The organism is Litchfieldia sinesaloumensis (assembly GCF_900156865.1).
GTDB classification, from domain to species: Bacteria; Bacillota; Bacilli; order Bacillales; family Bacillaceae_L; genus Ferdinandcohnia; species Ferdinandcohnia sinesaloumensis.
Window position 1 is genome coordinate 1,912,107 of the sequence record NZ_LT732529.1, and the last position, 57,671, is coordinate 1,969,777.

A 57,671-nucleotide genomic window follows, 5' to 3' on the forward strand; every position below is an offset into this window, starting at 1 on the left:
CAAATACTTCTGGTAGACGTGCATCGTACTCTTCTAATGCTTTACCATATCCTTCAGGGTCTCTTCTGTGACCAAACAATGCATCAAAATCTACAAGGTTCAAGAAGCTTAATCCTGTAAAATCCATGTCCAGGGTCTCGACTAATTTATCCATACCATCCATGTTCGACTTTGTACGTAACGTTTGTGTGACCCCTTCACCATCATATATATCGGATATCTTACCGATTGCAATTACATCAAACCCACCATCACTTAACTCATTCATAACCGTTCGCTCGAATGGCTTTAATGCATAGTCATGGCGATTTGCAGTTCTTGAGAAATTACCTGGTTCGCCAACAAATGGACGAGCTATAATACGACCTACCATATATTTTTCATCAAGAGTTAATTCACGTGCAATTTCACATATTTTATAGAGTTCATCTATTGGTACAATATCCTCATGAGCTGCAATTTGTAAAACTGAATCAGCAGACGTATAGACAATCAGCTTACCCGTCTTCATATGTTCTTCGCCAAGTTCAACTAAGATTTCTGTACCTGAAGCCGGTTTGTTACCTAGTATTCCACGCCCAGTGCGTTTTTCAATTTCATCTAGAAGCTCTTTTGGAAATCCATCAGGAAAAACCTTAAATGGTGTTTCTATATGTAGACCCATAATTTCCCAGTGTCCTGTCATTGTATCTTTACCGTTTGATGCCTCTTGCATTCTTGTATAATAAGCAAGTGGCTCATCTTGAACTGGAATTCCTTGTATTTCTCTGATGTTGCTTAATCCCAACTTTGCCATGTTTGGCATATGTAGACCATTCATTTTTTCTGCAATATGTCCTAATGTATCAGAGCCCTCATCACCAAATTTCTTCGCATCTGGTGCCTCTCCAATCCCAACAGAATCCATTACAATTAAGAAAATACGCTTATATGTATATCCTGACACGTAATTCCCTCCCAATATATTCTTTATTATTTTCAACCTGTATTTTTCCCTTCAAGCTACAACTTACTCAATAATTCAACAATATGTATTGGTCAGAAGTCTGACATCTTTGAGTATACAGCGAAACTTCAATCAGTGGAAGTACTTTCATTGCTTTGATTATTAACATTCTATGACTAAAAAAAGCTAGACAATTTTTGTCTAGCAATCTACCAACAACTTTAAGCTCTTGGATGGTATGTTTTATAGACGTCTTTAAGACGAGTTTTTGTAACATGTGTGTAAATCTGAGTTGTTGAAATATCAGCATGGCCAAGCATTTCCTGAACAGCTCGTAGGTCTGCTCCATTTTCCAATAAATGTGTCGCAAATGAGTGGCGAAGTGTATGTGGGGTTAGTTCCTTTTCAATTCTCGCAGTACTCGCAATTTTCTTTAAGTTTTTCCAGAATCCTTGCCTTGTCAATCGATTTCCATGATGATTCACAAAAAAAGCATCTGTCTTCTTTTTCTTTACCAATTGTCCGCGGGCATTTTCTAAATATTGGTATAATGCCTTAGTCGCAACACTACCTAGCGGAACAATCCGCTCCTTATTCCCCTTACCTAGGCATCTGATAAATCCCATTGATAAATGGATATCTGCTAAATTTAGGTTGATCAGTTCACTTACACGAAGACCTGTTGCATATAAAAGCTCCAGCATTGCCTTATCACGAATACCAAGTGGGTTATCCAATTTCGGCGCATCTAGTAAAGCTTCGACCTCAGGCATGTTTAACACCTTAGGTAATGTACGTTCTGCTTGTGGTGTTTCAATTTGCTCTGTAGGATCATGGTCTGTTATTTTTTCTCGAAACAAAAAAGTATGGAAGGAACGTATAGATGCAATATGCCTAGCCAACGTTCTAGATGAATTTCCTTGTTCCTTTAATGTTTTCAAGAAATGAATCACTTGTATACGGTTTACCTCATTGAAGGAAGAAATATTTTCGACCTTCGCTATATATTGATAGTATTTTTTTAAGTCTCTCTCATAAGATTTAACGGTATTGGTTGCAAGTCTACGTTCAACAACTAGATAATGCAAATAATCCTTTAATTGGTCTTCCACGAATCTCTACTCCCCATTTCGGTAAAAAAACAGTAATCTATCTACCAAGCCAACCTCCTTCTCTTCAATCATTGAGGTTGCCTTAACAGAAGATCCTTCTGGTTCATCATATTTACGGTAATTTTGGTACTCTTCGTTAACCCATATAATACCATAGTAGAATAAAACTGTGCATCCGGTAAACAATACAAAAACTTTTAAAGTATCATACACGACTCGAAACCATTGTCTCATCTAGTAATCCTCCATTAGTAAATTACGCTCTTATATAAGCATCCTATTAGAAGATATGCCAAATTCACCTGGTTTTATACATGCTTATCCTTATTTTTAGGTAACGTTATCAAATCTATAACATTAGGAAAATAAAAAAAACCCTTTTCTAAAGAATAAGGGCCGTTTTAATCGAGATTATTAGTTTCTTCATCCTTTGTACTTCTATCATGACAACGATGACAAATACCGTGGAAAGTTAAACGATGGTCTTTAATGATAAAATTCCAATTCTTTTCAACAATTTCTTCAACGTCTTCTAAAAGATCCTCTTGGATTTCATCGACTGCACCACATTCAATACATACGAGGTGATGATGGAAATGTGCTGCCCCTTCCTGACGAAGGTCGTACCTGGAAACACCATCTCCGAAATTTATTTTATCAACAATTTTTAATTCGGTAAGTAATTCAAGTGTCCGATACACAGTTGCTAAGCCAATTTCAGGCGACTTTTCTTTAACAAGGAGGTAAACGTCTTCGGCACTTAAATGATCTTCTTCATGTTCAAGCAGTACCCGAACGGTCGCCTCACGCTGTGGAGTTAGCTTATAGCTAGACGAATGCAACTGTTTCTTTATTCGTTCGATCCGATTTTCCATGTCAAACTTTCCCTCCCTCGCGTTACCTCATTATTATACCAGAAGAAGGGTTACACTCCAAATAAAATAATTATAAATAACATAAAATAATAATTATCACTTAATAATTATTATCATTTATTTACCACATCAATAATCTCTTTCATTAGAACCGGTGAAGCAAATGCCTCCACTGCCGAAGCGGTTAAAATTACGAAACTCACTGCAAGCATCAAGAGTGAATATCGTGTCAATAACTGTAAGATTGGTTCGTTCATCCTTTTCATAAATTGCTGACGAATCATCTTTAGTGAGAAAGCGACCGCAACTGTACCGACAACGATAAATGTTGGGATGATTAATAGATTTTGTGGAAGTACGGAAACAAATGATAATAGAAAACCACTCCATCCCATTTGATTAACGAGAAAGCCAACCGTAAATCCAACAACTACCCCTTTTAAAAATAGCAGTATTAAAATAATCGGAAGTCCGATGATTGAAATTCCTAATAACCACATGAGTCCTACATATTTGAGATTATGAAGAAAACTTTGTTTAAACATATCGGTTGAATTTGCATACGTTCCTTCAGAAACTTCACCAAAAAAGCGACTCAAATAGAAGAAAAGATCTTCTTTTTGTATAGGGTTAAGGCTATTAACGACAATTGCTCCAAAGATGACCCCCATTAGGAACAGTACAGAAATAAATAAGTATATGGATGAATGTTCACGAAAATGGTTAGTTACGATTGTTTTATATGGCTGTTGCTTTCTCATTCTATCGTTCCTCCTATCAATCTTCTAATAGATTCTATGAGGACGAAAAGAATTCTATGACAACTTGCCAAAACTATTTCTAGTAATGCTGGTATATATTCAATAGAAAAGACCCCTATTCGGAGTCTACTTTTCCATATTTCCCACCGCCACCTGATTTTAGGCGGAGTCTTCCTTCTCGAGCTTGGATGATATGATCCACAATTGGGCCTTTTACTACACGTCTTAGCTCTTCTTCTGGTACTTCATGAAGGATGGCCATCTCAGTTTTAAAATAATCACGAAGTTTATGTAAGGTTTTCGGTCCAAGACCCGGAATAAATTCAAGCGGTACTTGATGCACATATGGTGGACGATTAGGATTAGGACCATCACTTGTTTTCAACTCCTGCAGTCTGTCAAATACACCTTTGACTAGTCCTTTATGACCGCAACTAGGACAAACTTCTTCGGTGACATCTTCAATCATTTCAAAGCATTTCTCACAAGTTGTTTTATGGTATTTACCTAACAAAGGATCTAACCCGTAATTCGCGACAACCTCTCTACCATCTTTTTTATGAAGCGCTAAGCGAAGCTCTTCAAACGTTGGCTCAATCATTTTAATAATTTGGTATTCTCTCGCAATTTTCGGTAAAGAATGAGCATCAGAATTCGATACAAAAGTATAGGAGTGCAACTCTTTTATTTGATCGGCCATATCTGTGTTCGAACTTAACCCGAGCTCTATTGCATCTATTAATTCTCCGTTAAATACTTCGGTTAATGATTGTTTGACACCTCGTCCATACATGCTTTTATAAGGCGTAAATACATGGGCTGGTATGAAAATACCTGATAATTCCTTTACCTTCCTTTGTAACTCTCGGCCATTCACATAAATTCGTTGAGAACTTAACGTAATATTTTTCATTCTTTCAGATAACCAGGCCGAAAAAATCTTCATTTTTTCAATTGTTGGCATAAACGCTAGAACATGAATGGGGCCCTTGCAGTTTTCATCATATATTTCTAGTTCACTCCCTAGGATTAACGTAACATTTTTAAACCGCAATCCACCTTCATCATAGGGATATACCTCTCCGATTTGTATTAATTCCTCAAGCTCACCAATGACTTCTGGAACATGGCAATCAATTACTCCTATCATGTCCATTCCTTTAATCTCAGTAGATTCGTGAAGGATATTTCCGATGGTAAGTGTCTTCGCTCCAGTGATTTTAACTGGTCTGCCTGAATTTGTTCTGCCTATATGGATATGCAGGTCGACATAGTAATTGTTCATCCTGATTTATTCTCCTATTGCTTGTTGTAATTGTAAATACTGTACCGCATAAGCCGTTTTCGCATCATAAATTTTCTTTTCCTTTATAAATTCAAGTGCTTCTTCCATAGTAATCTCCAATACATCCACAAATTCATCCTCGTCCAAGCCTGCTGGATTTTCGATTTTCTTTAAGCCTTTAGCGATAAAAAGATGAACCAGTTCGTCCGCAAAACCTGGTGATGTATAAAAAGAAATTAGTGGTGTAAGTGTTTCACAGACATAACCCGTTTCTTCCTCTAACTCTCTTCTTGCTGTTACCTCGGGAAGTTCACCTTTTTCTAACTTTCCTGCTGGAATTTCTACGATAACCTTTTCTAATGCTTTGCGATACTGTTGTACCATCAAAAGCTTGTTATCATCCGTTAGAGCAAGAACGGCAACGGCGCCCGGATGCTTAATTAACTCCCTCTTACTCGTATGTCCATTTGGTAATTCTACTTCTTCTATATGTAAATCAATGATTTTCCCTTCATAAAGTACGTCTCTACTGATCGTTTTTTCTAGTAAATGATCCATATTGGCCAGCTCCTTGTTCTACTAAATGGTATAACTTCATACATTTTAACATAGTTCTTTTCGGATTTTAAAAAATCCCAAGGAGGTTTGCTATGAAAATTGTAATTGGTGAAGATCGTGTAGCATTAGTCGGTAAAGCTTGGGAAATTCGCGCAAAACTCAAAGAATATAGCCGCATCTATCAAACTGTTCAGGAATGGATTAATCAAGGTAAGGGAAAACAGGAGAATAAATAGACATACCCATTTCCCCTCGTATCATTTGTGGTTCAATTAGGAAAAGAGTAGAATATGACTAGAACTTACAGAGATTCTGGAGGGGATAACGTGGATAAAAGAAGATTAGGTTCTTCACAATTATTTGTCAGTAAAATCGGTCTAGGCTGTATGTCAATCGGAACAGACGAAGAAAAGGCCATCCAAATCATTGACACGGCTTTGGACTCGGGTATTAACTATTTAGACACCGCCGACTTATATGACCAGGGGTTAAATGAAGAATTTGTTGGAAAGGCCATTAAACAAAAGCGACAAAACATTATTTTGGCTACTAAGGTAGGAAATCGTTTTGAAAAGGGAAAAGAAGGCTGGTCATGGGACCCATCAAAAAATTACATAAAGACGGCTGTAAAGAATAGCTTGCTTCGATTGCAAACAGATTATATTGATCTTTATCAACTTCACGGTGGAACAATAGAAGATAATATCGACGAAACAATTGAGGCATTCGAAGAATTAAAACAGGAAGGTGTTATCCGCTATTATGGGATCTCCTCCATACGTCCGAATGTCATACGTGAATTTGTAAAAAAATCATCCATCATTAGTGTAATGATGCAATACAGTATATTAGATCGACGACCAGAGGAGGAAATCCTGTCCTTTTTAAAGGAACATGAAGTCAGCGTCGTTACCCGTGGACCCGTTGCAAAGGGTCTCCTCACCAATCGACCAATTGAGCATAGTAGTGAGCATATAAAACAAAATGGCTACCTTGATTACTCTTTCGAAGAGCTTGAAGCTATACTCCCCAGTTTGAAAAACACTGGACGCTCACTAACGGAGATTGCTTTACAATATTGCCTCTACGAGGATGCTGTTGCTTCTGTTGTGACAGGTGCAAGTACTGTTGAACAAATTAACCAAAATGTAGTGGCAGCTAATGCAAGTCCTTTAACAAAAGAAGAAATTCATCACATCCGTCAGATTTCAAAGGCTTCAGTTTATGCTCAGCATAGATAAGCACATAATTTAACCCCACAGGTTCCTGTGGGGTTTGAGTTATTTGTACTCTGACCAATTAAGGTTACTTTCGTTTAATAGCTCCTCAAATGACTTGTTTTTTTCGCGTTGCCTGCGCTCTTCTCTATGTCGTTCAAGTTCTTCTTCTTGTTTCTTTTGCTCTTGTGCCTTTAATTGTTGTTGTGTATTTTTTAATTTAGAGACGATATCCTCATTGAGTATATCCCCAAGGCTTAGCTTCTCATCATTCTGCTTTTTAACAGATGGCTTTTGTTGTTTCTTCTTAGCCATAGTATTCCCTCCATACGTTAAAACGTTGCCTACCTATTATATCACAAAATGGTTAATAGTCCCTTATAGGTCATTTCCTAAAGCATTCTAGTACGCATCGAGGATAACATCTTGATCAATTAGTAAATCAGGCTCCGTAGATTCCTTTATATCCTCTATGGTAAACCCTTTTGCCACCTCTACTAACCTTAAGCCACTTTCTGTAACGTCAATTACAGCACGATCAGTAATAATTCGGTTTACGACCCCTTTTCCGGTTAAAGGGAGCGTACATGATTTTAGGATTTTTGCTTTTCCTTTTTTATTAACATGGTCCATAATAACAATGATTTTCTGAGCGCCATGCACAAGATCCATCGCTCCGCCCATTCCCTTAATCATTTTTCCTGGTATCATCCAGTTAGCGAGGTCACCTGACTCTGAAACCTCCATTCCACCGAGGATCGCAATATTAATATGGCCCCCACGGATCATTGCAAACGATTCCGAACTATCAAAATAAGCGGCACCTGGAATTGCTGTTACTGTCTCTTTACCAGCATTGATTAAATCTGGGTCTACATTCGCTTCTGTTGGATAAGGACCAATCCCTAGCAATCCATTCTCAGATTGAAGAACAACCTGTTTATTAGAAGAAATATAGTTTGCAACAAGAGTCGGCATTCCAATGCCGAGATTTACATAGAAGCCGTTCTCAATTTCCTTTTCAGCTCTCATTGCAATCTTTTCGCGAGTATTTGTCATAGCCTTCTCCCCCCCTTTTATTTTGCTATTGTCAGTCGCTCAATTCGTTTCTGCTGTTCACCGACAATTAAACCCTGAACATAAATACTCGGTGTTTGGATCATATTAGGGTCAAGTTCGCCAATTTCATAAAGCTCCTCAACCTCAGCAATAGTAACCTTCCCTGCTGCTGCCATCATCGGGTTAAAATTCCGGGCAGTCTTGTTATAAATCAAATTTCCCATCTTATCCGCTTTTTGGGCACGAATTAAACTAAAATCAGCTACAAATGCTTCTTCCAGTACATACTCCTTGCCATTAAACATACGAGTTTCTTTTCCTTCCGCAATCGGTGTACCAACTCCTGCAGGTGTGTAAAAGGCTGGTATCCCAGCTCCTCCTGCACGTATTTTTTCAGCCAGTGTCCCCTGTGGTACTAGTTCAACTTCAAGCTCTCCCGATAGTGCTTGTCGTTCAAACTCCTTATTTTCACCAACATATGAACCTATCATTTTAGAAATCTGTTTATTTTGTAGTAGCAAACCAAGTCCCCAATCATCAACTCCACAGTTATTTGAAATGACGGTTAGGTCCTTCACACCAGATTCAGCTAAAGCTAATATTAAGTTTTCTGGAATCCCACATAATCCAAACCCACCAACCATAATGGTTGAGCCATCCTTGATTTCCTTTACCGCTTCTAGGAACGAGGAATATATTGATTTCATTTTCCCACCCCACTATTCAATATTTTCAACGATTGTCGCAACACCTTGACCTCCACCGATGCAGAGGGTTGCTAATCCGTATTGCTCATTACGACGCTTTAACTCGTGAATAAGAGTGACGAGAATTCTTGCACCACTTGCACCAATTGGATGTCCTAAGGCAATAGCACCACCATTTACATTTAAAATATCATGATTGAATTGAAGTTCACGATCAACAGCAATTGACTGGGCAGCAAATGCTTCATTTGCTTCAATTAGATTCATATTACTAATACTTAATCCGCACTTTTCCATCGCTTTATTCACTGCAGCAACAGGTCCAATCCCCATAATACTCGGGTCAACACCAGCATTTCCATTTGCTTTTATGGTAACTAATCCCTTAATGCCTAGCTCCATTGCCTTCTTTTTACTCATGACAACTACCGCTGCTGCTCCATCATTTATTCCAGATGCATTACCTGCTGTCACAGATCCATCCTTCTTAAATGCTGGACGCAAGCCTCCAAGTTTTTCAAAAGTTGTACCTGCTTTAGGGTATTCGTCTGTATCAAAGACAATGCTTTCTTTTTTCCGTTGTGGAATTTCAACGGGGACTATTTCATCTATAAATTTACCTGCTTCTATAGCAGCAATTGCTCTTTCCTGACTGCGTGCTGAAAATCGGTCCTGCTCTTCTCTTGTAATTTCATATTTATCACATAAATTCTCAGCTGTTATTCCCATGTGATAATCATTAAAAGCACACCATAACCCATCGGAAATCATGCTATCAATCATCTTCTGATCGCCCATCTTAAAGCCATTTCTTGCTCCCTTTAATAGATATGGTGCCTGACTCATATTCTCCATCCCACCAGCGACAACCACATCCGCATCACCAGCTAATATAGCTTGAGTTGCTAAGTGAACTGCTTTCAAACCCGATCCACATACCTTATTAATTGTCATTGCTGGTGTTTCCTGTGGTAAGCCAGATTTAATTGCAGCCTGTCTTGCAGGATTTTGACCTACTCCAGCCTGTAATACATTTCCCATAATCACTTCATCTATAAGATTTGGATCCATACCTACTTTTTCGATTGCACCCTTAATTACTACAGCACCTAAATCTGGAGCTGAAACTGATTGCAGACTTCCCCCAAAGCTTCCAATCGCTGTTCTGACAGCGCTTACAATAACAACTTCATTATTCATTTCTACATCTCCTTTTTAGCTTGATTCTACTCGACTATAGGTAGGTTTTTATGTATTCACTATCATATATATTTCGATGCATTTTTCGAAATACCTCTTATTTTGTCTAAAATTCAAATTGTATTGCTTTTCGTAAAATAGGTTTAATAGAATAAGAGATAACAATACATTTGCTGGAGGGTTGTCGATGCAATTACCTGAGCATGTCACAATTATTGAAGTAGGGCCAAGGGATGGACTGCAGAACGAAAAGAACCTAATCCAAACTGAGGTCAAAATTGATTTTATAAAACAACTAAAGCAAGCAGGACTTACAGAAATGGAACTTACTTCATTCGTTTCACCAAAGTGGGTTCCACAGATGAAGGATGCAGAGGATATTCTTACAAACTGTCTCGACAGTACACGTAATATTGTTCTTGCACCAAATCGAAAAGGAATTGAAAGGCTATACAATACAAATTGTAAAGCGGTTGCAGTGTTTGTCGGTGTTAGTGACAGCTTTAATAAAAAAAATATCAATAAAACGACAAGCGAGAGCATGGAGGAATTAAAACCCCTAATTCAAGAATTAAAACAAAAGGATTATTTTGTACGTGCTTGTATCTCTACCTCTTTTTATTGTCCATTTGAAGGAAAAGTCGATGAAGAAGCTGTGCTACGTTTATGTTCTACTTTTGTCCAACATGGTGTTGATGAATTAAGTGTTGCTGATACAATCGGGAAAGCAAATCCTCAAGAGGTTTACTCCCTTTTTAAAAAACTAAAAAAAGAACTACCAAATACACTTATAACAGCACATTTTCATGATACACGTGGCATGGCTCTTGCAAATATTTTAGCTGCCCTTCAAGCTGGGGTTGACCGCTTTGACACGTCCGCGGGAGGATTGGGCGGATGTCCATTTGCACCTGGCGCGACTGGGAATGTTGCTACAGAAGATGTTGTCTATATGCTTGAGTCTATGGGGATTCAGACAGGTATTGAACTACCTAAGCTGGTTGAAGCTATTGATATAATTAAGCCCCACCTGACCCGAACGATTGAAAGCAAGTATTATCGATTACAAACGACAAACGAGAATAATTTTTAAAATTCTCCACATCCTATCCATGAAATTATTACATCCTCTATAGGAAATGGAGTTGTTACCAATGGCTAAGCGTGACAAAGGTCGTTCCCAAAAAGGAAAACCAAATGCTGACACAACAAACAATACAATGGCTGCTGAGGAAATGGAAAAGGCCCTACACCCGACGAATCGTCAAAATTCAGAACAGTAATAAACAACCCCTGGCGCAGTTTTTGATTGACTATACCAGGGGATGTTTTTTATATTTCAGGGATTGTTTCTGTCTTTAGCCCCGTTTTTGCTTTTGATACATTTCTAGCTCTCTTGCTTTCAGCTGTGCGTGTAAACAATCGGTATACTGCAGGAATTAACAGTAACGTAATGAACGTTGCAAACATTAATCCAGAGATTATCACTGTTGCCATTGGTGCCTGATAACTCCCGGAGGCTCCGGATTCAAGGGCAAGTGGTAGCATACCGCCAACAGTTGTTAAGGTCGTCATAAATATCGGTCGAATCCGATCATTACCCGCTCCTATAAGTGCCTCTTCTACTGAATAACCTTCTTTTCGAAGCTGATTTGTTCGATCAATAAGTAGTATCGCATTATTCAAAACGATACCGATTAACATAATAATACCCATTCCTGAGATGAGGTTTAGTTCCATTTGGGTTAAAAATAATCCTAAGATCACACCTATAATTGTAATAGGGATAACGGACATTACAAGCAATGGATGGCCTAAATGGTTAAATTGAACAGCCATTACCACATACACTAGGAAAATAGAAACCGCAAATACAAATAACATATCTGTCATCAATTCCTGTTGTTGTTCTAAATCTCCACCAACGGTAAGAGTGTATCCAACTGGTGTTTCAAAACGGTCTATTATTTTTTGAATATCACGATTCACAGCACCAAGGTCCCGATCTTCTATATCTGCAGAAATGGTAACAAGTCTTTCTCCATCAGAATGAATAATCTCATTTGGTGTTTGAACACTTACAAGTTCAATAAATGTAGAAAGCGGTCTTTCCACGCCATTAACAGCTATACTCATATCTAGTAAGTCCGTTTTTGAGGTTGGAATTACTGCCCAACTTAGCTTGATCGGAAGAGTTTCATCCTGGTTTTGAATCAAACCGACCGGTATTTGAATAAAAGATTCTTCTATAAAATGTTTGACTTGTAAAGAGTTTAATCCTGCCTCTTCGATTTCTTCTTCTTTTAAAACGACTGTCTGCTCTTCTGAAGTTCTTTCAATGGAGCTTGTAATTGCTGAAATACCGTCTACTTTCTGTAGTTCTTCAGCAAATGAACTTGAAATTGCTTGTAGCTGGTCAAAACTATCTCCTTTTATATGGACTTGAACGGGATATCCGCCCCCGCCTTCCATTACACTTTGCACTCCCGAAATCGGGTAATCGTTCTGCATATCTCTTAGCGTTTCTAAAATATTTTCATTTACTTCCTTTTGTTCGACGGTTATCTGATTACCCTTTGTCATATTAATGATGGTATATACCATATTCCCATTATCCATGACATAGTTCGTCTCCACATCTTCCACTGCTTGTAGTCTATTATTTATTTCATTGACCACATTCTGTTTTTCCTCAACAGATAAACCTGGTTCTAAGTCGATAGCAAGTTCTGCGTAACGATTTAACATATCAGGCATGATTGTCATCGGAATCTTTGTTACAAGAAACATGGACCCGACTAGCATCAATAGAAACAATGTAACCAAGGCAAAACTATTTCTTTTCTTCTTAATCACCCAAGCCACTGCATTTCGATAACCTTTTGTAACAATTGAATCTTTTCTCACTTTAGTTCGTTTGCGAAGCTTTAAAAAGCTTTCTGACAAAGTTGGAATAAGTGTAAAAGAAATCACGACAGAACTTATTAACGTGATTGCAACAACAGCAGACAGCATTATCACAAACTCTCCCATCTCACCACCAATTAAACCAATTGGGAGGAAAACAACGATGGTTGTCAGCATAGATGCAAAAACTGCCGAAGCGACTTCTTTGGTCCCTTCAATAACAGCTTCAAATTTCCCAAAACCTTGTTCCTTCTTTTTGTAGATTGACTCTAAGATGACAATAGAAGAATCTACCATCATTCCTATCCCCAATCCAAGTCCAAGCAATGTTAGCATATTAAAGCTATAATCAAATAACCACATTGCTGTTACAGTAAGTAGCACTGAAGAAGGAATGGATAAACCGATAATAAACGTTGCCCTGATATTACGTAAGAATAGTAACAAGATGACGATAGCAATGACTCCACCAATTAGAATATTGTCTTTAACTCCATCAATTGATTCACTGACATAATCAGCTTGCGCGACTACTTCGTTTATTTCAAAGTCCTTTACTACATTTTCACTTTGAATCTTCTCCACTTCCGCACGCACTGCCTTCGCCATTTCAATTTGAGTAACAGTTGAAACACGGCCAATCTGTACGAGAATAAAGTCCTGTGATCCGTTTTTCCACACATACGAATTGTTCTCAACAGGCAGAATTTTTATATCGGCAACATCATTTAATAAAATAAACCCATTTTGCGTAGGGATTGATATATTTTCGATATCCTCTATATTTTTGACCTTTGTACTCCATCTAAGGGATGGCGAATCTTTTTCATTTTGCAATTCACCTAAGGTTGCTTCAACATTAGATTGCTGTATTGTTGCGACTACATGGTTAACATTCAGATTATGTTCACGTAATTTTTCTCGGTCTATTTTAATGGCTACCTCTTGCTCCACTAAGCCTACAAGTAAAACATCCCTTACCTCAGGTAATGCCTCTAATCTTGGCTCTAAAATATCTTTAGCAAAAGAAGACATTTCCTCCTGATTGCCTCCTGAAACATCCATAAAGAATTCATAGCTTTGGCTCCCGCCGTATTGACCTGATGCAACCTCCGTTATACCCGGAAACTCTGACTTAGCGGTTGCAACAACTGCTCCCACCTCTTTATAGATTTCTTCACCACGTCCTGATTCAAAGCTCAAATTCAGAGCGGTCCTACCGATATTTGTAGTAGAGTCGACTCCCTTAACACCGTCAATTGCTAAAAATCGTTGTTCAATCGGAGTTGTTATCGTTCTTTCTACTTCAATAGCTGCCATATCACCCGCGTAAATCTCCACAAAAGCTCCGTCTAGCTTTACCGCTGGTGTTAGCTCCTTATCTACCTGCAAAAAGGAATAGCTTCCTAGTATTGCGACTAAGAAAATCAATAAAGTAATCAGGATTTTCCTTTGTACAATGAACTTTAATACCTTCATAATCAATCTCCTCTTTCATTAAATAGGTAAAATATAGTAATTTTGCATAAATTAATCATATCGTCTTATAGATATTGGTATAATGAGCCGGAGATTTATCTTTAGCTAAGACTTAGGTCTTAGGAAAATTATGGAGAATCATTTAAAAAAGGATATAATAAAGGTAACGTACAGTTTTCGGATTATTATTGAAGGAGCGTTTTTCATGAAGAGATTAAGAAAGATACTTATATTCCTCGGAATTTTTGTGGGCTATATGGCCACAATTGGAATGATTTTTACAAACATAGTAATGTTTATGAAGAAAAAAACAGATGATGAAATTCTTGCACGAGAAACAAGGGAAGGTCGTCTAACCTTAGATGAGGTCCATTCCCTTAAGAAAGAGGACGTTTTGATTCAATCTAGATTCGGCTACATGATAAAGGGTTGGTTAGTAAAAGAATCCGAACAGAAAAAGTTTATCATTATCTCTCACGGTGTCACACAAAACAAGCTTAATTCCATTAAATACATGAAACTTTTCCTAGAACGTAATTGGAATGTACTTTTATACGATCACCGTCGTCACGGAGAAACAGGTGGAAGAACAACAAGCTATGGTCATTATGAAAAATATGATTTAGAATCCGTGGTTAACTGGATTAAAGACAAGTATGGCGATGATAGTACAATTGGTATTCACGGAGAATCGATGGGAGCAGTAACAACCCTTTTATACGCTGGGATGATTGAGGACGGAGCTGATTTTTATATCGTGGATTGTCCGTTTTCTGACTTTGAGGCACAGCTTAAGTATCTTTTAAAAGTGGATTATAAACTTCCCGCACCACTTGTTCTTCCATTTGCTAATGTTTTCCTAAAGCTTCGGGATGGATATAGTATCAAGGATGTTTCTCCCGTTTCCGTCATTCAAAACATTAAGAACCCCATATTATTTATCCACAGTGCAAAAGATGATTATATTTTGCCTGAGATGACCATGGAGCTCTATAAAATGAAAGAAGGACCAAAGCAAATGCTCATAACCGAGAAGGGAAAGCACGCATACTCTTTCGCTGATAATAAAGAAGCCTATGAGAAAGTAATCGATGACTTCTTTAAGAAATATGTAAGGGACTGATTTTTCAGTCCCTTATCCTAATATATCTGTGATCTCTGTTAAGTTTTCATCAATCCATGCTAGTGCAAGTTCAATAGTTTCAAATTCTTGCACCTCAAAACTTACTTCATCTTGAAGCAACCATACATCCTTTTGTTCATGGTTTACCCCTGCAATTGACCAATGCAGGAGGCTATAAGGGTGGTTGTCATGTAAAAATGAAACCCATGTTTTATCCTCTGCTATGCTTCGTATTGATTTAAGCTTGGTACTCATGTACACCACTCACTTCTACTAACCGCATTCGCGGATTTAAGATTTCGTTAGGGCTTTTTAACATATAACAATTCGCAGTTTCAACAAAATCAACAGTCATATTATCAGCTAAAAATACCATTTTTGATTTCTCAACGAGTAAAGGCTGATAATTTGTTTCAAGGGTTAAATCATCTTCATCACCAGAGTCTATAAGCCACAATGCTGTTACTCCGCTCATCACACAACCGCAGCCTTCTGTTTCATATTTTAATTTCAACTTCTTTTCCTTATCTTTTATTTGAGAGTTAAGTTTTTCAACCGCACGTTCCGTAAATGTTATGTTCATTCCGTCTCCTCTTTCTTCATTTTATGCCTATTTTAACATATCTTGTTCCCTTCTACATATCATTACAATGACTAAACACTTTATAATGGATTGTATTTTGGTAAATGTTACCTTATTATCTATAGTAATAGGACATTCTAAGGAGGTTTTGAAAAAATGTCAAAGGTTACAATTAAGGTAAATGATAATGGTTCATTAAGAATTACAGGCGATGTTGATTTAGTTGACGCGGAAGGAAATAAGTTCCAAACAAAACAAACCTTCTCATTATGCAGATGTGGTTTATCCAAAAATAAACCATTTTGCGATGGTTCCCATAAAGGGAATTTCGAGTCGGTTGTGCGCGCTTCAACTGATTAACGAACAGAACCGGATGCCAGTGGCGTTCGGTTTTTTTATGCGAACCACCATTTATATGATACAATGCGGGTAAAAGCCTGTCATGGGGGAACGAAATATGCCTGATTGGTCGTATCAAATACTGTTTAAACCTATAGTATCTCGTCTTCCTATCTTTCAATCTCGGGAGTTTATCCACAGAGGTATGAGTACAATCGCCTCCATCCCTGGAGGACACCGTCTCATTCATTTTCTAGGTAGAGAAGAGTCTTCCAAACTGGTAAAAAAAGAAATACAAGGTGTGAACTATAATAGTCCAGTTGGTCTTTCCGGAAGGATTGATCCGCTTTTAACCGGCTCAAAAGCCTTTTCAAATCTAGGGTTTGGATTTATTGAAATTGGTCCGGTGACAACAGAACCGTCAATGAGCCCTTCTCTTCCAATGGTTGATTGGCAAAAACGTCAAATTGTGTTTCCCTCTACCTATGAATCTATTGGAATTGATAAAACCATTCAAAAGCTTAAAAAGTGGAAACCAAAACAGCCAATTTGGGCAAGACTGGATGGAAGTTGCGAAGAACAACAGAAATTAATGACTCGATTAGAGCCTTATGTTGCTGCGTTTGTAACGACAGCTTCAACACTATGCTCAAATACAAACCTTCCCGTCTATCTTTCTATTCCAGTTGATAAACTTAAAGATTTGCCTCTGTCCGATATTCAGTCTACTTTTTCAGGCATTTTACTAGACGAGCCTTTGGAAATGTTCGTTGATTCTCAGTTGAGAGGATTACTAGATTCGATTCACTATTTACGAAATCATAGTTTCAATCTCCCCATCATTTCAGTTGGGGGGATTCACGAACCATCTGATGCTCTATCACTATTCGATGCTGGTGCTGACCTTGTATTGCTATCTTCTGGCTATGTTTTTTCCGGCCCCGGACTTACAAAACGAATTAATGAGGCACTCTTACACCAAATTCAGCCGGAGCCCCCACTCCACCCTGCTTGGATTTGGTATTGGTTATTTGGATTATCTATCTTTATCGGTGGTGTCATTGCTGTTCTTTTCAGTGTAACAACTATTATTCTTCCTTATGATGAACAGTTTCTGGGGATGCAACGAGAAGCGATTCTACTATTTAATGAACGTATCCTTAATTTTATGGCACATGATCGAATGACACTTGCCGGAACGATGATTTCCGGAGGAATCGTCTATATGGCTTTGGCACGTTTTGGGGTCCGTAAACATCTCCTTTGGGCTAAACAAGCCATTGATATCGCAGCGATCCTTGGATTTTTAGGCATTTTCCTTTTTATAGGGTATGGCTATTTTGACTGGCTTCATTTGATTTTTTGGCTTATCTTATTACCCATCTATTTAACTGGGTATATGAAAACACGCGATCTCAAAGGCACCCCTACATCGCTTAACATTCGCAATCACTTGATTTGGAAACGTAGTTTAATAGGACAATTAGCTTTTGTTATCCTAGGATTTTCTTTCGTGTTGGGAGGCCTTGTGATTTCGTATATAGGAATCACAAATGTTTTTGTATCCACTGATTTACTTTATATTTGTATGCCACCCGAGATTCTTAATTTATTTAATGATAAATTGATTTCAGTGATTGCTCATGATCGAGCAGGATTTGGAAGCGCGTTGCTTAGTGTTGGATTTTTGGTATTGACAATTTCACTGTGGGGATTTCAGCAAGGGAATAAATGGATTTGGTGGACGTTATTAATTGGTGGTATTCCTGCATTTTTTGCAGGGATTTGGATTCACTTTGCAATTGGGTATACGACTTTTATCCATCTTCTCCCTGCTTACTTTGCCCTTTGTTTGTTCTTCATAGGACTTGTGATGACATACCGCTTTTTCCATATAGGGAAAGATACGTAAAAAAGGAGCCCCGGGGCTCCTTTAATCTGTTTTCCAATCCTTTGCAAGCATGCCATATACTATATGGTCCACATAATGGTCATAGAGCCATTCATGTTGTCTAATCTGACCCTCGTTGATAAAACCTAGTCTTTCTGGAATGGACCGGCTTTTATGATTGTTAACAGCTGCTCGGATTTCAACTCGATTCAGTTTCAAATGGTGAAAAGCGTAATCTGTCAACGCCTTAGCTACCCTAGTCATAATTCCATTTCCTTGGTATTGCTGACCAAGCCAGTAGCCAATATAAGCGATTTTATTGTTCCAATCAATTTCGTTAAAACTTGCTACCCCAACAATTTCATTTCTATAAACGATAACAGTGTGCAGCCCTTTATTTTCCGCATAGCTTTTTCTACATATGTTGATAAATGCCCTTGTGTCTTCTACCTTTGTTGTCGTATCAAGCCATGGCAGCCATTCTCTTAAGTATGGTCTTGACTCATCAGTTAATTCAAAAATTCTCTCTGCATCACTAAGCTCTGTTAATTTTAAAGACAGTTCCTCATCAATTTGGTATACAAACATCATTTTTACTCCATTCTATTTATTTACCCTATTAATTTCTATCTTTACTCTAAAATTCCTGCCAAATTAATGAGAAAAGCGCAAATCAACCAACATATTTACAGGGATATAGTGGACTTCTCCAAATTTATCGATGATATGCAAGCGTCCCTGTAGAGCATCATAGTGATGAATGGTACCAAGAAGGAGTTTATGATGCTTTTTTTCATAATGTGTAATCATCAACTCTCTCCCCTCTTCCATTGCCTGACAAAGAGTACCATTCATCTCTTCAATTTGCTGTTCATCAAGTTCCGGCTTCTGCTCATACGTATCTTCTTCCGACCAATCTCTAAGTATTTTCACATGCTCCGGCAGCATCATTGCTGTCCATTTTATAGCTCCGCGATCACGTATCATTCCTTGCCACCTCTTTCTTAAGTCTATGTCCATTTCAGATTATTTACACTTTTGGTTATTATTCTGCTTTGTGTCCTCCAACTAGCTTGCTGCGATGCCTTGAGGTTCCTGCTTTTGTGTAGGAAACTGCGCGCAGTATTGCATCCGATCCATACTTTCCACGGATACCATCCATCACATAACCAAGCTTATGTTGTTTAACTCGATTAAGATAAAACAAATCCAATTGCATTTGTACGTCATCCTCTATGTTGGAAAGTGCAATTGAGATTTTACGAACTGTTTTTCCTACATAGAATTTCTCAAAAAGTTCAAGGCACACACGGTACATCTCCATCGTGATATTTGTCGGGGTATCAATCGTTTTTGACCGGTAAAACCCTCCACCAAATTCATCTTGACTATAATGAATTCCTAGGCTAATCGTTCTTCCCGCTTTTTTATGTCGTCGTGCACGTCTAGCTACTTCTTCACACATTTCAAGAATGACATGCTTTACTTCTTCCGGGTCCGGATAGTCACGCAACAAAATTTGACTTTTCCCAAAGCTAATCTGCCCTTGCATAATAGGGGCACCAACTTCCGATAAATCAATACCCCAAGCATGATAATAAAGCTGATTTCCCATCACCCCAAATTTCTTCTCAAGTAGTTCAAGTGGGTAGTGGGCAAGCTGGCCGACGGTTGTAATTCCCATTCCATTTAAAGTTCGCTCTACCCTTCTGCCAATCCCCCACATCTCTCGTAGAGGCGAGACTGTCCAGAGTTTTTCGGGTACGTCCTCATAGGTCCATTCTGCAATTCCTTTTTTCTTTGCCTCTAAATCTAAGCACAACTTTGCCATCAGCATATTCGGACCAATTCCAATCGCACAGGCAAGACCGTATTCGGCCTCAATTTCTTGCTTGATTTTATGAGCAATTGTAGTTGCATCTCCCCATAATTTTTCAGTGCCATCAATCTTTATAAAGCTTTCATCTACGCTATATACATGGATTGCGCTTTTTGGTACATACCGGTTAAAAAGTCTCGTAATTTCTGTTGAAATTCGTAAATACATGGCCATTTTCGGATTTACAATTTGAATACGTGGGTCTTTAGGGATTTCAAAGAGTCTTGACCCTGTTTTTATCCCAAATTCCTGTTTTAACTTTGGCGAAGCTGCGAGCACAATACTCCCCTGGCGCTCGGTATCCCCAACAACCGCCAAATAGCACTCAAGTGGATCAAGACCCAATAACACTGCAGCACAGCTTGCATAGAAGCTTTTTATATCCACGCACAAAATCTTTTGAACGGGCAACTGACTGTAATCCACCATTAACATCAACTCCAAAAAGAATATATGTTCGTATTTTATTCTTAATCTTAAGGGAATATACGTTCGATTTCAATGGAAAATAAATCAATTATGTTCTTGGATTAATGACATTGTGTATAAAACCTTGCTTCCTAAAGGAATAAGCGCAAATCAAAAAAACCAATACACCGGAATAGCGCATTGGTTTTTAGAAGTATATAGGTTAAATGGACATACGAAACGCCATAACAATAATTCCATCATTTGCAGGCTCGAAGTCATATTGAGGCAAACGCTCAAAGCCGTGCTTTGTGTAGAGCTTAATGGCTTGCTTCATAAATTCTCCAGTATGTAATCCGATAAACTCATGATTCTTTTCTCTAGAACGCCTGATACATTCAGCAATCAATGCTGAAGCAATCCCCTTCCCACGAACCTCAGGACTAACTGCAAGCATTCGAATTTCAGGATAATCCAGCTCCTCTAGCTGACCTTCATATGCGTCTGTTTTAGCAGGGAACAAGACTACACTTCCGACAATTTTCTCAGCAATCTCACATACGATAAGCTCCGCACCAGGATGGCGATCAGCATTTGAGGATATTGCCTGCTTAAGAGCCTGCCAATGTGCAGCTGGTATTTCTCCTGCATGCTCAAGATAAGCAGCAACTCGTTGCTCTCGAATAAAAACCAATTCCTCTTGTTTTGCATCACGAATTTTCATGCTCACTTTACACCTACCCTTGTATTAAGAACTTTTCTTTTTTTCCACTTACCTGCTCACGGTTATGTTCAGAAAGCCATACGGATTCGTCTGGACCTTTAGGTAAAATATTTACTTCACCTTTTGTCGGATCAATCGTGATCGATAAATGGTAATGTCGCTTAATCGCATCAAAATCTGTCGTTTCACCGAAACCAACAGTCTGGTACAGGTCACGGGCATAACCCCATAAATTAGGAAATTCACGGATTAGATTTCGGTTTGTGCGAAACGCAGAATAATAAGCAGCATCAAAACGAACCAATGTGGTGTATAAACGAATATCTGAATCTGTAATGAAATCACCAAACAAGAAACGCTGTTTAGACAAACGAGTCTCCAACTCATCTAATCTAGCAAACAATGTATCATAAGCCTGTTCATAGGCCTCCTGAGAACGAGCAAATCCACATTTGTACACACCATTATTAACATCATGAAAAATAACATCATTCAATGCGTCAATTTCAGCTCGTAAGTCCTCCGGATATAAATCGGGAGCATTTTCTTTATGAAAAGGAGCCCAAACCGTTTCAAAATAATTGGTTAGCTTAAAATAATCATTGTTAACAGCCTTTTTAGTTTTAACATCAACCATAACTGGCACAGTTGGCCTACCTGTATATGCAGGGTCAGCATTCATATAAACCTCACTCACATACTGAACGCCAAGTACAGGATCAATCCCATTGTCATCTAAGGAAAACTCCCAATCAACACGATCAATTCGAGGGCGCATTGGACTCACTTTCCCTAAGCTAATCGCGCTTTCTAATCCAAGAATTTTGCGAGCAATAACAGATCGGTGTGCCCATGGACATGCTGCCGACCAAAGTAAACGATAACGCCCCGCCTCAACTGGTAACTCATCAGATTTAGTTCCAAACGGTTTCGTAAAACGATTCGTTTGACGGTTGAAGGAACCATCAGCTTTTATTTCTTCTGGTTTTTTGGATACAGCAGGTATTTCACAGCTAATTGTCTGGTCTTTTTTTGTCATCTAACTCTCTCCCTCAAGTTTATTAATTAATACATAGTAACTCAATATGTTTAATGTAATTTACTCATTATCTAAAATGAACGTCAAGAAATAAATCCTGTATCAATCTTGTCTGCAGAGTAGTGGTATACCGATTTTAGGTCACTAACGCTATACCTCTTATCGTTTCTCGTTGAGGTCCTATACTGATTAGATCAGTGGAAATATTCCAAGAAACAAAAATACCCCTTTATAAAAAGGAGTATCAAAAAGAATACTATTATTTTTTAAAAAACGCCTTCCCTCCAACTTTTTCAACAAGTCGAGGAAACAAGGTATAAAACACACTGCCTGCATTCATCCAGCCTGGCAGATTGAGTTCACGCTTAGATGTAAACATGGCTTGGACAATTTTTGCAGCGACCACATCAGGATCTAGCATAAACTTGTTTACATTCTTCGCATATGTACCAGACTCGTCTGCAATATCAAAAAATCGCGTTCGAATCGGGCCTGGATTTACCGCTGTTACACGGATATCTGTGCTTGCAAGCTCCATCCGTAAGCTATTCGTAAAACCGAGGACGGCATGTTTAGTTGCCGAATAGACGCTCGATTTAGGTGTCGCGATTTTTCCGGCCTGTGAGGCAATATTAATAATATGGCCGGAATTTTGTTTCATCATCGCCGGCAGCACCATCTTTGTGCATGAGATGAGTCCAAATACATTCACTTCAAACATCGCTTTCATTTGCTCAATATTGGCATCTACAACATTGGCAAATACACCAAACCCAGCATTGTTAACAAGAACATCAACCGTGTTTACCTTATGTAAAATATCCTCAAATACGCCTTTTACATTTTCCGTATCACGAACATCTAGCTTGTAAAACAAGCAGTCTATCTTATACTTTTCTTCAATATTCTTTGCTATTCTTTCTAACTGATCGTGGCTCCTTGCTAAAAGAACCGGAGTTGCTCCCTGCTCTGCAACGAGATAGGCAATTTTTTCGCCAATCCCACTCGAAGCCCCAGTAATAACAATCGTTTTCCCATTAAGTCTTGAATTCATTCAGTCATTTCAACCTCCATTTAATTCGAGTGATAGATATGTTGTCCGTTCACTACTTCTATCTTAATTTCACCCAATTCCTCGAGAAAGTCAAGCTGTCCAACCGTTTCAGACACAGTAAAAAGAGGTTGCTTCAAATATACCTTTGGAAATAACTGTCTACAGACCTCAAAAGCAGTCATTGGCTTTTTCTTAATCATTTGTAAAACTTGATATGCTCGCTCTTTTTGCGATTCAAATCTTTCTTGGATCAATTCATGGGCATTCAAAATATCATCTCCATGACCTGTTACAACCGTTGAAATATCGAGTGAAAGCAGCCTTCTCAAGGAATTATTATATTGGATTAGTGGTCTTGGTCGAGTCGTTTCACCAAATTGTGGCGGTTCAAGCAACGGATTAGGGGATATTTTTGCTAAGAGAGTATCTCCCGCAATGAGCATTCCATCACTTTCTCTGTACAAAACAATATGGCTTTGTGCATGTCCGGGAGTTTCTAACACCTTGAAGCCTGTCATTCCTTCAAGAATATCCCCTTCCCCGATTAATGTAGTAAGCGATCTACGGCAAGAATATTCAAGTTCTTCATCCATATCAATTAAAGTTATAAATGCTGGATCAACCCCTAATTGAATAAAAAGCTCTTTATAGAATGGCTCACTATTGACAAAGAATTGCTTATCCTGACTAATCCATGGCTGGTTTTTTGGGTGACCAATAATAGGGACATCCTTACTAAAATAATCAAGTAGCCCAACATGGTCCGGGTGATGATGAGTGATTACAATTTGCTCGATATCGGAAGGTTTATAGCCTAGCAATAAAAGCTGCTCTTTAAAAGACTGCCACGCTTCCTCTGTTTTTGCACCAGCATCTATTAAGGTTAGAGTGTCTCCCTTAACAACATATACATTCACATCCCCGACAGCAAAAGGTGTTGGCAAGGTTATTTTAAAAACATCCTTCGTGGTCGCTAGTTTACTCATACGTACCTCCTTTGTACTATATCAATATAAATCTCGTTACAATTTTCCATTTATAGTTTACCTTTTCCACCTTATTTTGTCATTATATTCGAATAACTTCTCTTGTATGTAAGCTTAATTGGGCTAATTTTCAAAAAGAAAGTATTGACATCCCCTTTAAATCAGTGCATAATGACCATTAATATAAAATGCGAAAAGCTTTGATTAGGACTAGTAAATCATGCAATGGCGAAAAGAGAATGAGATCCACCGGCTGAAAGATCTCATGGCCCACTTCTTGATTGAACCTACCTATGAGCTGTTAGGAAAACCTAACCGTCCTCCCACGATACGGGTTTTGAGTGGAACACTTGAAAAAGCAAACTTTTTCAAGTTGTTAAGTAAGGTGGTACCGCGGATAGTAGACCTATTCCGTCCTTTTCAAGGATGGAATAGGTCTTTTTTATCTGGCCCTTTCTCAAAAAGATTGTTACATCGAGATATTCAACTATATAAAAAGCAATACAGTTTTTGAAAACAGCATATTTTTTAAACTCTGGAGGGAAACGTTATGGAAATGAAACAAAATATTGTATTTGTTGGGGCCGGCTCAATGGCAGAGGCCATGATTTCAGGGATGCTACAAAAGGAGCTTTTCATGCCTAGACAGATTTCTGTAATGAATCGCTCCAACCATGTACGACTAGAAGAATTAAACAAAACCTACGGTGTAACCATAACCACTAACATAAAAGAAACAATCGAAAACGCAGGAATCATCATCTTTGCGATAAAACCGAAAGACGTTGCACAAGCCGTCTTAGCAATTAAGGATCATATTAATGAAAACCAACTCATCATCTCTGTATTAGCTGGAGTAGCGACCACAACCATTACCGACTTACTTAACAAAAAAGTACCTGTTGTTCGCGCAATGCCAAATACATCTGCAACTATCGGAAAATCAGCTACCGCTCTATCGATAGGAATGTATGCAACTGAAAACCATCTACTAATCTCACGTCAATTATTTGAGACGATTGGAATTGTCACAACAGTTGAAGAAAAGGACCTTCATGCAGTAACAGGTCTATCGGGTAGTGGCCCTGCATACGTATATTATTTAGTAGAAGCTATGGAAAAAGCTGCTGATGAAATCGGGCTTGAAAAAGGAATTGCTAAGGAATTAATCCTTCAAACGATAATTGGTGCAGCAGAGATGTTGAAAAGCTCACCAAAGCAACCTGCTACATTACGTAAGGAAGTAACGAGTCCGGGTGGTACGACTGAAGCAGGTATAAATGTATTGGAGCAATTTAACTACCAACAAGCAATGGTGTCTTGTATCAAACGCGCTACCAATCGCTCTGCCGAACTTGGAGAAGCTATGCTTCAATCTGTATCAGATAAAAAATAATTGAATCTTTGTCGAAGTCAGTGGAATCTTGCCGAGCCGAGGAAAAGTGCTGTACAATGGTGGGATTTTACTGGCATTTTTGCTAAAATACATTTAGATAACCGAAATAATTTAAGATGGGGAGATTCTATGAGTACACCGCTAGTAAAGGAAACACCACCTCAACTAAGTGCACCAAAAGCAAGAATTTGGACCCGCGATTTTACACTTATTTGCATGTCTAACTTTTTTATTTTTCTTGGATTTCAGATGACATTGCCGACAATTCCACTTTTTGTGGAACAACTTGGAGGCAATGATCAACTTATAGGTTTAGTTGTCGGCATCTTTACTTTTTCAGCACTATTAGCTAGACCTTTTGCAGGTCACTCATTGGAAAGTAAGGGGCGTCGATTCGTCTATTTACTTGGGCTAGCCATCTTTGTCCTCTCCGTTGGATCCTATGGGCTGATTACAAGTTTACTCTTTTTATTCGGATTTCGAATCATTCAAGGAATTGGATGGGGCTTTTCAACAACGGCATCAGGAACCATTGCAACCGACTTAATCCCCGCTAGTAGACGCGGTGAAGGAATGGGCTACTTTGGACTATTCGGTAATCTTGCCCTTGCTTTTGGACCCTCGTTAGGTCTAACACTTGCTGGTACGATTTCTTTTACAAAACTCTTTTCCATTTGTGCCATTCTTGGTTTAGTTGCACTTATATTATCTTCCAGAATCCATTACAAAAAAAGAGAAACCGTACAAAAACATACTCAAAAATGGGATTTTTACGAAAAAACAGCCCTCCCCCCTTCCATTCTATTATTCTTTATAACTGTTCCTTTTGGAGGAATGGCAGCCTTTTTACCTTTATATACTGTACAAAAGGGAATTCCTGGTATTGAAGTGTATTTCCTTATATTTGCAATTGCCTTAATGGTTTCTCGTACATTTGCCGGTCGAATCTATGATACAAAGGGACATCGGGCTGTATTCGGACCTGGTAGCTTGTCGATTGCATTAGCTCTGGTTCTATTAGCTTGGTTACCTAGTAGCCTTGTACTATATGTTGCGGCTTTTCTTTACGGCCTAGGCTTCGGCGCCCTGCAGCCTGCCTTACAAGCATGGGCTGTGCAATCTGCTCCAGGTAACCGAAAAGGAATGGCCAACGCAACCTTTTTTTCTTCGTTTGATTTAGGCGTTGGGATAGGAGCAATCTCTTTCGGCCAGCTTGCCTACTTTTTTGGATATCAATCGATTTATATTACCTCTGCATTATCTGTGCTCATTTCGATACTGCTATATTTTACATGGATTGGAAAAAACAAATCTGCCTAGGGGTAATTCTACCCCCTTTTTCCTTTTTCGGTTTTAATCCCTTATCGATTCATAAAAGTTTGGATAGAATGGTTATAGGGTTTATTGGGAGTGGAGGTTTGATATGAGGAGAATCCTTCTATTTTTTTCATTTATATTTTTCTTATACGCCAGTTGGACCGTATTAGAAAAACTAGCTACTAAGACTGATAATCAATCAGTATTCGATACTATTACATCCGAAATCGACAGAGTTTCTGAATCTGAGGAACTTGCAACTATCAAAGATAAAGTCAATGAAGGCATCCAATATATCGGAACATTACTACAAAGCTTAGAGGAACAAGCCCCAGAAAATTCAATTATTGATAATAGCAATGTGAAAAAACCAGAATTGCATGTACCTAGTGAACAACTCTTTTCCATACACAATATTGAACTTGGGGAAAGCAAAGAGAATGTGGAAGCGAAGCTCGGTGCTCCAAATCGAATCACAGAAAATGAATATGGAGCAAGCTGGTATACGTATCATGAAGAATATCATAATTTTATCATGGTTGCTTATGACAAAGGGAATAATGTGGTGGGTTTATATACAAACCAGGATCTCATCTCATCCAAAAAAGGGATCCAGCGTGGTACCCCAAAACAAGTGGTTCTTGAACAACTAGGTGAACCCATGACCCGAATTCAAAAAGGATTTGTCTACTATGAATTTCAACAGGACCGGGACTACGATGTTTTCTACATCGATAGCACCTATGTCACTATATTTTATGATAAACATCAAGATAACACAGTAACCTCTATTCAAATCGTTTCTGAAGCACTTGAGCAAAACAGAGCTGATTTCTACAGTTCTGCAAGTGAGCAATTAAAGGAAGGATTTGAATATCAGTTATTTGACCTTACGAATGCTACCAGGGTTAATTTTGGGTTAGGTATTCTTAATTGGGATGACTCTGTAAGAGAAACAGCTCGTAAACATAGCTCAGACATGGCAGAGCACAATTATTTCAGCCACACCAATTTAGATGGACAGTCCCCTTTTGACCGCATGCTTGAGGATGAGATTCTATTTACTATTGCTGGTGAAAATCTTGCCTATGGACAATTTAGCAGTATTTTTGCCCACGAGGGTTTAATGAATTCCTGGGGCCATCGGGAAAATATTTTAAAACAGGAATATACCTATTTAGGGGTTGGAGTTGCATTTAATAATGAATCTCACCCTTATTATACGGAAAACTTTTATACAAAATAAACCATTTTATCTATATCCCTCTTCATTTTTGGTTATCCTACCAAAAGAGGTGATTTTATGAAACTGGTTCGATTTTTAGTAGCATTAGGCCTGCTCGTCGGCTTTCACAGTGTAACGCATGCCGGACAAAACGATGAAGATTATGGCCCCTTTACAATTGTTCAAAAGGAATATGTTGATTTAGATGGTGACGGGAACAAGGATATTATTGAGTTACTCGCCAGAAAAAATCAATACAATCTTGCGAATGAATGGACAATTAAAATTAATGGTGAGCAATTTAGTACCTACGATAATAAACAAGATTTATATCAACTAGCTGAAATGAAGTTTGCCGACGTAATACAAAATGGTAAACAGGATATTCTCCTCTATTTTCAATCTGTCGGTAGTGGAGGCATTACAGGCTTAACCGTATTAAGCTATACGGGGGAGAAAGTGGAGGAAATTTTTCCAGAGCCCAATTCTGTAAATTGGTTTGACGATTCAAAGAAGCGTTTTTCAATGAAATATACCGGGGACTATCAAGTAGAATTTATTGATAAACAGACTGAACTAAAAGCCAGCATTCCGTTATCTGAGGAACGTTATCGAGACTTTGCTGATAAGGATGAATTACAAAAACGATTTGCTGAGATTGAAACCTGGATTGACCCAACTTCCGATTACCGTTTCGATAAGTTAACAAAAATGAAACCTCAAGAAATAGTTTCAATCCAGGCTGTATCTGGAATTGCTCATTATGATGTAATAGCCTATTACGAGACAAGATATGTATTTGATAAGCAATCACAAACATATATTCCGACTAAGGTTGCACTAATTAGCACAGAAACTGGGAAGAAATTAGCAGAGAAACCACTTAAATAGTAAGTTGAAAGCATCGACAATGAATTGATCGATGCTTTTTTCTATCATAGTCACATTACTATGACCATACGTTTTAGAGTGATATAATGATAACGATTTTACATATAGGAGGCCTGTTTCATGAAGTCAGCATTATTCTCACCGTATACGATTAAAAATGTCACACTAAAAAATAGAATTGTCATGTCACCGATGTGTATGTACTCAAGTCACAATGAGGATGGAATGGTGGAAGATTGGCATTTCACCCATTATGTGAGCCGCGCAGTAGGTCAGGTTGGCCTGATTATGGTTGAAGCAACTGCTGTAACTCCTCAGGGGAGAATTTCTCCACAGGATTTAGGGATTTGGAGTGATGAGCATATCCCAGGCTTTAAAAAGCTAGTTTCAATGATGAAAGCACATGGTGCGAAGACATCCATCCAAATTGCTCACGCAGGGCGAAAGGCAACTGTTGAAGGGGATATTGTGGCGCCTTCTGCGATAGCGTTTAGTGAAAGTTATAAAAAACCGAAAGAATTAACAAGTAGTGAAATTAAAGAAATCATTGAAGCATTCGGGCAAGGAGCAAGGCGAGCAAAAGAAGCAGGATTTGATATTATTGAAATCCACGGTGCTCATGGCTATTTAATCAACGAATTCTTATCACCTCTTTCTAATAAACGTGAAGATGAGTACGGCGGAAGTCCTGAAAAGCGCTATCGTTTCCTGCACGAGGTGATAAAGTCAGTAAAAGAAGAATGGGATGGTCCATTATTTGTCCGTATTTCTGCAAACGACTATACAGATGGAGGCTTAACTCCTGATGATTATGTAGAATATGCAAAACTGATGAAGGAGCAAGGTGTTGATTTAATTGATGTCAGCTCTGGTGCTGTTGTTCCCGCAAGTATTGATGCTTTCCCTGGCTATCAGGTTGGTTTCTCAGATAAAATACGTAACCAAGCAGATATCCCTACTGGAGCAGTTGGGTTAATAACAAAAGCTATTCAGGCTGAAGAGATTTTAAAGAATAATCGCGCTGATTTAATTTTTATCGCTCGGGAGCTATTACGTGATCCTTACTGGCCTAGGACTGCAGCTAAAGAACTTGGTGTTTCGATTGATGCCCCTAAACAATATGACCGCGGTTGGCTATAACGTAGTTAATAACAACAAAGGCACTACCCAGCCGGTAGTGCCTCCCTTTATTAGATCATAAGAAGTTCACGAATATCCTCTTCTGTCAGTGTCGTTTTTTCCTCAGAATCGATAAGGTCTGCTATTAGGTCTCGCTTTTTTTCTTGTAATTCATTCATTTTCTCTTCAATTGTACCACGTGAAAAGAGCTTAATGACTTGAACTACTTTTTTCTGACCAATACGATGGGCACGATCTGCTGCTTGTTCCTCGACCGCAGGATTCCACCAAAGGTCGTATAATATAACCGTGTCCGCACCCGTCAAATTCAAGCCAGTTCCACCCGCTTTTAAAGAAATCAAAAACAATTCACGTTCTCCCGCATTATATCGATGACATAAATCTACTCGCTCATCTGTAGGTGTTTGGCCATCCAAATAGAAGAAGCTATATCCCCTGTTTGTTATCTCCCTCGCAATTATTTCGAGCATTTTTGTAAATTGGGAGAAGATTAAAACTCTCCTTCCAGACAACTTAGACTCCTCAATAATTGTTAGTAGCTGCTCAAATTTTGCGGAACTTCCCTTATAATCATCTACGAACAGAGCTGGATGACAACAAATTTGTCTTAACCGTGTTAACCCGGCAAGAATTCGAATCCGATTCTTTCGAATGGTTTCTTTATCGAGATGCTTTAATGTATCATGTCGAAGCTTTGCCAGATATGCAGCATAAAGTTTCTTTTGTTCAGGTAATAACTCAGAAGACTCCATAATCTCAATTTTCTCGGGCAGTTCTGCGAGAACATCTTCTTTAACCCTCCGAAGCAAAAATGGACGAACTCGCCTTGCTACATCCTTCCTTAATAGATGGCTAAATTCCTTTAAGCCCTTAAAAAGTTGTGGAAACACTACATGGTAAATGGACCAAAGTTCTTCAATTGAGTTCTCGATTGGCGTTCCTGTTAATCCAAACCGATGTGTAGCTTTTATTTTTTTTACAGCCCTTGCTGTTTGTGTAGCTGGATTTTTAAAAGCTTGGGCCTCATCAAAGAAAACGGTATGGAAACTTTGCGATTCATACCATTTAATATCGCGTCTTACTAACGGGTATGAAGTGATTAGAACATCCATTCCACCACTTGCTTTTTGCAACTCTTTTCGCTCCGCCATATTTCCATCAATCACAATCGCCTCAACCTCGGGGGCAAATTTCACTAACTCTTGCAACCAGTTGTATGTTAAAGATGATGGACAAACAATAAGAATTGGATTCTTACTGTGACGAATAGTTGAAAGCTCTGAGACAATATAAGCAATACTTTGTACGGTTTTTCCAAGACCCATATCATCTGCGAGCACTCCACCAAATCCGTAGCTCGCCAGTGTCTTCAGCCATCGGAAGCCCTGCTTTTGATAATCTCGTAAAATTGAATTTAGATATTCTGGAACTTCTATATTCAATTTGCTTGGGTTTTTAATTGTATCAAGAAACTGTCTGAAGGATTCCTCGGCAGTGAAGATCTGGTTATCATCATCAATTAAATCTAAAAAAGGTAAAGCTTCAATAATCGGCATATCTAAGCTAGATTCAAAATTATCATCCTGAACCGGAACAGCCTTTAAAAAGCGCTCAATTTCTTCCATTTCTCTCGTTTCTAGTGAAAAGAGTGCACCATTTTTAAGCCGATAATATTTTCTTTTTTCTTGAAGAGCAACTAAAATTTCCCTAATCTCCTGGTCTGCAATACCTCTCATTTCAAACTTAAATTCCAGCCAATTAGTTCGCTCTTTTTTAATTTTAACTCTAATTTTCGGATGTTCATTTTTCGAAACGATGCGATTTCTTATAGCGGTTGTAGCATATATCTGACAGAGTGGTTGCAACTTGGGAACGATATGATACAAGAATTCATACTCAAGTTCCTCATTATGCATATAATACCCGCCCTCTGTCTTCGAAAAACCGCTCTCATCCATGATCCGTAGAATTTCATCCTCCTTCTCGATATCTCTAAATACCATTGGTCCAGTTGTAGAATCACGATTCTCTAGGGGTTGGATGATGATATTTTCATAGTGGAATTCTAAACCCACAAGTAACTTGTGTCTAAGACGATCCAAATAAAGTTTTGCTACAAGAGGTGTTTTCATGAACTCTTTGGTCACCGCTTGAGACATATGAACAACACCAATTTTCTTTAAACCAGGTACAATCTTTTCAAGAAAAAATCGAGATTGCTCTTTTGGAATAGGTACGTGTTCTGCACCAGGACTCGCAAGCATTCGTTTAAGCTCTAATAAACGCTCACAATCCTCTCCCTCAATTTGATGAAGACGACCATCACTTAACACTGAATTATAGGAGTTTACTATGATAATCCGGTTGAAACCATTTATCATTAGGCGATACCCATTCTCTTCCCCCTCTTCAAATAAAAAATGAAGCGGAGGTGGCTCGTTAACAATCTGCAAACCTTTATATGTAACTTTATTACTTTTTATAAATACGGTCGGGCATTGCAATAAAAGGGGTACTAGCCCACCCCAAGAAGATGGTGGAATCAGAAGTAGTTTGGGACTGACCTTGAAGTTTGAATGACCGGAGTTCATCTCTAGAAAAATTGTTTCATCCTCGGCAACCCGAATCAGTTGATGAAACAATTTGTCCACTTCTGGTAAAAAACAATATTGATGAGGATCATAAGTTAGTTGCGTAGAGAGTACATGTGACTTTCCATGTTTAATATTTGTAAGAAATTCACGAAAATCCTTTACCACTGTATCCTCAACTTCAACTTCCAATCCAAATAAGATTTGCTCATTTGATATCTTTACAGGTTTACATATAAAGTTAACCTCTAAGACCTTTCTATCCTCAAAATGGAGTTGGTGACCACTAGCACGTGTAGGACGATCTATAAATAATGTTATAAATTCATTAGTCAGGTCTCCCTCTTTGGATGAATCGGATTCATAGAAAATAGGCGGCTCTTGATTTTGTTGTTCATGAATTGCAATTAATACAGCAGCGATGTGCTGGCACTTCTTATCAAAATTGACAAGTGAAGGACAACTACATGTTACCTCTAGTGTCCCCTTTGCATTTTTTGAAATCTCAACTTGGAAATCCTCTGTTCCCTTAACAATCGCTTTGCACGAAGAAGGTGAGTATTCAGTGAATGTTACCTTCTTGGTTCGATAAAAAGCGTCTCCTCTTTTGAAGGAGACGGTACCACACATTTCTTTGATTAATTTATGATTGACTTTTATATCCATGGATTTCCGCTCCTTCCAAGTATTTTAGAGACTACTGCTTGTTAAAACCTTGTTTCTGCACAAAATCCTTCATGTACATTCGTACTGGTTTTTCAAGCATATTTGCCATTTGGGCAGTCCATGTATCTGAACGCTTACCATTTGTACGATTCGTATAGTACTCAGAAATGATTTGATTATATGCTAATAATTCTTCTTTGAATAGACTTTCGTTCTGGTTATACTCATCCTCATGATAAATATGCTCAAATGGAAGTCTTGGCTTTTTATCGGTCATTTGGGCTGGATAGCCTACCGTTATACCGAAAAGAGGAACTACAAGTGGAGGAATATTTAATAGTTTGCTGACCTCATCAAGATTATTACGCAAGCCTCCAATATAGCAAGCACCTAAGCCCATAGATTCTGCTGCAAGTACCGCATTTTGGGCAGCCAATGCTGCATCAATTGTAGCAACCATAAACTTCTCCGTACTTTCTAATGAAGTGGATAAATCTTTCTCTTCCATTTGGCTAATGACGTGGTGACGATGGAGGTCAGCACAAAAAACGAAGAAATGTCCGTTATGTTCAACATAGGATTGATTTCCGGCAATTTCAGAAAGCTTCTTCTTTTTTTCCGGATCTTTTACGCCAATTATCGAATAAGCCTGAATAAAGCTAGAAGTTGAGGCAGCTTGGGCACTCTCAACAATTGTGCGAATTTGTTCGTCTGTTAGTAATTTCTCTTCAAATTTACGAATCGAACGATGATTCATAATGGTTTCAATTACTGAATTCATTGTAGGTTACCTCCGAATGTATGTATTAACAATGTTCTTAGGTTTATTCCATTTTTTAACAATAAGTGGCCTATATCCTCCACTAATAAACGTCTTACTATACATCGAACATAGAAAAATCTTTCGCCAAATACGTATTTTGGAACGTTTGCCTCGCTTCTTCTAGGAGCGCTTTACTGTCATTCCCTTGATACCTTGAGCTTATATGCGTTATAATCAAACTCTTTACCCCTGCCTGTTTTGCAATTTCAGCCGCTTGTGTAGTCGTTGAGTGAAAATAGTTATGGGCCATGTCAGCTTCGTTTGAACTAAAAGTGGCTTCATGAATAAGCAGATCTGCGTCCTTTGCAAGGTCAATGCTCTCATTAACATAACGTGTATCACCCAATATTGCCACAATACGTCCCTTTTTAGGCGGACCAATAAATTCTGCCCCATTTATTTGACGACCATCTTCAAGGTCAACTGTTAAACCTTCTTTAATTTTTTGGTAGATGGGACCTGGTTTGATTCCTTCCTTTAATAGCTTTTCTACGTCCAATGTTCCTGGGAGGTCTTTTTCTACAATTCGATAACCGAAGGATTGAATCCCATGCTCAAGTTCCTTAGCAGTAACGCAAAGTTGTTCATCTTCGAAAACCAGACCTTCTTCGATTTCTACTATAGTAAGTGGATACCGAATATGAGTTGAACTAATGGTCAATGAAGTTTCAATAAATGCTTTAATACCTTTTGGGCCGTATACTGTCAGTAAAGTCTCGCCTCCCTGAAAGGAACGGCTTCCTATTAAACCTGGCAAACCAAAAATATGATCTCCATGTAAATGCGTAATAAAAATCTTTTCTATTTTACCGGGTTTTATCGAGGTATGTAAAATTTGATGCTGCGTTGCCTCACCGCAATCAAACAACCAGGTTGCCCTTCGTTCGTTTAGCATTTGTAAGGCAATTGAAGTGACATTCCGCTCTTTTGCAGGTACCCCTGCTCCCGTTCCTAAAAATACAACTTCCACCGAAAGATCCTCCAATATTGATATAAAATTTTAACGTTCCCATGAAACGACTCTATAAGTACTATACCATATTCTCTTATTTGTTCACCAGACAAGCCCCTTCGTTAAGATTATCTTCCGATTACTGAATATCAACTCCATCGTAAGGAATACTTTAAAAATGAATACAAAAAATTCAGTTGAATTAGTTGATTTACTAAACAAAAAAGTATACATTAAATAGATATTACTAATGCCTTAAAAAGTGGGGGATATAAATGACACATACAGCACCAAAATCAGTCGTAATTATTTTTGGAGCAACAGGTGATTTGGCGAATCGAAAGCTCTATCCTTCGATCTATAATCTGTATACAAAAGGAAAACTTTCAGAAGATTTTGCAGTAATCGGAGTGGCGAGACGTCCATTAAAAAATGAAGAATTCCAGCAAAATGTAAGAAACTCGGTAGAAGGAAAATTTGAGGAGCAAAACGAGAAAATCGAAAAGTTCTCTAAGCACTTTTACTACCATCCTTTTAATGTCAATGATCGGGAATCTTATAAGGAATTAAAAGAACTAGCTGAAAAACTAGATTCAACCTACAACACAGAAGGAAATCGTATTTTTTATTTAGCGATGGCCCCAGAATTCTTTGGAACAATCGCTGTCAATTTGAAAGCTGAAGAATTAACCTCTACAGAAGGTTATAACAGACTTGTAATTGAAAAACCGTTCGGACATAACTTACCATCAGCAAAGCAATTAAATGAGCAGCTACGTCATGCATTTTCAGAAGATGAGATTTACAGAATTGACCATTACCTAGGGAAAGAAATGGTTCAAAATATTGAGGTTATTCGATTTGCAAATGCGATATTCGAACCACTTTGGAACAATCGGTACATATCAAACATCCAGGTAACTTCTAGTGAGGTACTTGGTGTAGAGGACCGTGGCGGTTATTACGAAAAATCAGGCGCACTGAGAGATATGGTCCAAAACCATATGTTGCAAATGGTTGCATTATTAGCAATGGAGCCACCAATTAAACTTAACACCGATGAAATTCGGAGTGAAAAAATCAAGGTCTTACGTGCTCTTCGTCCATTAGAAGAAGAGGATGTAAAAAACTCCTTTGTACGAGGTCAATATGATGCTGGTACATTAGATGGAAAACAAGTTCCTGGTTATCGTGAAGAAGAAAAAGTTGACCCACAGTCAAACACCGCAACATATGTGGCAGGGAAACTTTTAATCGATAATTTTAGATGGGCGGGTGTTCCATTCTACATTCGTACAGGTAAGAGAATGAAGGAGAAGTCCACAAGGATTATTGTTCAATTCAAAGATATTCCAATGGACTTGTATTATAAAGAAGACAACGAACGTCAAAATCCAAACCTTTTGGTTATTAATATTCAACCAGATGAAGGCATTACTCTTTATTTGAATGCGAAAAGACCTGGTCAGAGTACGATGACTTTACCTGTTAAGCTTGACTATTGCAATAATTGCATTGATGGCATTAACACGCCAGAAGCTTATGAGAAACTACTATTTGACTGTATGATGGGTGACACTACAAACTTCGCCCACTGGGATGAAGTAGCTCTTTCATGGCGTTACATTGACTCTATTTCAAAAGTTTGGGAAAACCAAATTGCAACAGAGTTTCCAAATTATCCAGCTGGTTCAAACGGTCCAAAAGCAGCCGACGAATTATTAGCAAAAGACGGATTCCACTGGTGGCCTGTTGAAGATTAAAAAATAGGAAAGACCCCTCTCAAGTTGAGTTGGGGTCTTTAATCGCTTAAAAAATCCTTTTCAAAGCTTGTTCCATGTTCATTATTACGAGGATTTTTCTCCTTCGGAAGTTTAATTCCATTCGAGACAATCTCATTCCCATACTTACCTTTCAACTCATCGATTACCTTTAGTAAAGGCTCCTTTTTTGCTTCTTTTTCATAAGAAAACAGGTCTAGCTGTTTATATGCTTCCTGTTTTTCAATTAATTCCTGGGCTGTAACTCCCAATAATCGGATTGGTTCTCCATTCCAATGCTTCTTCCATAAGTGTTTCGCAGCGTTAAAAATTTCATGATCCTGATCGATTGGATTCTCGAGCTTTCGACTTCGTGTAACGGTTTTTCGATCGGCATAACGAATCATTAACTGAACATTATTGGAGAGCATGTCCTTACGTCTAATACGGGCCCCAACAGAATTAGATAATCTTTTTATTACACCCTGCAGCTCCTCTTCATCTGTGGAGTCATATGGTAATGTTGTCGAGTTTCCGATACTCTTAAATACCGATATTGCATCTGGGTCGACAGGACGCTTGTCAATTCCATTTGCTCGTTGCTTAATCCTTTCCCCATTAATCCCTAATAACTGCTTTAGTTGAACATCATTTCCTTTAGCAAGATCACCGATTGTAAATATATTGATTGTAGCCAATTTTTCAGCAGTTCGTGATCCCACACCATGCATTTCACCAACCGGCATCGGCCATAATATCGTTGGAACATCCCGTTTCCGTAATACCGTGATACCTAAAGGTTTTTTCATATCTGATGCCATTTTTGCAAGGAATTTATTAGGCGCAATCCCGATACTACTAGGAAGCAATAGTGTTTTACGTACGGTTTCTTGTATGGAAGTAGCAATTTCAAGAGGGGAACCTTTATCATAACAATCTGTTATATCTAAATAACCTTCATCAATTGAAACAGGTTCAACTAAGTCTGTATATGAACGAAGTACATCAAACATTGCTAGAGAAGCACTACGATAACGTTCAAAGTTTGGTTTCATCACGATTAAATTTGGGCATTTGCGTCTTGCTTCCCACAATGGCATCGTTGTTTTCACCCCAAAGGCACGGGCCTCATAGCTACACGTAATGATGATACCTCTACGTTCCTCCACATTCCCAGCAATAGCGACTGGTTTACCTTGTAAGGAAGGGTCATAGGCCATCTCTACTGAAGCATAGAAGCTATTCATATCAACATGTAAAATAACCTTACCCTTCTTCGGATACATTTCCTTCATGATATGCACTTCCTACTAATGATATAAATAGTTTATCATAGAAAAAGCCACCTATACTATTGGTGGCTGTGAATGTGATCCTCAACTATATCAAATCCCTCTAAACCGTAAATAAATTTAGATGGGTCAATTAATGTAATCATTCGTTCTTCTAGTGTAGCAACTCCCGTTATATAAGAAGATAATTGATAGGTTAGGCTTAGTTGTTTTAGTTGATTAGCAGGGATATCGATTATTTCTACAGCATCATCAACTAGTAATCCTACGGATAGCGAATCAGTTTTAGCTACGATAATTTTTGTTTGTTCCGTTTGTATGGTTGGTTTACTAAATAAAATCATTCCTGCATCTACAATTGGAATAAGTTCATCACGTATGGTGAGAACACCTAGCATGTAATTTGGCATCTGAGGGATCGCGTTGAATTGCTGTGCTCTTTCAATCGAAATAACATTTAAAACAGGGATACCAAATTCCTCATTCCCTGATGAAAAAATAACAAATTTTTGGTCTTTCATCTATCTTTCACCTCTATATGTAGTAACATCAGTCTAGTTCTATCATACTGCACCTAAGTTCGAAAAGAAATAAAAAAAGTGAAACTCCCGATAAAGGGAATTTCACTACTATTGTTATTGAGCAACTTCTTCAGCAATCGCGACGATAAGTTCTGCCGTTTTGACTAATTCCTCAATAGGCATTTTTTCATTTGTTGTATGAATTTCTTCATAACCAACAGCTAGGTTAACAGTTGGGATACCATGTCCAGCGATGACATTTGCATCACTACCCCCACCACTTTGCTGTAGTGCACTATCTCTACCAATTTTCGCTACTGCTCGTTTTGCTACCTCAACGACATGGTCACCATCAGCAAATTTGAAACCAGGATACATGACCGTAATCTCAACCTCTGCTCTACCACCCATCTCAGCCGCAACGGATTCAAATGCATCCTTCATTTTTTGAACTTGATTCTCCATCTTTTCTGTTACTAAAGAACGTGCTTCAGATAAAATCTCCACATGATCACATACGATATTCGTTTGTGTTCCACCTTCAAAACGGCCAATGTTAGCAGTCGTTTCTTCATCTATACGACCTAATGGCATTTTAGCAATAGCTTTTGCAGCCATTGTAATTGCGGATACTCCTTTTTCTGGAGCAACACCCGCATGGGCCGTTTTTCCGATAATTGTTGCTTTAACCTTGGCTTGTGTGGGAGCAGCAACAATAATGTTTCCGACTTTACCATCACTATCAAGTGCATATCCGTATTTAGCTGTAATTAACGATCGGTCTAAAGCTTTAGCGCCAACTAGCCCTGATTCCTCACCTACAGTAATAATAAATTCAATTTTACCGTGTGGGATATTTTTTTCTTTAAGAACACGAATTGCCTCAAACATCGCTGCAAGTCCTGCTTTATCATCCGCACCTAAAATGGTTGTTCCGTCTGAAACAATATACCCATCCTTAATTGATGGTTTAATTCCTTTACCAGGAACAACTGTGTCCATATGAGAAGTAAAATAAATCGTATCAACTTCAGTCTTTGTACCTTCTAAGGTACAAATTAAGTTTCCTGCACCGTGGCCGGTTTGTGAAGTAGTATCATCCTCAACAACATGCACACCCAATGCGGTGAACTTTTCTTTTAACACTTTTGAAATTTCAGTTTCAAATTTTGTTTCTGAGTCTACTTGAACAAGTTCTATAAATTCATTTACAAGTCTATCCTGATTAATCATAGTATGTACCTCCAAGATGAATAGGTTAATGAAATTAGCCTACCATATTATTGTGAAAAATCAAATCTTACACTTATAACGGAATATTACCATGCTTCTTCTTAGGACGGGTTTCCTTTTTATTGCGAAGCATTTCAAGAGCCTGTATTATTTTGATTCTCGTTTCACGAGGGTCAATCACATCATCCACCATGCCTTGGCTTGCAGCAACATAAGGATTGGCAAACTTCTCTCGATACTCTTCAATTTTCTCGGCACGGACCTTATCAGGATTTTCACTCTCATTAATTTCTCTAGCAAAAATAATATTAGCAGCACCCTGTGGTCCCATTACTGCAATTTCTGCATTCGGCCACGCAAATACTAAATCTGCACCAATTGACTTACTATTTAGTGCTACATAGGCCCCACCATATGCTTTTCGAAGAATGACAGTTAGTTTCGGTACAGTTGCTTCCGAATATGCATATAAGATCTTTGCACCATGTCGAATAATACCTCCATGCTCTTGCTTAACTCCTGGAAAAAATCCAGTTACATCCTCAAATGTAATAAGTGGGATATTAAATGAATCACAAAAACGTATAAATCTCGATGCCTTGTCTGATGAATCAATATCAAGTCCGCCGGCCATGTATTTTGGCTGGTTACATACTAGCCCGACCACCTCACCTTTAACTCTCGCAAACCCAACAACAATATTCTTCGCAAAATCCTTTTGTACTTCCATAAAGGAGTCTTGATCAACGATTTGGTCAATTACCTTCCGGACATCATATGGCCTAACTGCATCAAAAGGAATTATCTCTGTTAAATCTGGTCGGTAATCATCACTTTCCTGGACAGGAAGGATGGGTGCCTTTTCTTCATTGTTTTGCGGTAAATAACTTATCAGAGTTCTTACTTGTTGTAAAACCTCTTCTTCTGTTTTCCCTGAGAAGTGTGCGTTTCCACTGATTGAATTATGTACGCTTGCACCACCTAAATCCTCTGAACTAATTTTTTCTCCCGTTACTGTTTCAATTACTTTTGGTCCTGTGATAAACATTTGGGATGTCTTTTCAACCATAAATACAAAATCTGTAATAGCTGGAGAATACACCGCTCCACCTGCGCAAGGACCCATAATCACCGAAATTTGCGGAATGACTCCCGAGTAGATTGCATTTCGATAAAAAATGTGTCCATAGCCATCAAGAGAAACAACCCCCTCTTGAATTCTTGCACCTCCCGAATCATTTAAACCAATAAATGGTGCACCATTTTTAGCAGCTAAATCCATAACATTGGCAATTTTTTTCGCATGCATTTCCCCGAGCGCTCCGCCAAAAACAGTAAAATCCTGTGAAAATAAATAGACTGGTCTTCCATTCACTTTTCCGTAACCAGTAACAACCCCATCCCCTGGTCCTTTTTTATCAGCTAACCCAAAATCGATACTCCGATGTTGGATAAAAGGATTTAATTCTACAAAGGTACCTTCATCTAACAATAAATCGATCCGTTCCCTTGCAGTTAATTTTCCTTTTTCATGCTGTTTATCTATTTTTTCGTCACCACCGCCCAATTCTACTTCTCGACGGCGATCATATAGTTCGTTTATTTTTTCATAGATGTCAATCATTCTATCGTTTCCCCCTCGCTAGGCTTTTCGCATAGTTCATATAGGACTTTACCTGTCGATTTTGGATGCATAAATGCGATCTTTGCACCGGCCGCACCAAGCTTTGGCTCATCTGCTAGCATTTGAATGCCATTTTGTTTGATTTCCTGGATACGCTCTTCGATGGACGTAACTCCTAATGCTATATGGTGAATACCTTCGCCACGTTTCTCTATGAATGTAGCAATCGGACTTTCAGGTGAAAGAGGCTCTAAAAGTTCGAGCTTAGATTCTCCTATTTTAATGAACGCAACCCTTACTTTCTGTGATTCTACTTCTTCAATTCCATCTAATGTAAGATTGAGAATATCCGTGTAAAATGGTAGGGAAGCTTCAATGGAAGAAACGGCTATCCCGATGTGGTCTATTTTTTTAATCATGTCTTCACTCCTCAAGCGAGCGCTCGCTCAAAAATTGTAAGCGTTTAATATCATGTTTCTATTGTAGCATGAATTCATCAAAAATTGTGTATTTTCACAGAGAGAGTAATATACATAATGGTTGTCCAAGTTGATATTTCGAGGTAAAATATTAATAAATGATGTAAGCAAAAAGGGGGTAGGAAACATGTCCCGTAAAACTCAGAAAATTGTTGTTTATTTAATGATTGCTGTAATGCTAATCACTACCCTGTTAGCAGGCGTAGGTATGTGGTTCTAAAAAGATGAAACGATAAGTCCACCAAACCGAGCGATACTAAATAAATATCGTTATGTGAAAATAGTTACGTGAAAAAGAGGTGCCATTTTATAGTGGACACCTCTTTATTTCATGGAATTACGTTGGTAAACCCTTGAAGAGACTTTTTATAATTAAATACTCTTCCATTTCCTTAATAAATTGAAACAATGCAGCTCTCGTTTCAAATTCGTCACGAGTTTTTGGTAATGGCATTGCTCTAAACTCTTTGCGCATCTCATCAAGTTTTTTCAGAAATACTTCAGCAGTATTTCCAGGATGAATCGATTCGCTTACCTCCTTAATAAAATCAGCAACCATTGTTCTCTGTTCGACTGACTGAGTAATCGATGTAATTGTTGGCAACATTCTTTGTAGCATTTCGAACTGTTTTTCTCTCATATCAAAATACGTAAAAAACAAATTGCTATCCTTCATCAAGTGATTCTCGATATCCAGATAGGCCGTTCTTTTCGCCTTTTTTAATAATTCTTCTACAGCTGTTATTTCTCGTCCATCCCATATACTTTCACCTGTTCTTAGATAGTGAACCATTTCATTTAATATGTTCCCAAATAAGGTCTCAATCTCCTGTTGGAATGTCCAGAGCTGCTTGTCCACGCTTGGCATATATAGATTTATAAGTAGCGCAACTCCTATTCCAATGACTATTAACCCAAGTTCATTCAAAATTAAGGTCAGGGTCACATCTCCTGCTGTGAATATATGTAGTATAATAACGCTACTTGTAACAATTCCATCTTTTGCTTTCACAGCAACCATTGTTGGAATAAAGAATAGGAGTAATAGCCCAATAGTTACAGGATGATAGCCTATCCCTTCAAAAAATACAAAAGAAAATACAATCCCAATTACACATGCAACAAATCGTTCCCACGAACTCTCCAGTGATTTCTTACGGGTTACTTTTATACATAGTATTGTTAGTATTCCTGCAGATGCAAAACTATCTAATCCCAATAATTTTGCAATAGCTATTGATATCGTGACACCTATAGCTGTTTTTAACGTTCTATACCCTATTTTAAACATTACCAAGCTCCTATTAATCGGTAGTTATTTCATTATATAGTCATTTACTAGAAAGACAAAACTTCCCCTTATATTTAATATGGACGAAAAAAAGAATGATCTTGTGATCATTCCTTTTACAGTACCTTTTCTAAGAAATCCTGGGCACGTTTGCTTTTTGGATTTGTAAAAAATTCATCTGGAGTGGTTTCTTCAACGACTACTCCATCATCCATGAAGAGGACCTTGTCAGCTACCTCACGAGCAAATCCCATTTCATGAGTTACGATAAGCATTGTCATACCGGTATGAGCCAACCCTTTCATAACATTAAGAACTTCTTTTACCATTTCAGGGTCAAGTGCTGATGTTGGCTCGTCAAATAGCATAATCTCAGGTTCCATAGCTAATGCTCTAGCTATCGCAACTCTCTGTTTTTGGCCCCCCGAAAGACGATTCGGGTATTCATTAGCCTTCTCCGATAAACCAACTTGATTCAATAACTCTTTAGCTTTTGCTTCGGCATCAACTTTTGAAACCCCTTTGACCTTAATAGGCGCATAGGTTAGGTTTTGCAAAACTGTCTTATGAGGGAAGAGGTAAAAGTGCTGAAATACCATTCCGATATGTTCACGAACTTTGGTAATATTTGTTTTTGCATTTGTAATTTCGTCTTGACCAACCCAAATCTGACCTTGTGTTGGTTTTTCAAGTAAATTCAAGCATCGTAGAAATGTTGACTTCCCTGACCCAGAAGGACCAATAATCGCAACAACCTCGCCTTGTTTGAAGTTGGTCGAAATTCCTTTTAACACATTAAGTTTGCCAAATGATTTATGAAGGTTTTCAACTTTAATATGATTATTACTCACTACGACGCAACCTCCTCTCAAGTCTTCCACCTAGGAACGTGAGAATTGTAACAATTATCCAATAGACTAGACCAGCAATTAGCAACGGCTCAAAATAGCGGAATGTATTTGCTCCAACAACCTGTGCACGTCTCATAATATCCAACAATCCAATTGTACTTACAATTGCAGATTCCTTAGTTAACGTAATAAATTCATTTAATAGTGCTGGTAAGATATTTTTAACAGCTTGTGGCAAGATAATATCCAACATCATTGGACGATACGAAATTCCAAGTGCTTCTGCCGCTTCTTGTTGGCCTTTATCTACAGCTTGAATACCAGCTCTAATAATTTCCGAAATATAGGCCCCTGAGTTTAAGCCGAATGCCAATACCCCAGCTGCAAATTTATCAATATCATATTGAAAAAGCTGTGGAACTGCAAAATAAATAATTACTAATTGGAGGATAAGTGGTGTACCTCTAAAAATGGATGTATAAATATCCGCGAACCACTTCAAATATGAAACCTTACTTATTTTAAATACCGCTAAAATTGTTCCTAGAATTAAACCTAAAATTGCCGATACTAGTGCAAAAGATACGGTAATGCCGATCCCTTCTAGTATAAACGGAATTGAAGGCACGATTCCGGAAAAATCAATATCCAAACCCATGCCTTACACCTCATTTCTACCTGAAAATTTGAATTAATGATTATTCTTCCATCCATTGCTTTTCTAATTCTTCTAATTCACCATTTTGTTTCATTTCTTCAATAACTTTATTAAATTCTTCAACTAGCTTATCGCCTTTTGAAAAAGCAATTGCCATACCTGGAGATGCTTCGGTTGGATCATCAAATCCCACTAAATCTTGACTTTCGATGAAACCAACAGCAACTGTTTTATCTAAGTAAACTGCATCGATTCTTCCTGCTTTTAATTCTTGAATTAACTCTGGAGCTTTATTTAAAGCAGAGATTTCTAGATTCTTTAAAGTTTCTTCTTTAATTTTTTTAGCTCCTTCTTCTTGAATCGTACCTAATTGGACACCAACTGTTTTTCCATCAAGATCTTCTAAAGCCTTAATATCTGAATCCTTTAATGTAACGAACATTTCCCCTGATTTGTGGTACTCTACAGAGAAATCAACACTTTTTTTACGTTCTTCAGTTGCTGACATACCTGAAATAATAAAATCAAGACGGTCAGATTGTAGTGCACTTATTAAGCCACCAAAATCCATGTTTTCTATTTTTAATTCGTATCCTAACTCATCTGCAATTTTTTTAGCTAAATCAATGTCAAATCCAATATAGTCACCTGTTTTTTCATCTATTGTTTCAAATGGTGGGAAATCAGCAGACGTTCCCATTGTTAATACCTTTTTCTTATCTGAACCTGATGCATTATCATCGCTTGTCCCACACGCTGCTAAAATCGCAACTGATAAAATAGTAATCAATGTTACTAGCATAAACTTTTTCATTATTTATTTCCCCCTGCTTTATAATTTATATTTATTCGTTAGAATGTATTTTAACACATCTGCATAAATATACAATATGTTTTTTAAAAATAATAATAGATTAATAATTCTATCATTTTTACTTCTAGTTATTCGGATATCCTTTTGCTGTTTGTTGATACCTCCCTGTTGACCTAAATAAAGCCTCCTAGTTACTTGAAAACTGTTGTAAAGAAATCGCCTTTAATACTTTACTAATATAAAGAGTTAAAGCGAAAATACATCATTTTCAAAGTTTATTATACATACTTTATAAGAGTTTGACCAAAAAAAAGAAGCCTTCAAGGCCTCTTATACTTCTTCGCAATATTCTTCAAAGGTATCTTGTAATTTATTGATTACATCCATTGGTTCATGACCTTCAATCTCATGACGTTCAATCATTTTTACAATTTTTCCATCTTTTAATAATGCAAATGATGGAGAAGATGGTGGATATCCTTCAAAATATGTTCTTGCCTTTTCTGTTGCTGCTTTATCTTGACCGGCAAAAACAGTTACTAATTGATTTGGTCGCTTATCATAATGAATGGCGTGAGCAGCAGCTGGTCTAGCAATTCCACCTGCACAACCACAGACTGAGTTAACCATCACTAATGTTGTACCTTCACGGTTTAGTGCTTCATCAACTTCTTCAGGTGTTTTTAGTTCTTGATAACCAGCTTCAGAGATTTCTCTTCTCGCTGTTTGAACGATATCATTCATAAACAGATTAAAATCTACTTGCATTTTGAACACTCCCTCGTGAATATATATCTTTCCTTACTTTATAATATCAATTTAGTATGTGTTTTTACAAATCTAAGCTATTATTGTCAAAATCTGATTCAATACGTTTAAAAAAAAGGGATTGGGTTATTCTAAATAATACATCTAGATCATACCCCTAAACTCCCTAGATGGAAGGAAAGTATACGTATACTTTCCTTCTTTTTTTATGTTTCATATAGATCAATTAATGCTTTAACTGCGGTTGTTACGTTTACGTGACCCTCTACAACTTTATTTTCTAGGACAGGCAGCTGCGATTTAATGGCTGGATGAGTAAAGAAGGCTGTTTCAAGATAATCTTTTATCATCGCATGAATCCAATCCTTAGTTTGAGCATTTCGTCTCTCCCAAAAGACGCCAGATTCTTTTGTTGTTTCTACAAAGCGCATGACAATCTTCCACATTTCTTCCATTCCTTCATGATAAAGTGCAGATACCGTATATGCCTTTGATGACCATCCTCTCGTTGCAGGCTGAAGATAGTGAAGAATCCGATTGTATTCACCTCTTGCGACTTTTGCTCTTTGCTTATTATCTCCGTCTGCTTTATTAATAACTAAGCTATCTGCAAGCTCCATCACACCTTTTTTCATACCTTGCAGTTCGTCCCCCGCTCCTGTAAGAACAAGTAGTAGAAAAAAGTCCACCATACTTCTAACAACTATTTCACTTTGACCTACACCGATAGTTTCCACCAAGATGACATCAAACCCAGCTGCCTCACAAAGTAGCATGGTTTCTCTGGTTTTTCGATTCACTCCACCAAGTGTCCCACCTGATGGTGATGGACGAATGAATGCATTCTTATTCCGAGACAGTGATTCCATGCGCGTTTTATCACCTAAAATACTTCCTCCGGTCACACTACTACTTGGATCAACCGCCAATACTGCAACTCGGTATCCTTGTTCACATAAATAGGAACCGAAGCTCTCTATGAATGTACTTTTTCCAGCACCCGGGACTCCTGTAATACCTACACGAACAGAGTTTCCTGTATAAGGAAGAATCTCATTAATAACCGCTTGTGCCTTATCTTCATGACGTTTGGCATTACTTTCAACAAGGGTAATTGCCTGTGCAAGTATGGTTCGGTCACCATTTTTAATACCTTGCACAAACTCTTCCGTGGTACGTTCTTTCCTTTTAACAAACTTTCGTTTAGTAGTAGAAGGGTTGCTATGATGTTTACCTTTTACAATTTCAGTTGTAAAACTATCAGACGGTTCATCTGGTACCCATTCAGGCCGATTTCTTTTATCATTCATTTCCTTCTTCCTCATAACCTAATCGACGATAGATTTCCTCAATAACCTTTTGAGCAGCAACAGGTATGACAGTACCAGGACCAAAAATAGCTGCAGCCCCTTGCTCTTTTAGATAGTCATAATCCTGTGCAGGAATAACGCCTCCAACAATAACGATAATATCTTCACGACCTAATTTCCTCAATTCCTCAATCAGCTGTGGAAGTAGTGTTTTATGGCCTGCAGCCAATGAACTCATGCCAACCACATGCACATCATTTTCAACCGCCTGTAATGCTGTTTCTGCTGGCGTTTGGAAAAGTGGACCAATATCAACATCAAAACCAAGATCTGCGAAAGCTGTGGCAATTACCTTTGCTCCTCGGTCGTGACCGTCCTGCCCCATTTTTGCAATCAGGATTCGTGGTCGTCTCCCCTCATACTCTAGAAACTCGTCAGTTATATTTTTTATATTCATGATTTCTTCCTCATTTGAATATTCTGAGCTATAGATTCCACTAATAGAACGAATAACAGCTTTATGTCTTTGGGAAGCTTCTTCGACTGCATTAGAAATCTCACCTAATGTTGCTCGGGCTCTTGCCGCATTAACAGCTAATTCTAGCAGATTCCCTTCGCCTGTTTTTACAGCGTGTGTAATAGCATCTAAAGCTGCGCGTACTTTAGAATCGTCTCGTGAAGATTTTAAGTGATTAAGTCTCTCTATTTGTTTTAATCGTACAGCAGTGTTATCTATATCTAAAATATCGATTGGATCTTCTTTTTGTAATCGATATTTATTTACACCAATGATTGTCTCTTTGCCGGAATCAATTTTCGCCTGACGTCTAGCTGCTGCTTCCTCAATCCTCATTTTGGGAAGTCCAGTCTCAATTGCTTTCGTCATTCCGCCAAGCCTCTCAATTTCCTCAATATGTTTCCAGGCTCTATTCATTAACTCCTTCGTTAACGTTTCAACATAGTAGGAGCCCCCCCAAGGATCAATCACATTGCAAATGCCCGTTTCATCCTGTAAATAAAGCTGTGTGTTTCTAGCAATTCGTGCCGAAAAATCAGTTGGTAGAGCAATTGCTTCATCAAGTGCATTTGTATGCAGGGATTGCGTATGGCCAGACGCTGCAGCCAATGCCTCGATACATGTTCTCGTTACATTATTGTATGGATCTTGCTCAGTCAAGCTCCAGCCCGAAGTTTGTGAATGGGTTCTTAACGCAAGTGATTTCGGATTTTTAGGGTTGAAGGCCTTCATCATTTGCGCCCAAATGAAGCGAGCAGCTCTCATCTTTGCAACTTCCATAAAATAGTTCATCCCAATTGCCCAGAAAAACGATAAGCGAGGAGCAAAGGAATCTATATCAATTCCTTTCTTAATACCTGTTCGAACATATTCCAGACCATCTGCTAATGTATATGCCAATTCAAGGTCAGCTGGTGCACCCGCTTCTTGCATATGGTACCCAGAAATACTAATGCTATTGAACTTCGGCATATTTTTAGACGTATACTCAAAGATATCAGAAATAATCCTCATAGACGTTTCCGGTGGATAGATATAAGTGTTTCGAACCATATATTCTTTTAAGATATCATTTTGAATCGTTCCCGATAGTTTCTCAGGTGAAACGCCTTGTTCCTCTGCTGTGACAATATAAAATGCCATGATAGGAAGTACTGCGCCATTCATCGTCATCGAAACACTCATTTGATCGAGTGGGATACCATCAAATAATGTTTTCATGTCTAATATCGAATCAATTGCAACCCCTGCCTTACCAACGTCCCCCACTACACGCGGATGGTCGGAATCATAGCCTCGGTGAGTGGCTAGGTCAAATGCAACTGATAGTCCCTTTTGGCCCATCGCGAGATTTCTACGATAAAAAGCATTACTTTCTTCTGCTGTGGAAAAACCAGCATATTGGCGAACGGTCCATGGTCGATTCACATACATCGTTGGGTATGGTCCACGAAGAAATGGAGGAAGTCCAGGCATATAGTCAAGATGCGTTAGCCCTTCTAAGTCATCTTCAGTGTATAAAGGTTTGATAGCAATCTGTTCGTTTGTTTCAAACAACAATTCATCGATTGAGTGCTTAATTTCTGTTTCCACTTTTTCTCGCCATTGTTCAGGAGTCGATGGTGTTTCAGACTTCTTTAACTTTATTTTTGAAAGGTCAAGTCTTTTAGCCATGCTGCCTCACCCCCATTACATGTTGTAATTGATATAAAAATGAATAACAATCTGTTCCCATATGGATAAAGTCTTTTACCCCATTGTTTCTATATAGTGATTCATCCTCTTGTTTACCTGCAAGATAGAAATGAATGGTATCATTATCTTCATTAAGTTTGCTACAAATTTCTGGAACCATCTCTTTATACTTTTCATCCTGTCCACAAAAGATGAAGATTTTGAGATTCATAGTTTTTGCACCTTCAATTGCTTCTTCTGCAGTTAAAAACCCATCATTTCTGACCACTTGGAAACCACCAGCTTCAAAGAAGCCTGTAATAAAATCTGCTCTTGGCTTATGCTCTGGAATCGTTCCTAGATTTAGCAACCCTACCTTTGGTCGTTCTCCAGTTGTTTTCAGATAGTCCTCTGAGGCTTTTCTCAATTGCTCAAAGCCTTCTGAGATTCTTACAGGATGTATAGGGGTTATAGTGATTGCTGCATCACTGGTAGTGGTATTATCTTTGGGTTCTAGGTTACTAAACGGTTTTTCATGAATATTTGCGTACATATTAGTCCCTACAATTATATCTTTACGATGATTTACATTTCCTTGTCTTTGTGAAAAGACGCTTGAAATGTTTTTTTGGACACTTCCATTTTTTAGCGCTTCAAGCATTCCACCTTCTGCTTCAATTTCGTTAAGTAATTCCCAGGCCTTTTCTGCCACTTCATTTGTCAATGTTTCGACATACCAAGAACCTCCTGCTGGATCGATTACCTTATTTAAGAAGGATTCTTCCCGAAGAATGGACTGTGTATTTCTGGCTATTCTTCTTGAGAACGTGTCGGATTGCTTAATCGGTTCATCAAATGCTGATACATGGAGACTATCAATTCCACCAACTATTGCAGAAAATGCCTCAATTGTGGATCGGAGCATATTGACATATGGATCATAGATCGTTTTTGTAAATGCTGATGTTCTTGCATGGATATGCATCTGGGAAGAAGCTTCATTTCCACCGTATGCCTCTATAACAGTTGACCATAATATTCTTGCTGCACGTAATTTAGCAATTTCCATAAAAACATTCGAACCAATCGAAAACGAAAAAGTCATGCGTGGCGCAACGTCATCAATGGTAAGACCTCTTTCAAGAAGTTCACTCAAGTATTCAATTCCCGTGCCGATTGTATATGCTAGTTCCTGAACGGCATTTGCTCCACCATTATGATAAGGTGTGCCTTTTACAAGAACAGTCCTTATTTTTGTATGATTTTCAATAGCCCATTTAACTGAATTCGTTAACTGATTATATGCTATTTCAGGTTTGACTAGTAACTGCCCCTTTTCCACTAATAACGCCAATGGATCCATCCCAATCGTACCTGTAAGAGTATCCGCTTTTGTAAAAGTGGCAATGAGTGATAAAAAGGAGTCTACATCTGATTTAACATCAATTAGAACAGGTATAGATGAAAGGGATACCCCTCTAAATGCTGTTGATATTTCTTCTAATGTATGTAAGGCAAGTCCCTTTTCTGAGCTATTTTGAGGTTGCAGTGAAAAATGAATCATGGTTTGCCCAGTTGTTAAACCTTCCTTCAAAGCAACATTGAACTCCTCCGGCGAATGAACGTCGATTTCCTGACTGACATACCAAGGCTGGTTCACATAACCTGTTAGTTTTGAGCCACGTACTTTTGATCCTTCTCCAGGCATTTCTTTAAGGAAAGGGGTAAGATGGATATCGTCTTTTGTATAGATAGGCTTTAATTCAATCTTTTCATAAGTATTGGTATATAATTTTTCAATCGGTTTACCCTTTAATGTTTTTTCAGCTTCCTGTTTCCATGTCTCGTAGTCAATGGATGGGAAGGTAATATCTTGGTATTCTTTTGATGGCTTTGGCACAAGACTTCCCCCTCTATTCGTAATCGCTTTCAGTATAAATTAATTTTAGTATATATAGTAAAATGTCGCAATGAAATCAAACGACTTCTATTTATATAGTAAAAAAGACACTGCGTAAGCAATGTCTTTAGTAAATAGCTGTATTTTCTTTAGAGGTAGTTTCGATAATATCCTTTACACGGGCTAAGAATCGTCCGCAAACAAGGCCATCTAATACACGATGGTCAAGAGACATACAGAGATTTACCATATCACGAACTGCAATCATGCCATTAATGATAACCGGTCGTTGAACAATGGATTCAACTTGTAAAATCGCAGCCTGAGGATAATTAATAATCCCCATTGATTGAACAGAGCCAAATGAACCCGTATTATTCACTGTGAAAGTACCACCTTGCATGTCGTCAGCAGAAAGCTTTCCTGCTCTTACCTTTGCAGCCAGTTCAGAGATTTCTCTTGCGATACCTTTGATTGACTTTTCATCCGCATTCTTAATAACAGGAACAAAAAGTGCATCTTCTGTGGCAACGGCAATTGAAATATTAATATCCTTCTTCTGAATGATTTTATCTCCTGCCCACATGGAGTTAATTTGTGGGAATTCCTTCAATGCTTGTGCAACTGCTTTTACGAAAAACGCAAAGAAGGTTAGGTTGAATCCTTCCTTTTGTTTAAATTCATTCTTAAGTGAATTTCTGTAGGCAACCATATTGGTTGCATCTACCTCTACCATCGTCCAAGCATGTGGTGCTTCATGCTTACTCCGGAGCATGTTCGCAGCAATAGCCTTTCGAACACCAGACACCGGTATTTCAATATCACCTACAGCAACAGGTACATGTGGTCCAGGAGCTGGTTCTGACTTATTTGCTGTGCTGGTAGCTGGTTGTCTAGAAACCTGAGGCGTTGCTTTTTCGACTTGCTGACCTGCAGTAGGAATCTGTCCAGATTCAATTAACTTCTGAAGATCCTTACGAGTGATTCTTCCACCTGATCCTGTACCATTAACTTGAGCAAGGTCGATATTATGTTCCTGTGATAACTTAAGAACCGCAGGTGAATAACGTAATTTCTTCGAAGTATCACTATGCTCGATTGCGCCACCTGCACCTTTTTCTGCTACTTCTTCTTTTACTTCAACATCTGGTGTAGCCGATGCTTCGGTTTGACCGCCTGCTGTTTCAATGACACAAATTACTTCTCCTACCGCTAATGTTTCTCCTTCTTCTGCAATCAGTTCTGTAATCGTTCCTGAAAAAGAGGAAGGTACCTCCGCATTTACTTTATCCGTCATGACCTCAGCTAATGGGTCATATTTATTTACTGTGTCCCCAACAGCTACAAGCCATTTACTAATCGTTCCCTCTGTTACACTCTCACCGAGCTGGGGCATTGTTATTCTTTCAGTTGCCAATCATGAAACCTCCTCTGTCACCATTCATCCTCTCTCAAGCCATGAATAGCAGTGCAAATTTAAAATTCAGCAAGTTCTCTCATTGCTTTTTCAACCTTATCTGGATTTACCATGAAATACTTTTCCATTGTTGGTGCGTAAGGCATTGCTGGTATATCAGGTCCCGCTAGTCTTTTAATTGGGGCATCCAAATCAAACAAACAATGCTCTGCGATGATTGCAGATACCTCGCTCATTATGCTACCTTCTTTATTGTCTTCAGTTAAAAGTAAGACTTTCCCAGTTTTAGACGCCGCTTCGATAATAGCTTCTTTATCAAGTGGGTAGACTGTCCGAAGATCAAGGATATGTGCTTGAATACCATCTTTTGCGAGTCGCTCTGCTGCCTGAAGAGCAAAATGCACGCATAATCCATAGGTAATAACAGTAATGTCGTCACCCTTACGTTTAACATCAGCCTTTCCAATTGGCAATACATAGTCATCCTCAGGTACTTCTCCTTTAATTAATCGATACGCACGCTTGTGCTCGAAGAATAATACCGGATCTTCATCACGTATTGCTGCCTTTAACAAACCCTTAACATCGTAAGGGGTTGAAGGCATAACTATTTTTAGACCAGGTTGATTTGCAAAAATGGCCTCGACTGATTGTGAGTGGTAAAGGGCACCGTGTACTCCACCACCATATGGAGCTCGAATTGTAATTGGACAACTCCAATCATTATTTGAACGATATCGTATTCTAGCTGCTTCAGAGATGATTTGATTCACTGCAGGCATGATAAAATCAGCAAATTGCATTTCTGCAATGGGTCTCATTCCATACATAGCTGCACCTATACCAACACCTGCAATAGCTGACTCTGCTAAAGGTGTGTCAATTACCCGTTCCTCACCGAATTGCTCGTACAGCCCATTGGTTGCCTTAAATACTCCACCTTTTTTCCCTACGTCCTCTCCCAAAATAAAGACTTTAGGATCTCGTTCCATTTCCTCACGTATCGCCATTGTTACGGCATCAATATATGAAATTACAGGCATTCTATTTCCCCCTTACTGTTGAGCGTATACATATTTTAGAGCTTGCTCTGGTTCAGCATATGGCGCATTTTCTGCATAATCTGTTGCTTCGTTTACAAGTGTCGCAACACGATCTGCTATTTCCTTTTCCTTCGCTTCATCCATAACCCCAGACTCTTTTAAATAAGAAGCGAACGAGAGTACGGGATCATTTTTCTTCGCTTCTGCTACTTCTTCCTGCTCACGATATGCACGATCATCGTCATCAGATGAGTGTGCAGTCAGACGATATGAGATGGTTTCAACTAAAGTCGGCCCTTCTCCACGGCGCCCTCTGTCAGCTGCTTCTTTTACAACTCTATAGACCTCAAGTGGATCGTTCCCATCAACCGTTACACCAGGCATCCCATATCCAATAGCACGGTCAGAAATCTTTTCACAAGCTACTTGTTTTTCATATGGTACAGAAATAGCGTATTTATTATTTTCACACATAAAAATGACCGGAAGTTTATGAACAGCTGCAAAGTTTGCACCTTCATGAAAATCACCTTGGTTTGAAGAACCTTCACCAAACGTAACAAAGCTGACTAGATTTTTCCCTTCCATTCTTCCGCCAAGGGCTACACCAACTGCATGCGGAACCTGAGTCGTTACAGGAGAAGAACCAGTTACGATGCGATTTTTCTTTTGTCCAAAGTGCCCAGGCATTTGACGTCCACCGGAGTTCGGATCTTCAGCCTTCGCAAACCCAGATAGCATGAGTTCCTTTGCTGTCATTCCAAATGTGAGCACAACTCCCATATCACGGTAGTAAGGCAATACATAGTCTTTCTCACGATCTAGAGCAAATGCTGCACCAACCTGCGCCGCTTCTTGTCCTTGACAGGAAATAACGAATGGAATTTTCCCAGCGCGGTTTAATAACCACATTCTTTCATCTAGTTTTCTAGCTAATAGCATGGTTTCATACATTTCGAGAACTACTTCATCACTTAAACCCAATGCTTGATGACGATTTTCGGACATCATAATACCTCCTTTAAATAAACACAATGTCGCAGGTGCGAACATCACTTAAGATAAATTAAGCGTGAATTGCTTTACCATCAACAGCCAGAGCTGCTTCCCCAATCGCTTCAGATAAAGTAGGATGTGGGTGAATGGTGTGTGCAACCTCCCACGGAGTTGCGTCTAGTACTCTCGCTAAACCAGCTTCTGAAATCATATCCGTTACATGAGGCCCTATCATGTGAACACCTAATAAATCTTCTGTTGCCTCATCTACAACGAGTTTGACAAATCCATCTGACTCACCAAATACTAGTGCTTTTCCTATCGCTCTAAAATTGAACTTACCTACCTTTACTGTATAACCCTTTTCTTTCGCTTCCTCTTCAGTGAATCCAACACTCGCTACTTCTGGGTTGCTATATACACATTTTGATACGAGAGAATAATCCATTGGTATCGGGTTTTCACCAGCTATATGTTCAACAGCAATAATTCCTTCATGAGATGCTACATGAGCTAACTGAAGACCACCAATTACATCACCTATCGCATAAATATGAGATTCCTTCGTTTGGAAAAATTCATTGGTTGCGATATACCCTTTTTCCACGATAATTTCTGTATTTTCTAGACCGATATTCTCAACATTTGCTTGTCGACCAACAGATACAAGAAGTTTTTCTGCAGAAAACGACTTTGTTTCACCTTTGTGTTCGGCCTGGATTGTAATTCCCTCTCCTTTTTCAAGAGACTCGGGCAACACCTTTGCACCTGTTACGACTTTTATACCTTTTTTCTTCATTAATCGTTGCATTTCTTTTGAAATCTCATGATCTTCTGTTGGAAGAATTCGATTCGCATATTCAAGTACAGTAACTTCGATACCAAAATCGTTTAGCATTGAAGCCCATTCAATCCCGATAACTCCCCCGCCAACGATTACAATTGATTTTGGCAAACTGTCCATTTGTAGCGCTTCATCGGATGTTAAGACGTAATCCCCGTCTATCTCAAGGCCTGGTAAAGACCGTGGTCTAGATCCTGTTGCGATGATGACATTTTTAGGAATCAGCATTTCATTTTCTTCACCATTGTTCATTTCTACAGAAATCGTTCCTGGCATAGGCGAGAAAATAGACGGACCTAAAATACGTCCAATACCTTCAATTACATCTATTTTTCCTTGTTTCATTAAATGCTGGACACCTTTAAATAATTGATCCGTTATTTTATTCTTTCTATCCTGCACCTTTTGAAAATCAAGGGTTACGTCTTTTGCAATCACACCAAATTCTTCACTTCTTTTTGTAGTCGCATATACTTCCGCACTTCTTAATAGAGCTTTACTTGGAATACAGCCTGCATGTAAGCAAGTTCCACCAAGTTTTCCTTTCTCAACAACTGCGACCTTAAGTCCAAGTTGCGAGGCACGTATTGCAGCAACATAACCACCAGTACCGCCGCCTAAAATGACTAAATCATATTCCTTTGACATACCCTACTCACCTTCTTAGCTCTACTTATTTTACAGAGGAGGTTTAACCGTGTCCGATGACTGTGGCCATTCGGTCTTGGAATTTCTTCCTTTTAACACACTTATTTTAAGACAGGGGTTTGAAGGGGTTTACCCGGATATTCTTTTTCCTTTTCTTCCCCGCGCAATACACGTAAGGCACCCTCTGCCAATGCTTGCAATTCATTTTCTCCCGGCTGGACGATTACATCTGCTATCCAATTTACATGATTTGAAATTTCCGATATAAACTCATTTCCATATGCTAATCCGCCAGTTAAAATAATTGCATCAACACGCCCTGATAGGGCTGCACTTGCTGCACCAATTTCTTTGGCGATTTGGTACGCCATTGCTTTATAGACTAATTTCGCTTTTTCGTCACCTTTTTCAATCATTTTTTCAACCGCGATGGCATCATTGGTTCCTAAATAACCAACTAATCCACCCTGACCTACTAGTTTTTTCATGATTTCTTCTCGGAAATATTGACCAGAAAAACAAAGGTCAATTAAATCACCTGCAGGCACTGTCCCTGCACGTTCTGGGCTAAATGGTCCGTCACCGTGCAACCCATTATTAACGTCTACCACTTTTCCTTGTTTGTGAACTCCTACAGTGATACCTCCGCCCATATGGGTTACAATGAAATTTAATTCTTCATAGCTTTTACCGAAATCCTTTGCGACCCTTCTTGCAACTGCTTTTTGATTTAAAGCATGAAAAATGCTTTTTCTCTCAATCAGTTCAAATCCTGATATTCGAGCAATTGGGTCAAGTTCGTCAACAACAACAGGATCGACTATATATGGCGGAATATTTAACCCAGATGCAATTTCGTATGCCAAAATGCCACCAAGATTTGAGGCGTGCTGCCCTG

At 38.5% G+C, this 57,671-nt stretch carries 56 protein-coding genes (2 of these 56 cut by a window edge); 14 read left to right on the plus strand and 42 right to left on the minus strand.

What is annotated here, in order from left to right; translation table 11 throughout:
• The 7 genes from deoB to CZ490_RS09575 all read right to left on the minus strand — a co-directional run.
• A protein-coding gene (deoB, locus tag CZ490_RS09545) for a phosphopentomutase (RefSeq protein ID WP_077618676.1) crosses the window boundary here: on the minus strand, positions 1–946 show its 5' portion. The gene continues 245 nt to the left of window position 1, outside the view; only the first 946 of its 1,191 coding nucleotides appear in the window; the start codon lies at positions 944–946; the stop codon falls past the left edge of the window.
• 221 nt (positions 947–1,167) lie between these two features.
• A complete protein-coding gene (gene xerD, locus CZ490_RS09550) occupies positions 1,168–2,058 on the minus strand; it encodes a site-specific tyrosine recombinase XerD (RefSeq protein ID WP_077618677.1) in 891 nt (296 codons plus the stop codon).
• A gap of 6 nt (positions 2,059–2,064) precedes the next feature.
• Positions 2,065–2,292 (minus strand): YqzK family protein, encoded by a 228-nt coding sequence (locus CZ490_RS09555; RefSeq protein ID WP_077618678.1) that lies wholly within the window; start codon positions 2,290–2,292, stop codon positions 2,065–2,067.
• A gap of 167 nt (positions 2,293–2,459) precedes the next feature.
• On the minus strand, positions 2,460–2,933 hold the full coding sequence (gene fur / locus CZ490_RS09560; protein WP_077618679.1) for a ferric iron uptake transcriptional regulator: 474 nt from the start codon (positions 2,931–2,933) through the stop codon (positions 2,460–2,462).
• A gap of 113 nt (positions 2,934–3,046) precedes the next feature.
• Positions 3,047–3,694, minus strand: a complete 648-nt coding sequence (gene spoIIM, locus CZ490_RS09565; protein WP_077618680.1) for a stage II sporulation protein M — start codon at positions 3,692–3,694, stop codon at positions 3,047–3,049.
• Positions 3,695–3,809: 115 nt separating this feature from the next.
• On the minus strand, positions 3,810–4,979 hold the full coding sequence (locus tag CZ490_RS09570) for an endonuclease Q family protein (RefSeq protein WP_077618681.1): 1,170 nt from the start codon (positions 4,977–4,979) through the stop codon (positions 3,810–3,812).
• Between the two features lie 6 nt (positions 4,980–4,985).
• Positions 4,986–5,537: an NUDIX hydrolase gene (locus CZ490_RS09575; protein WP_077618682.1), complete on the minus strand. Its 552-nt coding sequence runs from the start codon at positions 5,535–5,537 to the stop codon at positions 4,986–4,988.
• Positions 5,538–5,629: 92 nt separating this feature from the next.
• On the opposite strand from CZ490_RS09575, the gene mciZ reads away from it, so the two are divergent.
• Positions 5,630–5,773, plus strand: coding sequence for a Z-ring formation inhibitor MciZ (mciZ, locus tag CZ490_RS09580; RefSeq protein WP_077618683.1), 144 nt, complete (start codon positions 5,630–5,632; stop codon positions 5,771–5,773).
• 90 nt (positions 5,774–5,863) lie between these two features.
• Positions 5,864–6,778: an aldo/keto reductase gene (locus tag CZ490_RS09585; protein WP_077618684.1), complete on the plus strand. Its 915-nt coding sequence runs from the start codon at positions 5,864–5,866 to the stop codon at positions 6,776–6,778.
• Positions 6,779–6,817: 39 nt separating this feature from the next.
• Here the strand turns inward: CZ490_RS09585 and CZ490_RS09590 are convergent, their stop codons facing one another.
• The 4 genes from CZ490_RS09590 to CZ490_RS09605 all read right to left on the minus strand — a co-directional run bounded on the left by CZ490_RS09590 (position 6,818) and on the right by CZ490_RS09605 (position 9,720).
• A complete protein-coding gene (locus CZ490_RS09590) occupies positions 6,818–7,069 on the minus strand; it encodes a YqkE family protein (RefSeq protein WP_077618685.1) in 252 nt (83 codons plus the stop codon).
• Positions 7,070–7,156: 87 nt separating this feature from the next.
• On the minus strand, positions 7,157–7,813 hold the full coding sequence (locus CZ490_RS09595) for a 3-oxoacid CoA-transferase subunit B (RefSeq protein WP_077618686.1): 657 nt from the start codon (positions 7,811–7,813) through the stop codon (positions 7,157–7,159).
• A gap of 17 nt (positions 7,814–7,830) precedes the next feature.
• Complete coding sequence (locus tag CZ490_RS09600) at positions 7,831–8,520, minus strand: CoA transferase subunit A (RefSeq protein WP_077618687.1); 690 nt, start codon at positions 8,518–8,520, stop codon at positions 7,831–7,833.
• Positions 8,521–8,532: 12 nt separating this feature from the next.
• A complete protein-coding gene (locus CZ490_RS09605; protein ID WP_077618688.1) occupies positions 8,533–9,720 on the minus strand; it encodes an acetyl-CoA C-acetyltransferase in 1,188 nt (395 codons plus the stop codon).
• A 187-nt stretch (positions 9,721–9,907) separates the two neighbouring features.
• Here CZ490_RS09605 and CZ490_RS09610 point away from each other — a divergent pair, with 187 nt between their 5' ends.
• Both CZ490_RS09610 and CZ490_RS22915 read left to right on the plus strand, forming a co-directional pair.
• Positions 9,908–10,813, plus strand: a complete 906-nt coding sequence (locus tag CZ490_RS09610; protein ID WP_200801570.1) for a hydroxymethylglutaryl-CoA lyase — start codon at positions 9,908–9,910, stop codon at positions 10,811–10,813.
• 61 nt (positions 10,814–10,874) lie between these two features.
• Entirely contained in the window at positions 10,875–11,003 is a 129-nt protein-coding gene (locus CZ490_RS22915) for a hypothetical protein (RefSeq protein ID WP_268762071.1), read from the plus strand.
• Positions 11,004–11,052: 49 nt separating this feature from the next.
• On the opposite strand, the gene CZ490_RS09615 is transcribed toward CZ490_RS22915, so the two are convergent.
• A complete protein-coding gene (locus tag CZ490_RS09615; RefSeq protein ID WP_077618690.1) occupies positions 11,053–14,106 on the minus strand; it encodes an efflux RND transporter permease subunit in 3,054 nt (1,017 codons plus the stop codon).
• 205 nt (positions 14,107–14,311) lie between these two features.
• Here CZ490_RS09615 and CZ490_RS09620 point away from each other — a divergent pair, with 205 nt between their 5' ends.
• The gene (locus CZ490_RS09620; RefSeq protein WP_077618691.1) at positions 14,312–15,229 is read left to right on the plus strand and encodes an alpha/beta hydrolase; all 918 of its coding nucleotides are present in this window, start codon (positions 14,312–14,314) and stop codon (positions 15,227–15,229) included.
• A gap of 12 nt (positions 15,230–15,241) precedes the next feature.
• Here CZ490_RS09620 and CZ490_RS09625 read toward each other — a convergent pair whose 3' ends face one another.
• Both CZ490_RS09625 and CZ490_RS09630 read right to left on the minus strand, forming a co-directional pair.
• Entirely contained in the window at positions 15,242–15,484 is a 243-nt protein-coding gene (locus CZ490_RS09625; RefSeq protein ID WP_077618692.1) for a DUF2552 family protein, read from the minus strand.
• Positions 15,468–15,812 carry an iron-sulfur cluster biosynthesis family protein gene (locus CZ490_RS09630; protein ID WP_077618693.1) on the minus strand — a complete coding sequence of 115 codons (345 nt, stop codon included), beginning with the start codon at positions 15,810–15,812 and terminating at the stop codon, positions 15,468–15,470. The genes CZ490_RS09625 and CZ490_RS09630 overlap by 17 nt, the downstream gene beginning before the upstream one ends.
• Before the next feature lie 156 nt (positions 15,813–15,968).
• Between CZ490_RS09630 and CZ490_RS09635 the strand changes: the two genes are divergently transcribed.
• Entirely contained in the window at positions 15,969–16,172 is a 204-nt protein-coding gene (locus tag CZ490_RS09635) for a CDGSH iron-sulfur domain-containing protein (protein ID WP_077618694.1), read from the plus strand.
• A 97-nt stretch (positions 16,173–16,269) separates the two neighbouring features.
• Entirely contained in the window at positions 16,270–18,063 is a 1,794-nt protein-coding gene (locus tag CZ490_RS09640; RefSeq protein ID WP_077618695.1) for a dihydroorotate dehydrogenase, read from the plus strand.
• 21 nt (positions 18,064–18,084) lie between these two features.
• Here CZ490_RS09640 and CZ490_RS09645 read toward each other — a convergent pair whose 3' ends face one another.
• The 7 genes from CZ490_RS09645 to CZ490_RS09675 form a co-directional block, all read right to left on the minus strand.
• Positions 18,085–18,630 carry a GNAT family N-acetyltransferase gene (locus CZ490_RS09645; protein ID WP_077618696.1) on the minus strand — a complete coding sequence of 182 codons (546 nt, stop codon included), beginning with the start codon at positions 18,628–18,630 and terminating at the stop codon, positions 18,085–18,087.
• 66 nt (positions 18,631–18,696) lie between these two features.
• On the minus strand, positions 18,697–19,029 hold the full coding sequence (locus CZ490_RS09650) for a YolD-like family protein (protein WP_077618697.1): 333 nt from the start codon (positions 19,027–19,029) through the stop codon (positions 18,697–18,699).
• Positions 19,030–19,087: 58 nt separating this feature from the next.
• Positions 19,088–20,350: a Y-family DNA polymerase gene (locus CZ490_RS09655; protein WP_077618698.1), complete on the minus strand. Its 1,263-nt coding sequence runs from the start codon at positions 20,348–20,350 to the stop codon at positions 19,088–19,090.
• Positions 20,351–20,552: 202 nt separating this feature from the next.
• Positions 20,553–21,053, minus strand: coding sequence for a GNAT family N-acetyltransferase (locus CZ490_RS09660; protein WP_077618699.1), 501 nt, complete (start codon positions 21,051–21,053; stop codon positions 20,553–20,555).
• Positions 21,054–21,066: 13 nt separating this feature from the next.
• Positions 21,067–22,092 (minus strand): glutathione S-transferase family protein, encoded by a 1,026-nt coding sequence (locus CZ490_RS09665; RefSeq protein ID WP_077618700.1) that lies wholly within the window; start codon positions 22,090–22,092, stop codon positions 21,067–21,069.
• 259 nt (positions 22,093–22,351) lie between these two features.
• Positions 22,352–23,146, minus strand: coding sequence for an SDR family NAD(P)-dependent oxidoreductase (locus tag CZ490_RS09670; RefSeq protein ID WP_077618701.1), 795 nt, complete (start codon positions 23,144–23,146; stop codon positions 22,352–22,354).
• Positions 23,147–23,166: 20 nt separating this feature from the next.
• On the minus strand, positions 23,167–24,132 hold the full coding sequence (locus CZ490_RS09675; RefSeq protein ID WP_077618702.1) for an MBL fold metallo-hydrolase: 966 nt from the start codon (positions 24,130–24,132) through the stop codon (positions 23,167–23,169).
• Between the two features lie 550 nt (positions 24,133–24,682).
• On the opposite strand from CZ490_RS09675, the gene proI reads away from it, so the two are divergent.
• The 5 genes from proI to namA all read left to right on the plus strand — a co-directional run bounded on the left by proI (position 24,683) and on the right by namA (position 30,101).
• Complete coding sequence (proI, locus tag CZ490_RS09685) at positions 24,683–25,528, plus strand: pyrroline-5-carboxylate reductase ProI (RefSeq protein WP_077618704.1); 846 nt, start codon at positions 24,683–24,685, stop codon at positions 25,526–25,528.
• Positions 25,529–25,657: 129 nt separating this feature from the next.
• Entirely contained in the window at positions 25,658–26,848 is a 1,191-nt protein-coding gene (locus CZ490_RS09690) for an MFS transporter (RefSeq protein WP_077618705.1), read from the plus strand.
• 103 nt (positions 26,849–26,951) lie between these two features.
• A complete protein-coding gene (locus CZ490_RS09695) occupies positions 26,952–28,091 on the plus strand; it encodes a CAP domain-containing protein (RefSeq protein ID WP_077618706.1) in 1,140 nt (379 codons plus the stop codon).
• 57 nt (positions 28,092–28,148) lie between these two features.
• The gene (locus tag CZ490_RS09700; protein WP_077618707.1) at positions 28,149–28,961 is read left to right on the plus strand and encodes a hypothetical protein; all 813 of its coding nucleotides are present in this window, start codon (positions 28,149–28,151) and stop codon (positions 28,959–28,961) included.
• A 120-nt stretch (positions 28,962–29,081) separates the two neighbouring features.
• Positions 29,082–30,101 carry an NADPH dehydrogenase NamA gene (gene namA / locus CZ490_RS09705; RefSeq protein ID WP_077618708.1) on the plus strand — a complete coding sequence of 340 codons (1,020 nt, stop codon included), beginning with the start codon at positions 29,082–29,084 and terminating at the stop codon, positions 30,099–30,101.
• A gap of 50 nt (positions 30,102–30,151) precedes the next feature.
• Here namA and CZ490_RS09710 read toward each other — a convergent pair whose 3' ends face one another.
• The 3 genes from CZ490_RS09710 to rnz form a co-directional block, all read right to left on the minus strand.
• Positions 30,152–33,358, minus strand: coding sequence for a DEAD/DEAH box helicase (locus CZ490_RS09710; RefSeq protein WP_077618709.1), 3,207 nt, complete (start codon positions 33,356–33,358; stop codon positions 30,152–30,154).
• A 31-nt stretch (positions 33,359–33,389) separates the two neighbouring features.
• The gene (gene nfsA / locus CZ490_RS09715; protein WP_077618710.1) at positions 33,390–34,139 is read right to left on the minus strand and encodes an oxygen-insensitive NADPH nitroreductase; all 750 of its coding nucleotides are present in this window, start codon (positions 34,137–34,139) and stop codon (positions 33,390–33,392) included.
• Between the two features lie 97 nt (positions 34,140–34,236).
• Positions 34,237–35,151: a ribonuclease Z gene (gene rnz, locus CZ490_RS09720; protein WP_077618711.1), complete on the minus strand. Its 915-nt coding sequence runs from the start codon at positions 35,149–35,151 to the stop codon at positions 34,237–34,239.
• A gap of 257 nt (positions 35,152–35,408) precedes the next feature.
• Here rnz and zwf point away from each other — a divergent pair, with 257 nt between their 5' ends.
• Entirely contained in the window at positions 35,409–36,896 is a 1,488-nt protein-coding gene (gene zwf / locus CZ490_RS09725) for a glucose-6-phosphate dehydrogenase (protein WP_077618712.1), read from the plus strand.
• A gap of 38 nt (positions 36,897–36,934) precedes the next feature.
• Here zwf and CZ490_RS09730 read toward each other — a convergent pair whose 3' ends face one another.
• The 5 genes from CZ490_RS09730 to mce all read right to left on the minus strand — a co-directional run bounded on the left by CZ490_RS09730 (position 36,935) and on the right by mce (position 41,982).
• Positions 36,935–38,188 carry a DNA polymerase IV gene (locus CZ490_RS09730; RefSeq protein ID WP_077618713.1) on the minus strand — a complete coding sequence of 418 codons (1,254 nt, stop codon included), beginning with the start codon at positions 38,186–38,188 and terminating at the stop codon, positions 36,935–36,937.
• A gap of 56 nt (positions 38,189–38,244) precedes the next feature.
• Entirely contained in the window at positions 38,245–38,706 is a 462-nt protein-coding gene (locus tag CZ490_RS09735; protein ID WP_077618714.1) for a chemotaxis protein CheW, read from the minus strand.
• 114 nt (positions 38,707–38,820) lie between these two features.
• Positions 38,821–39,939: a tripeptidase T gene (locus CZ490_RS09740; protein ID WP_077618715.1), complete on the minus strand. Its 1,119-nt coding sequence runs from the start codon at positions 39,937–39,939 to the stop codon at positions 38,821–38,823.
• 73 nt (positions 39,940–40,012) lie between these two features.
• Entirely contained in the window at positions 40,013–41,563 is a 1,551-nt protein-coding gene (locus CZ490_RS09745) for an acyl-CoA carboxylase subunit beta (RefSeq protein ID WP_077618716.1), read from the minus strand.
• Positions 41,560–41,982 carry a methylmalonyl-CoA epimerase gene (gene mce / locus CZ490_RS09750; protein WP_077618717.1) on the minus strand — a complete coding sequence of 141 codons (423 nt, stop codon included), beginning with the start codon at positions 41,980–41,982 and terminating at the stop codon, positions 41,560–41,562. The genes CZ490_RS09745 and mce overlap by 4 nt, the downstream gene beginning before the upstream one ends.
• Before the next feature lie 187 nt (positions 41,983–42,169).
• Here mce and prli42 point away from each other — a divergent pair, with 187 nt between their 5' ends.
• Positions 42,170–42,262 (plus strand): stressosome-associated protein Prli42, encoded by a 93-nt coding sequence (gene prli42 / locus CZ490_RS22325; RefSeq protein ID WP_149917164.1) that lies wholly within the window; start codon positions 42,170–42,172, stop codon positions 42,260–42,262.
• A gap of 117 nt (positions 42,263–42,379) precedes the next feature.
• Here prli42 and CZ490_RS09755 read toward each other — a convergent pair whose 3' ends face one another.
• The 13 genes from CZ490_RS09755 to buk all read right to left on the minus strand — a co-directional run.
• Positions 42,380–43,333 (minus strand): aromatic acid exporter family protein, encoded by a 954-nt coding sequence (locus CZ490_RS09755; RefSeq protein WP_077618718.1) that lies wholly within the window; start codon positions 43,331–43,333, stop codon positions 42,380–42,382.
• 116 nt (positions 43,334–43,449) lie between these two features.
• Complete coding sequence (locus CZ490_RS09760) at positions 43,450–44,184, minus strand: amino acid ABC transporter ATP-binding protein (RefSeq protein ID WP_234987213.1); 735 nt, start codon at positions 44,182–44,184, stop codon at positions 43,450–43,452.
• Entirely contained in the window at positions 44,177–44,836 is a 660-nt protein-coding gene (locus tag CZ490_RS09765) for an amino acid ABC transporter permease (protein ID WP_077621019.1), read from the minus strand. Before CZ490_RS09765 ends, CZ490_RS09760 begins: the two co-directional genes overlap by 8 nt.
• A gap of 46 nt (positions 44,837–44,882) precedes the next feature.
• Positions 44,883–45,656, minus strand: coding sequence for a transporter substrate-binding domain-containing protein (locus tag CZ490_RS09770; RefSeq protein WP_142255362.1), 774 nt, complete (start codon positions 45,654–45,656; stop codon positions 44,883–44,885).
• A gap of 330 nt (positions 45,657–45,986) precedes the next feature.
• A complete protein-coding gene (locus CZ490_RS09775; RefSeq protein WP_077618720.1) occupies positions 45,987–46,424 on the minus strand; it encodes a BrxA/BrxB family bacilliredoxin in 438 nt (145 codons plus the stop codon).
• 206 nt (positions 46,425–46,630) lie between these two features.
• Positions 46,631–47,734, minus strand: a complete 1,104-nt coding sequence (gene meaB / locus CZ490_RS09780; protein ID WP_077618721.1) for a methylmalonyl Co-A mutase-associated GTPase MeaB — start codon at positions 47,732–47,734, stop codon at positions 46,631–46,633.
• A complete protein-coding gene (gene scpA, locus CZ490_RS09785) occupies positions 47,727–49,925 on the minus strand; it encodes a methylmalonyl-CoA mutase (RefSeq protein ID WP_077618722.1) in 2,199 nt (732 codons plus the stop codon). The genes meaB and scpA overlap by 8 nt, the downstream gene beginning before the upstream one ends.
• On the minus strand, positions 49,918–51,825 hold the full coding sequence (locus tag CZ490_RS09790; protein WP_077618723.1) for a methylmalonyl-CoA mutase family protein: 1,908 nt from the start codon (positions 51,823–51,825) through the stop codon (positions 49,918–49,920). Before CZ490_RS09790 ends, scpA begins: the two co-directional genes overlap by 8 nt.
• Positions 51,826–51,952: 127 nt before the next feature.
• Positions 51,953–53,242, minus strand: coding sequence for a dihydrolipoamide acetyltransferase family protein (locus CZ490_RS09795; protein ID WP_077618724.1), 1,290 nt, complete (start codon positions 53,240–53,242; stop codon positions 51,953–51,955).
• Positions 53,243–53,301: 59 nt separating this feature from the next.
• Entirely contained in the window at positions 53,302–54,285 is a 984-nt protein-coding gene (locus CZ490_RS09800; protein WP_077618725.1) for an alpha-ketoacid dehydrogenase subunit beta, read from the minus strand.
• 12 nt (positions 54,286–54,297) lie between these two features.
• Positions 54,298–55,293 carry a thiamine pyrophosphate-dependent dehydrogenase E1 component subunit alpha gene (locus tag CZ490_RS09805; RefSeq protein WP_077618726.1) on the minus strand — a complete coding sequence of 332 codons (996 nt, stop codon included), beginning with the start codon at positions 55,291–55,293 and terminating at the stop codon, positions 54,298–54,300.
• 58 nt (positions 55,294–55,351) lie between these two features.
• The gene (gene lpdA, locus CZ490_RS09810) at positions 55,352–56,773 is read right to left on the minus strand and encodes a dihydrolipoyl dehydrogenase (protein ID WP_077618727.1); all 1,422 of its coding nucleotides are present in this window, start codon (positions 56,771–56,773) and stop codon (positions 55,352–55,354) included.
• Between the two features lie 101 nt (positions 56,774–56,874).
• Positions 56,875–57,671 carry the 3' portion of a butyrate kinase gene (gene buk / locus CZ490_RS09815; protein WP_077618728.1) on the minus strand. Its footprint extends 313 nt past the window's final position, so 797 of the gene's 1,110 nt are visible here — the last part of the coding sequence; its start codon lies beyond the right edge, outside the window; the stop codon is at positions 56,875–56,877.

Coding starts and splice junctions, on each gene's coding strand:
- CZ490_RS09555 (WP_077618678.1), bottom strand. CDS start 2,292: ATGAGACAATGGTTTCGAGTCGTGTATGATACTTTAAAAGTTTTTGTA.
- fur (WP_077618679.1), bottom strand. CDS start 2,933: ATGGAAAATCGGATCGAACGAATAAAGAAACAGTTGCATTCGTCTAGC.
- spoIIM (WP_077618680.1), bottom strand. CDS start 3,694: ATGAGAAAGCAACAGCCATATAAAACAATCGTAACTAACCATTTTCGT.
- CZ490_RS09570 (WP_077618681.1), bottom strand. CDS start 4,979: ATGAACAATTACTATGTCGACCTGCATATCCATATAGGCAGAACAAAT.
- CZ490_RS09575 (WP_077618682.1), bottom strand. CDS start 5,537: ATGGATCATTTACTAGAAAAAACGATCAGTAGAGACGTACTTTATGAA.
- mciZ (WP_077618683.1), top strand. CDS start 5,630: ATGAAAATTGTAATTGGTGAAGATCGTGTAGCATTAGTCGGTAAAGCT.
- CZ490_RS09590 (WP_077618685.1), bottom strand. CDS start 7,069: ATGGCTAAGAAGAAACAACAAAAGCCATCTGTTAAAAAGCAGAATGAT.
- CZ490_RS09595 (WP_077618686.1), bottom strand. CDS start 7,813: ATGACAAATACTCGCGAAAAGATTGCAATGAGAGCTGAAAAGGAAATT.
- CZ490_RS09600 (WP_077618687.1), bottom strand. CDS start 8,520: ATGAAATCAATATATTCCTCGTTCCTAGAAGCGGTAAAGGAAATCAAG.
- CZ490_RS09605 (WP_077618688.1), bottom strand. CDS start 9,720: ATGAATAATGAAGTTGTTATTGTAAGCGCTGTCAGAACAGCGATTGGA.
- CZ490_RS09610 (WP_200801570.1), top strand. CDS start 9,908: ATGCAATTACCTGAGCATGTCACAATTATTGAAGTAGGGCCAAGGGAT.
- CZ490_RS22915 (WP_268762071.1), top strand. CDS start 10,875: ATGGCTAAGCGTGACAAAGGTCGTTCCCAAAAAGGAAAACCAAATGCT.
- CZ490_RS09615 (WP_077618690.1), bottom strand. CDS start 14,106: ATGAAGGTATTAAAGTTCATTGTACAAAGGAAAATCCTGATTACTTTA.
- CZ490_RS09620 (WP_077618691.1), top strand. CDS start 14,312: ATGAAGAGATTAAGAAAGATACTTATATTCCTCGGAATTTTTGTGGGC.
- CZ490_RS09625 (WP_077618692.1), bottom strand. CDS start 15,484: ATGAGTACCAAGCTTAAATCAATACGAAGCATAGCAGAGGATAAAACA.
- CZ490_RS09630 (WP_077618693.1), bottom strand. CDS start 15,812: ATGAACATAACATTTACGGAACGTGCGGTTGAAAAACTTAACTCTCAA.
- CZ490_RS09635 (WP_077618694.1), top strand. CDS start 15,969: ATGTCAAAGGTTACAATTAAGGTAAATGATAATGGTTCATTAAGAATT.
- CZ490_RS09640 (WP_077618695.1), top strand. CDS start 16,270: ATGCCTGATTGGTCGTATCAAATACTGTTTAAACCTATAGTATCTCGT.
- CZ490_RS09645 (WP_077618696.1), bottom strand. CDS start 18,630: ATGTTTGTATACCAAATTGATGAGGAACTGTCTTTAAAATTAACAGAG.
- CZ490_RS09650 (WP_077618697.1), bottom strand. CDS start 19,029: ATGATACGTGATCGCGGAGCTATAAAATGGACAGCAATGATGCTGCCG.
- CZ490_RS09655 (WP_077618698.1), bottom strand. CDS start 20,350: ATGGTGGATTACAGTCAGTTGCCCGTTCAAAAGATTTTGTGCGTGGAT.
- CZ490_RS09660 (WP_077618699.1), bottom strand. CDS start 21,053: ATGAAAATTCGTGATGCAAAACAAGAGGAATTGGTTTTTATTCGAGAG.
- CZ490_RS09665 (WP_077618700.1), bottom strand. CDS start 22,092: ATGACAAAAAAAGACCAGACAATTAGCTGTGAAATACCTGCTGTATCC.
- CZ490_RS09670 (WP_077618701.1), bottom strand. CDS start 23,146: ATGAATTCAAGACTTAATGGGAAAACGATTGTTATTACTGGGGCTTCG.
- CZ490_RS09675 (WP_077618702.1), bottom strand. CDS start 24,132: ATGAGTAAACTAGCGACCACGAAGGATGTTTTTAAAATAACCTTGCCA.
- proI (WP_077618704.1), top strand. CDS start 24,683: ATGGAAATGAAACAAAATATTGTATTTGTTGGGGCCGGCTCAATGGCA.
- CZ490_RS09690 (WP_077618705.1), top strand. CDS start 25,658: ATGAGTACACCGCTAGTAAAGGAAACACCACCTCAACTAAGTGCACCA.
- CZ490_RS09695 (WP_077618706.1), top strand. CDS start 26,952: ATGAGGAGAATCCTTCTATTTTTTTCATTTATATTTTTCTTATACGCC.
- CZ490_RS09700 (WP_077618707.1), top strand. CDS start 28,149: ATGAAACTGGTTCGATTTTTAGTAGCATTAGGCCTGCTCGTCGGCTTT.
- namA (WP_077618708.1), top strand. CDS start 29,082: ATGAAGTCAGCATTATTCTCACCGTATACGATTAAAAATGTCACACTA.
- CZ490_RS09710 (WP_077618709.1), bottom strand. CDS start 33,358: ATGGATATAAAAGTCAATCATAAATTAATCAAAGAAATGTGTGGTACC.
- nfsA (WP_077618710.1), bottom strand. CDS start 34,139: ATGAATTCAGTAATTGAAACCATTATGAATCATCGTTCGATTCGTAAA.
- zwf (WP_077618712.1), top strand. CDS start 35,409: ATGACACATACAGCACCAAAATCAGTCGTAATTATTTTTGGAGCAACA.
- CZ490_RS09730 (WP_077618713.1), bottom strand. CDS start 38,188: ATGAAGGAAATGTATCCGAAGAAGGGTAAGGTTATTTTACATGTTGAT.
- CZ490_RS09735 (WP_077618714.1), bottom strand. CDS start 38,706: ATGAAAGACCAAAAATTTGTTATTTTTTCATCAGGGAATGAGGAATTT.
- CZ490_RS09740 (WP_077618715.1), bottom strand. CDS start 39,939: ATGATTAATCAGGATAGACTTGTAAATGAATTTATAGAACTTGTTCAA.
- CZ490_RS09745 (WP_077618716.1), bottom strand. CDS start 41,563: ATGATTGACATCTATGAAAAAATAAACGAACTATATGATCGCCGTCGA.
- mce (WP_077618717.1), bottom strand. CDS start 41,982: ATGATTAAAAAAATAGACCACATCGGGATAGCCGTTTCTTCCATTGAA.
- prli42 (WP_149917164.1), top strand. CDS start 42,170: ATGTCCCGTAAAACTCAGAAAATTGTTGTTTATTTAATGATTGCTGTA.
- CZ490_RS09755 (WP_077618718.1), bottom strand. CDS start 43,333: ATGTTTAAAATAGGGTATAGAACGTTAAAAACAGCTATAGGTGTCACG.
- CZ490_RS09770 (WP_142255362.1), bottom strand. CDS start 45,656: ATGAAAAAGTTTATGCTAGTAACATTGATTACTATTTTATCAGTTGCG.
- CZ490_RS09775 (WP_077618720.1), bottom strand. CDS start 46,424: ATGCAAGTAGATTTTAATCTGTTTATGAATGATATCGTTCAAACAGCG.
- meaB (WP_077618721.1), bottom strand. CDS start 47,734: ATGAATGATAAAAGAAATCGGCCTGAATGGGTACCAGATGAACCGTCT.
- scpA (WP_077618722.1), bottom strand. CDS start 49,925: ATGGCTAAAAGACTTGACCTTTCAAAAATAAAGTTAAAGAAGTCTGAA.
- CZ490_RS09800 (WP_077618725.1), bottom strand. CDS start 54,285: ATGCCTGTAATTTCATATATTGATGCCGTAACAATGGCGATACGTGAG.
- CZ490_RS09805 (WP_077618726.1), bottom strand. CDS start 55,293: ATGTCCGAAAATCGTCATCAAGCATTGGGTTTAAGTGATGAAGTAGTT.
- lpdA (WP_077618727.1), bottom strand. CDS start 56,773: ATGTCAAAGGAATATGATTTAGTCATTTTAGGCGGCGGTACTGGTGGT.